At 62.5% G+C, this 55975-nt stretch carries 56 protein-coding genes and 1 rRNA gene (1 of these 57 cut by a window edge); 35 read left to right on the forward strand and 22 right to left on the reverse strand.

From position 1 onward, the window contains the following. The first annotated feature begins 259 nt into the window (after positions 1–259). Positions 260–372 (forward strand): 5S ribosomal RNA (gene rrf / locus BLT98_RS25225). A gap of 60 nt (positions 373–432) precedes the next feature. Here the strand turns inward: rrf and BLT98_RS25230 are convergent. The 4 genes from BLT98_RS25230 to BLT98_RS25245 all read right to left on the reverse strand — a co-directional run bounded on the left by BLT98_RS25230 (position 433) and on the right by BLT98_RS25245 (position 3447). Beyond that, positions 433–777, reverse strand: a complete 345-nt coding sequence (locus BLT98_RS25230; protein WP_034749443.1) for a DUF1840 domain-containing protein — start codon at positions 775–777, stop codon at positions 433–435. Positions 778–957: 180 nt separating this feature from the next. Next, the gene (locus tag BLT98_RS25235; RefSeq protein ID WP_092612696.1) at positions 958–1503 is read right to left on the reverse strand and encodes a hypothetical protein; all 546 of its coding nucleotides are present in this window, start codon (positions 1501–1503) and stop codon (positions 958–960) included. Positions 1504–1567: 64 nt separating this feature from the next. After that, the gene (locus BLT98_RS25240; protein ID WP_092612699.1) at positions 1568–3088 is read right to left on the reverse strand and encodes a YifB family Mg chelatase-like AAA ATPase; all 1521 of its coding nucleotides are present in this window, start codon (positions 3086–3088) and stop codon (positions 1568–1570) included. A gap of 110 nt (positions 3089–3198) precedes the next feature. Continuing rightward, the gene (locus BLT98_RS25245; RefSeq protein WP_034749434.1) at positions 3199–3447 is read right to left on the reverse strand and encodes an accessory factor UbiK family protein; all 249 of its coding nucleotides are present in this window, start codon (positions 3445–3447) and stop codon (positions 3199–3201) included. Positions 3448–3717: 270 nt separating this feature from the next. On the opposite strand from BLT98_RS25245, the gene BLT98_RS25250 reads away from it, so the two are divergent. From BLT98_RS25250 to BLT98_RS25310, 13 genes are all read left to right on the forward strand, one after another. Continuing rightward, the gene (locus BLT98_RS25250; protein ID WP_070254362.1) at positions 3718–4485 is read left to right on the forward strand and encodes a TorF family putative porin; all 768 of its coding nucleotides are present in this window, start codon (positions 3718–3720) and stop codon (positions 4483–4485) included. A gap of 11 nt (positions 4486–4496) precedes the next feature. Further along, positions 4497–4835, forward strand: coding sequence for a P-II family nitrogen regulator (locus tag BLT98_RS25255; protein ID WP_010393464.1), 339 nt, complete (start codon positions 4497–4499; stop codon positions 4833–4835). Between the two features lie 11 nt (positions 4836–4846). Then, complete coding sequence (amt, locus tag BLT98_RS25260) at positions 4847–6382, forward strand: ammonium transporter (RefSeq protein WP_092612702.1); 1536 nt, start codon at positions 4847–4849, stop codon at positions 6380–6382. Positions 6383–6586: 204 nt separating this feature from the next. Continuing rightward, entirely contained in the window at positions 6587–7885 is a 1299-nt protein-coding gene (gene gshA, locus BLT98_RS25265; protein WP_070254361.1) for a glutamate--cysteine ligase, read from the forward strand. A gap of 97 nt (positions 7886–7982) precedes the next feature. Beyond that, positions 7983–8939: a glutathione synthase gene (gshB, locus tag BLT98_RS25270; protein WP_092612705.1), complete on the forward strand. Its 957-nt coding sequence runs from the start codon at positions 7983–7985 to the stop codon at positions 8937–8939. A 14-nt stretch (positions 8940–8953) separates the two neighbouring features. Further along, positions 8954–9358, forward strand: a complete 405-nt coding sequence (locus tag BLT98_RS25275) for a PTS sugar transporter subunit IIA (RefSeq protein ID WP_035824452.1) — start codon at positions 8954–8956, stop codon at positions 9356–9358. Positions 9359–9450: 92 nt separating this feature from the next. Then, the gene (locus BLT98_RS25280; RefSeq protein WP_070254359.1) at positions 9451–9720 is read left to right on the forward strand and encodes an HPr family phosphocarrier protein; all 270 of its coding nucleotides are present in this window, start codon (positions 9451–9453) and stop codon (positions 9718–9720) included. 44 nt (positions 9721–9764) lie between these two features. Next, the gene (gene ptsP / locus BLT98_RS25285) at positions 9765–11507 is read left to right on the forward strand and encodes a phosphoenolpyruvate--protein phosphotransferase (protein ID WP_034785303.1); all 1743 of its coding nucleotides are present in this window, start codon (positions 9765–9767) and stop codon (positions 11505–11507) included. 135 nt (positions 11508–11642) lie between these two features. Beyond that, entirely contained in the window at positions 11643–12842 is a 1200-nt protein-coding gene (locus BLT98_RS25290) for a homoserine O-succinyltransferase MetX (RefSeq protein ID WP_071653281.1), read from the forward strand. Next, a complete protein-coding gene (gene metW, locus BLT98_RS25295) occupies positions 12839–13450 on the forward strand; it encodes a methionine biosynthesis protein MetW (RefSeq protein ID WP_034784683.1) in 612 nt (203 codons plus the stop codon). Before BLT98_RS25290 ends, metW begins: the two co-directional genes overlap by 4 nt. Beyond that, the gene (locus tag BLT98_RS25300; RefSeq protein WP_092612708.1) at positions 13450–14709 is read left to right on the forward strand and encodes an AmpG family muropeptide MFS transporter; all 1260 of its coding nucleotides are present in this window, start codon (positions 13450–13452) and stop codon (positions 14707–14709) included. Before metW ends, BLT98_RS25300 begins: the two co-directional genes overlap by 1 nt. Continuing rightward, positions 14690–15592: a M48 family metallopeptidase gene (locus tag BLT98_RS25305; RefSeq protein WP_070278329.1), complete on the forward strand. Its 903-nt coding sequence runs from the start codon at positions 14690–14692 to the stop codon at positions 15590–15592. The genes BLT98_RS25300 and BLT98_RS25305 overlap by 20 nt, the downstream gene beginning before the upstream one ends. A gap of 1 nt (position 15593) precedes the next feature. Next, the gene (locus BLT98_RS25310) at positions 15594–16496 is read left to right on the forward strand and encodes a pseudouridine synthase (RefSeq protein ID WP_092612712.1); all 903 of its coding nucleotides are present in this window, start codon (positions 15594–15596) and stop codon (positions 16494–16496) included. Positions 16497–16632: 136 nt separating this feature from the next. Here the strand turns inward: BLT98_RS25310 and BLT98_RS25315 are convergent, their stop codons facing one another. Next, positions 16633–17409, reverse strand: a complete 777-nt coding sequence (locus BLT98_RS25315; RefSeq protein WP_034784687.1) for an exodeoxyribonuclease III — start codon at positions 17407–17409, stop codon at positions 16633–16635. Between the two features lie 109 nt (positions 17410–17518). On the opposite strand from BLT98_RS25315, the gene pyrE reads away from it, so the two are divergent. Then, on the forward strand, positions 17519–18181 hold the full coding sequence (gene pyrE / locus BLT98_RS25320; protein ID WP_035824465.1) for an orotate phosphoribosyltransferase: 663 nt from the start codon (positions 17519–17521) through the stop codon (positions 18179–18181). Here pyrE and BLT98_RS25325 read toward each other — a convergent pair. Together BLT98_RS25325 and BLT98_RS25330 are read right to left on the reverse strand one after the other, a co-directional pair. Further along, positions 18178–18420 carry a GNAT family N-acetyltransferase gene (locus tag BLT98_RS25325; RefSeq protein ID WP_170846496.1) on the reverse strand — a complete coding sequence of 81 codons (243 nt, stop codon included), beginning with the start codon at positions 18418–18420 and terminating at the stop codon, positions 18178–18180. The genes pyrE and BLT98_RS25325 overlap by 4 nt on opposite strands. Then, entirely contained in the window at positions 18420–19166 is a 747-nt protein-coding gene (locus BLT98_RS25330; RefSeq protein ID WP_092612718.1) for a sulfite exporter TauE/SafE family protein, read from the reverse strand. Before BLT98_RS25330 ends, BLT98_RS25325 begins: the two co-directional genes overlap by 1 nt. Before the next feature lie 125 nt (positions 19167–19291). Here BLT98_RS25330 and BLT98_RS25335 point away from each other — a divergent pair, with 125 nt between their 5' ends. The 5 genes from BLT98_RS25335 (at position 19292) to BLT98_RS25355 (ending at position 22213) form a co-directional block, all read left to right on the forward strand. After that, positions 19292–20185 (forward strand): LysR substrate-binding domain-containing protein, encoded by an 894-nt coding sequence (locus tag BLT98_RS25335; protein ID WP_034749390.1) that lies wholly within the window; start codon positions 19292–19294, stop codon positions 20183–20185. 21 nt (positions 20186–20206) lie between these two features. Continuing rightward, complete coding sequence (locus BLT98_RS25340; RefSeq protein ID WP_092612721.1) at positions 20207–21073, forward strand: alpha/beta fold hydrolase; 867 nt, start codon at positions 20207–20209, stop codon at positions 21071–21073. A 95-nt stretch (positions 21074–21168) separates the two neighbouring features. Beyond that, the gene (locus BLT98_RS25345; RefSeq protein ID WP_034749384.1) at positions 21169–21360 is read left to right on the forward strand and encodes a YqaE/Pmp3 family membrane protein; all 192 of its coding nucleotides are present in this window, start codon (positions 21169–21171) and stop codon (positions 21358–21360) included. 59 nt (positions 21361–21419) lie between these two features. Beyond that, complete coding sequence (locus BLT98_RS25350) at positions 21420–21884, forward strand: carboxypeptidase-like regulatory domain-containing protein (protein WP_139179377.1); 465 nt, start codon at positions 21420–21422, stop codon at positions 21882–21884. Then, on the forward strand, positions 21884–22213 hold the full coding sequence (locus BLT98_RS25355) for a hypothetical protein (protein ID WP_070254348.1): 330 nt from the start codon (positions 21884–21886) through the stop codon (positions 22211–22213). Before BLT98_RS25350 ends, BLT98_RS25355 begins: the two co-directional genes overlap by 1 nt. A gap of 6 nt (positions 22214–22219) precedes the next feature. On the opposite strand, the gene BLT98_RS25360 is transcribed toward BLT98_RS25355, so the two are convergent. The 6 genes from BLT98_RS25360 to gatC all read right to left on the reverse strand — a co-directional run bounded on the left by BLT98_RS25360 (position 22220) and on the right by gatC (position 28649). Next, entirely contained in the window at positions 22220–23257 is a 1038-nt protein-coding gene (locus tag BLT98_RS25360; protein WP_092612727.1) for an oxidoreductase, read from the reverse strand. 95 nt (positions 23258–23352) lie between these two features. After that, a complete protein-coding gene (locus BLT98_RS25365) occupies positions 23353–24600 on the reverse strand; it encodes a M56 family metallopeptidase (RefSeq protein ID WP_092612730.1) in 1248 nt (415 codons plus the stop codon). Next, positions 24597–24980 (reverse strand): BlaI/MecI/CopY family transcriptional regulator, encoded by a 384-nt coding sequence (locus tag BLT98_RS25370; RefSeq protein ID WP_070254345.1) that lies wholly within the window; start codon positions 24978–24980, stop codon positions 24597–24599. The genes BLT98_RS25365 and BLT98_RS25370 overlap by 4 nt, the downstream gene beginning before the upstream one ends. A 190-nt stretch (positions 24981–25170) precedes the next feature. Next, positions 25171–26646, reverse strand: coding sequence for an Asp-tRNA(Asn)/Glu-tRNA(Gln) amidotransferase subunit GatB (gene gatB / locus BLT98_RS25375; protein ID WP_280141273.1), 1476 nt, complete (start codon positions 26644–26646; stop codon positions 25171–25173). Positions 26647–26683: 37 nt separating this feature from the next. Next, a complete protein-coding gene (gatA, locus tag BLT98_RS25380; RefSeq protein ID WP_092612735.1) occupies positions 26684–28168 on the reverse strand; it encodes an Asp-tRNA(Asn)/Glu-tRNA(Gln) amidotransferase subunit GatA in 1485 nt (494 codons plus the stop codon). 178 nt (positions 28169–28346) lie between these two features. After that, complete coding sequence (gene gatC, locus BLT98_RS25385; protein ID WP_034784699.1) at positions 28347–28649, reverse strand: Asp-tRNA(Asn)/Glu-tRNA(Gln) amidotransferase subunit GatC; 303 nt, start codon at positions 28647–28649, stop codon at positions 28347–28349. A gap of 350 nt (positions 28650–28999) precedes the next feature. Here gatC and BLT98_RS25390 point away from each other — a divergent pair, with 350 nt between their 5' ends. The 6 genes from BLT98_RS25390 to BLT98_RS25415 all read left to right on the forward strand — a co-directional run bounded on the left by BLT98_RS25390 (position 29000) and on the right by BLT98_RS25415 (position 35885). Continuing rightward, positions 29000–30043, forward strand: a complete 1044-nt coding sequence (locus tag BLT98_RS25390) for a rod shape-determining protein (protein ID WP_010393186.1) — start codon at positions 29000–29002, stop codon at positions 30041–30043. 109 nt (positions 30044–30152) lie between these two features. Continuing rightward, entirely contained in the window at positions 30153–31226 is a 1074-nt protein-coding gene (mreC, locus tag BLT98_RS25395; RefSeq protein ID WP_092612738.1) for a rod shape-determining protein MreC, read from the forward strand. Further along, a complete protein-coding gene (gene mreD, locus BLT98_RS25400) occupies positions 31223–31735 on the forward strand; it encodes a rod shape-determining protein MreD (RefSeq protein ID WP_034749354.1) in 513 nt (170 codons plus the stop codon). Before mreC ends, mreD begins: the two co-directional genes overlap by 4 nt. Before the next feature lie 12 nt (positions 31736–31747). Beyond that, positions 31748–33718: a penicillin-binding protein 2 gene (gene mrdA, locus BLT98_RS25405; RefSeq protein WP_034784702.1), complete on the forward strand. Its 1971-nt coding sequence runs from the start codon at positions 31748–31750 to the stop codon at positions 33716–33718. An 8-nt stretch (positions 33719–33726) separates the two neighbouring features. Continuing rightward, entirely contained in the window at positions 33727–34842 is a 1116-nt protein-coding gene (gene rodA, locus BLT98_RS25410) for a rod shape-determining protein RodA (protein WP_034784703.1), read from the forward strand. Continuing rightward, on the forward strand, positions 34842–35885 hold the full coding sequence (locus BLT98_RS25415) for a septal ring lytic transglycosylase RlpA family protein (protein ID WP_052140358.1): 1044 nt from the start codon (positions 34842–34844) through the stop codon (positions 35883–35885). The genes rodA and BLT98_RS25415 overlap by 1 nt, the downstream gene beginning before the upstream one ends. Before the next feature lie 15 nt (positions 35886–35900). On the opposite strand, the gene BLT98_RS25420 is transcribed toward BLT98_RS25415, so the two are convergent. Genes BLT98_RS25420 through argS form a run of 7 tightly spaced genes read right to left on the reverse strand, consistent with a single transcriptional unit; the run spans position 35901 to position 42091 of the window. Next, positions 35901–36587 carry an SPOR domain-containing protein gene (locus tag BLT98_RS25420; protein WP_092612741.1) on the reverse strand — a complete coding sequence of 229 codons (687 nt, stop codon included), beginning with the start codon at positions 36585–36587 and terminating at the stop codon, positions 35901–35903. Next, complete coding sequence (locus BLT98_RS25425) at positions 36581–37339, reverse strand: type III pantothenate kinase (protein WP_092612744.1); 759 nt, start codon at positions 37337–37339, stop codon at positions 36581–36583. Before BLT98_RS25425 ends, BLT98_RS25420 begins: the two co-directional genes overlap by 7 nt. A 4-nt stretch (positions 37340–37343) precedes the next feature. After that, positions 37344–38138 carry a biotin--[acetyl-CoA-carboxylase] ligase gene (locus BLT98_RS25430; RefSeq protein WP_092612747.1) on the reverse strand — a complete coding sequence of 265 codons (795 nt, stop codon included), beginning with the start codon at positions 38136–38138 and terminating at the stop codon, positions 37344–37346. A 15-nt stretch (positions 38139–38153) separates the two neighbouring features. After that, positions 38154–38936 (reverse strand): SDR family oxidoreductase, encoded by a 783-nt coding sequence (locus BLT98_RS25435; protein WP_070278298.1) that lies wholly within the window; start codon positions 38934–38936, stop codon positions 38154–38156. 37 nt (positions 38937–38973) lie between these two features. Further along, positions 38974–39645, reverse strand: a complete 672-nt coding sequence (locus tag BLT98_RS25440; RefSeq protein WP_070253845.1) for a thiol:disulfide interchange protein DsbA/DsbL — start codon at positions 39643–39645, stop codon at positions 38974–38976. 9 nt (positions 39646–39654) lie between these two features. Beyond that, a complete protein-coding gene (locus BLT98_RS25445) occupies positions 39655–40359 on the reverse strand; it encodes an SPOR domain-containing protein (RefSeq protein WP_034784711.1) in 705 nt (234 codons plus the stop codon). A 22-nt stretch (positions 40360–40381) separates the two neighbouring features. Further along, positions 40382–42091, reverse strand: a complete 1710-nt coding sequence (argS, locus tag BLT98_RS25450; RefSeq protein ID WP_092612750.1) for an arginine--tRNA ligase — start codon at positions 42089–42091, stop codon at positions 40382–40384. Positions 42092–42467: 376 nt separating this feature from the next. Here argS and rsmB point away from each other — a divergent pair, with 376 nt between their 5' ends. The 8 genes from rsmB to BLT98_RS25490 all read left to right on the forward strand — a co-directional run bounded on the left by rsmB (position 42468) and on the right by BLT98_RS25490 (position 50691). Then, positions 42468–43889, forward strand: a complete 1422-nt coding sequence (gene rsmB / locus BLT98_RS25455; RefSeq protein WP_092612753.1) for a 16S rRNA (cytosine(967)-C(5))-methyltransferase RsmB — start codon at positions 42468–42470, stop codon at positions 43887–43889. A gap of 97 nt (positions 43890–43986) precedes the next feature. Continuing rightward, on the forward strand, positions 43987–44493 hold the full coding sequence (locus tag BLT98_RS25460; RefSeq protein ID WP_225317180.1) for a DUF4390 domain-containing protein: 507 nt from the start codon (positions 43987–43989) through the stop codon (positions 44491–44493). Further along, positions 44493–46790 carry a sensor histidine kinase gene (locus BLT98_RS25465; protein WP_070253843.1) on the forward strand — a complete coding sequence of 766 codons (2298 nt, stop codon included), beginning with the start codon at positions 44493–44495 and terminating at the stop codon, positions 46788–46790. The genes BLT98_RS25460 and BLT98_RS25465 overlap by 1 nt, the downstream gene beginning before the upstream one ends. Before the next feature lie 98 nt (positions 46791–46888). Beyond that, positions 46889–47608 carry a response regulator gene (locus BLT98_RS25470; protein ID WP_034784724.1) on the forward strand — a complete coding sequence of 240 codons (720 nt, stop codon included), beginning with the start codon at positions 46889–46891 and terminating at the stop codon, positions 47606–47608. Beyond that, positions 47605–48006 (forward strand): CobW family GTP-binding protein, encoded by a 402-nt coding sequence (locus BLT98_RS25475; RefSeq protein WP_092612756.1) that lies wholly within the window; start codon positions 47605–47607, stop codon positions 48004–48006. The genes BLT98_RS25470 and BLT98_RS25475 overlap by 4 nt, the downstream gene beginning before the upstream one ends. A 152-nt stretch (positions 48007–48158) precedes the next feature. After that, positions 48159–48416 carry a BTH_I0359 family protein gene (locus BLT98_RS25480; RefSeq protein WP_070253841.1) on the forward strand — a complete coding sequence of 86 codons (258 nt, stop codon included), beginning with the start codon at positions 48159–48161 and terminating at the stop codon, positions 48414–48416. Between the two features lie 77 nt (positions 48417–48493). Beyond that, complete coding sequence (locus tag BLT98_RS25485) at positions 48494–49273, forward strand: class II glutamine amidotransferase (protein ID WP_092613044.1); 780 nt, start codon at positions 48494–48496, stop codon at positions 49271–49273. 137 nt (positions 49274–49410) lie between these two features. After that, positions 49411–50691 (forward strand): EAL and HDOD domain-containing protein, encoded by a 1281-nt coding sequence (locus BLT98_RS25490; RefSeq protein WP_034784728.1) that lies wholly within the window; start codon positions 49411–49413, stop codon positions 50689–50691. 164 nt (positions 50692–50855) lie between these two features. On the opposite strand, the gene BLT98_RS25495 is transcribed toward BLT98_RS25490, so the two are convergent. Both BLT98_RS25495 and metH read right to left on the reverse strand, forming a co-directional pair. Beyond that, positions 50856–51227, reverse strand: coding sequence for an SPW repeat protein (locus BLT98_RS25495; protein ID WP_034784732.1), 372 nt, complete (start codon positions 51225–51227; stop codon positions 50856–50858). 112 nt (positions 51228–51339) lie between these two features. Then, complete coding sequence (metH, locus tag BLT98_RS25500) at positions 51340–55134, reverse strand: methionine synthase (RefSeq protein ID WP_170846497.1); 3795 nt, start codon at positions 55132–55134, stop codon at positions 51340–51342. Between the two features lie 642 nt (positions 55135–55776). Here metH and BLT98_RS25505 point away from each other — a divergent pair. Then, a protein-coding gene (locus BLT98_RS25505; protein WP_139179378.1) for an IPT/TIG domain-containing protein crosses the window boundary here: on the forward strand, positions 55777–55975 show its 5' portion. The gene runs 2279 nt beyond the window's last position; 199 of the gene's 2478 nt are visible here — the first part of the coding sequence; the start codon lies at positions 55777–55779; its stop codon lies beyond the right edge, outside the window.

Genomic DNA, 55975 nt, shown 5'->3' on the forward strand with positions numbered 1-55975 from the left:
CCCATCCCGAACAGGACCGTGAAACAACTTTGCGCCGATGATAGTGCTGCAACCAGTGTGAAAGTAGGTTATCGTCAGGCTTGTTATTCGCAGTAGAGAAAAACCCGTCAAGCAATTGGCGGGTTTTTTTTCGTTTGACGCTTTTATCGCTATAAAAGCCCACTTTTAGTCCCATCTTCAGGCAAATTGCTATATAATTCGCCTCCTCAGATCAGATGGTTTGCTGCCCCGTTGGGAGCAGGCTGTTGAAAAAGTTATGCCTGATGACCATAGCAAGTTGGTCCCACCCCTTCCCATCCCGAACAGGACCGTGAAACAACTTTGCGCCGATGATAGTGCTGCAACCAGTGTGAAAGTAGGTTATCGTCAGGCTTGTTATATAAAAAAACCCCGCGTGTGCGGGGTTTTTTTTCGTCTGCAGCATTCATCGGATCAGATGCCCCAGGTGATGCTTTCATTTTCCGCCTTGGCCGAGCGCAGCATTTCCATCAAGGGATAGGCGCGCTGCGAAAAATGCACTTTTTGCGCGCGCGCATGAGCGCCCGTTTCGCCATCTTCCAGGGTTTCCGGGGTATGTGCATCGTGTTCGATGTCGTTTTCCGGATGCAATTTGCTTTCCGCGACTTCTTTTTCCAGCAGGGCCAGGGCATCGCCCGCTTCCGCTGGCGTGATGACGCCGCGCGTGGGGTTCTTGTGCAGGATGTCGAGGATGCGTTGGGCATGTTCCTGGTACATCAGCACTTCTGGGGAGGATTTGGATTTGAATGAGATCAACATAAGCGCTTTCTGAAACTTGTTGTTAGTGTCGAAACAATATCACGACTTGAAATGTCGCACAGGCCGTCCGATTGCCCGGATTGCACATTTGCAAGCCGGACACGCCCATCTGTTGGACACCGCACGCATTTACAAGAGCTTGTTTATCGTGAAAACACCCGTTTAAGCGATCGTTAAGTCTCAATCCAGTTTCACGGAGTCCATGAAGGTGTCGATGGTGTCACGCGACAGCTTGCTTTCTTCACCGAGAATGATGACCTGGAAGATGCGTTTGTCCTGCGCCACAAAACGGCCGACCAGCAGGATGGGCTTGCCCTGCTGCGTCCCCGTCGCTTCGATGCTCAGCGAACTGCGTTGATGGCTGCCGGCCGCCGTGCTGCTGGCCGCCGAGGCCGATTTTTCGCTGCGCACGGTACCGTTGATATTTTTCAGCAGGGCCGTCTGCATGGCGGGCAGGGCCGCTTGCGCCTGTTCTGCGCTGTCGAGCACGGCGCTGCCAATGGCGAAGGTATTGCCATCGACCTCGCTGGCCGTCATGGTCAGGCTGACTTTCTTGCCATCGAGATCGATCTCGCGCGTCAGCACGGCCGGCTTGCCTGGAAACAGGGCCGTGAACTGGGCATCGGGGCTGCGATAGTCGCGCCAGTCGAATTTCGGACTACAGGCGGACAGGACGCTGGCAGCCGCGAGCGTCGCCAGGACGAAGGAAAGTGATATTTTTTTCATCAGCAGATGGTAGCAGCGCCGTCCATCACGCGCAATCGCGCACGCGTGGGGCTCATTGGGCGCCTTATATTTCACGCAGTACGCGCCGGTACTGGATCGCTTCGGCAACATGCGGCTGCGCGATGGCCGGGCTGTCCGCCAGGTCCGCGATGCTGCGCGCCACGCGCAGTACCCGGTGGTAGGTGCGCGCGGACCAGTGCAGGCGCGTCATGGCGCCATGCAGCAACTGTTCGCCATGCGTTTCAAGGCGACAATGCTGCTCGATTTCCGTGTTGCTCAGCCGCTGGTTTGATTTTCCCTGGCGCGCCAGCTGCAAGGCATAGGCTGCCGCTACCCGCGTGGCGATCCGCTGCGTGCATTCTCCGGCACCGGCCTGCCGGCCCAGCGCGGCCGGCGGCATGGCGGCCACTTCAATCTGCAGGTCGATACGGTCGAGCAGCGGGCCGGACAGGCGATTGTGATAGCGCAGCACGGCGTCTGGCGTACAGCGGCAACGGCCGGAAGCGTGCCCCAGATAGCCGCACGGGCAGGGATTCATGGCGGCGATCAGTTGAAAGCGGGCAGGAAACTCGGCCTGGCGGGCCGCGCGTGAAATGCTGATCACGCCCGATTCCATGGGCTGGCGCAGCACATCGAGTACCCGGCGCTGGAATTCGGCAATTTCATCGAGAAACAGCACTCCGCAGTGGGCCAGCGAGATTTCTCCCGGGCGCGGCACGTTGCCGCCACCCACCAGTGCCACGCCGGATGCTGTCTGGTGCGGGGCACGATAGGGCCGCCGTTTCCAGTGTTCCACCTTGAAGTGGCCGCCCAGCGAATGCACGGCAGCCGATTCCAGCGCTTCTGCATCGCTCATGGGTGGCAGCACGCCGGGAAAGCGGCTGGCCAGCATGGTCTTGCCTGCGCCTGGCGGCCCCACCATCAAGACGTTGTGACCGCCCGCTGCCGCCACTTCCAGTGCCCGCCGCGCCTGCTGCTGCCCCTGCACGTCGACAAAGTCGGGGTACGGAAAAGCGTGCGCTGCCAGCACGGGCTGGTGACGTTGCAGGGCGGTCTGGCTGGTATGCGCGGCAAAATGTGCGCAGACCTCGAGCAGGCTGTGGGCGGGATAGATGCAGGCATCGCCGACGAGAGCGGCCTCGTCCGCGTTCGCCTGCGGCAGGATGAAGGCGCGTGGCGCGCCCGACTGGCTGCGCTGCATGGCAAAGGTCATGGCCAGGGCGCCGCGGATGGGACGCAACTGGCCTGAGAGCGACAGTTCGCCCGCGAATTCATAGTGATGTAATTGATCGCCCGGCAATTGGCCGGAGGCGGCCAGGATGCCCAGTGCAATGGGCAAGTCGAAGCGGCCCGATTCCTTGGGCAAGTCTGCTGGTGCCAGATTGGCCGTGATGCGCCGCGCCGGCATTTCAAAGCCGCAGTTTTGCAACGCGGCACGAACACGGTCGCGCGATTCCTTCACTTCCGTATCCGGCAAGCCGACAATCGTAAACGAAGGCAAGCCGTTGGCAAGGTGGACTTCGACACTTACCTCGGGCGCCTCCATGCCGGCCAGGGCGCGGCTTTTCAGGACGGCCAGGCTCATCAGACTCCCCTGTAGCGCGGGCGCGGGCAGGATCAGTCTAGCGCTAGAAACGCCGCCAGGCTTGAGGTATGCCAGCAAGGCCGTCAATAACGGGCCCTGCCGGCCGCAGTTTACGCCTTGGTGTCGTTCAGGCGCGTTTCCAGTTCGATCAGGCGCAATTCCAGTGCGTCCAGTTTGGCGCGGGTCTTGGCCAGTACTTGCGCCTGGATATCGAATTCCTCGCGCGTGACGAGATCGAGGCGGGCGAAGCCCTGGGTCATCATCGACTTCACGTTTTTCTCGATATCCTTGGCCGGCGAGTTTTCGATGGCTTGATGGATCTTGCCTTGCAAATCGTTAAAGAAGGTATTCATGTCCATGGTCAGTCCTTTTATGGTGCGGCCTGTGCATCGCACCATTGCGGTGCACAGCGGCGTTAATCTGGTGCGAATCTGGGCAAATTCACAATGCTTTAGCAGCCCGTACCCGCATGCCCAGAGGCTTGCAGGGTATGTATGGCCGGAAACGCACCTGTCAAGGTGGCAATGGAGCTGGCACGTATTCTGCTAAAGAAGGTATGAACGCTTTGTGATCTCCAGCCAAGATTTTAAACCTCAACCGCTTTAAAAGTTCAATAAAAGGGAATCGCCATGAAGAATCTGTCCAAGAACATGACTTTAGCTGCAGCGTTGACGCTGGCCATGACCGCCATGTGCGGTAGCGCCATGGCCCAGGATGCAGTGGCGGCGCCTGCTGCGGCCGAAGCCGTGCCTGATAACGTGGTGAGCTATAACGTGGCGCTGACCAGCGACTACCGTTACCGCGGCCTGTCGCAAAGCCGCTTGAAACCGGCCATCAGCGGCGGCGCCGACTATACCCATAACCCGACGGGCCTGTATGTGGGCACCTGGTTGTCGAGTATCAAATGGATCAAGGATGGCGGCGGCGACACCAATCTGGAATGGGATATCTACGGCGGCAAGCGGGGCGAGATCAGCAAGGATTTTACCTATGACGTGGGCGGCCTGTACTATTTCTATCCCTCGAATGGACTGAGCACCAATGCCAACACCTTCGAGCTGTACGGCCAACTCGGCTATGGCCCGATATATGTCAAATACTCGCATTCGACGACGAATCTGTTCGGTGTCGCCGACAGCAAGAACAGCGGCTACCTCGATGTGGGTGCCAACGTCGAGGTGCATGATGGCTACATGCTGAACCTGCATGTCGGACGTCAGAAGGTCGAGCACAATGATTCCCTCAGCTACAGCGATTACAAGATTGGCGTGACCAAGGACTTCGGCGTGGCGACCGTTTCCCTGGCGGCCGTCAAGGCCAATAACGTATCGCTGGCTCCGAACGGCAAGAATCTGGCGAAATCCGGTCTCGTGCTGACCGTGTCCAAAACCTTTTAAGCGAGACTGCCATGAAAATGATTACTGCAATCATTAAACCGTTCAAACTGGACGAAGTACGCGAAGCTTTGTCGGCTATCAATGTGCAAGGCATTACCGTCACGGAAGTCAAAGGCTTCGGCCGCCAGAAAGGCCACACGGAACTCTACCGTGGCGCCGAGTATGTCGTTGATTTCTTGCCAAAGACCAAGATCGAAGCGGCCGTCGATGACGCCATTGTCGACCAGGCCATCGAAGCGATCGAAGGTGCCGCGCGTACCGGTAAAATCGGTGATGGCAAGATTTTCGTCTACAACCTGGAACAGGTCATCCGCATCCGTACCGGTGAAACCGGCAACGAAGCGCTCTAAGGGGAATATTGATGCATAAAAATATAACAAAATTGCTAGCTGGGATAGCCTGCCTGTGTGCGTTTGGCATTGCCACGCCAAGCTTTGCCGATGCGCCCGCCAAGACGGAGGCGGCCACAACCACGGCCGTCGCCGCTCCCGCCGTCACGCCGGTTCCTGACGCAGCGCCGGCCGCCGCCGCTCCGCCCCCCGCTGCTGCAGCACCAGCCGCCGCGCCTGTCGCCAACAAGGGCGACACCAGTTTCATGATGATCAGCACCTTGCTGGTGATCTTGATGACGATCCCCGGCCTGGCCCTGTTCTACGGCGGGCTGGTGCGCTCGAAAAACATGCTGTCGGTGCTGATGCAGGTGTTCATGGTGTTCGCGCTGGTCATCGTGCTGTGGTGTATCTACGGCTACTCGATCGCCTTCACGGAAAAAACCGCCTTCTTCGGTGGCTTCGACCGCCTGTTCCTGAATGGTATCTGGGATCCGGCCAAAGGTACGTTTGCCGCCGCCGCCACTTTCAGCAAGGGCGTCGTCATTCCCGAGTTCGTCTTCGTTGCTTTCCAGGGCACGTTTGCCGCCATCACCTGCGCACTGATCGTCGGCGCCTTTGCCGAGCGCGCCAAGTTTTCCGCCGTGCTGGCCTTCGTCGTGCTGTGGTTCACGTTCGCCTACCTGCCTGCAGCCCACATGGTGTGGTTCTGGACCGGTCCTGACCTGATCACCAGCGCCGCCACCTCGGCCAGCGAAGCCCTGAAGGCGGGCTGGATCTGGCAAAAAGGCGCGCTGGACTTCGCCGGCGGCACCGTGGTGCACATCAATGCCGCTGTCGCCGGCTTGGTGGGCGCCATCATGATCGGCAAACGCGTCGGCTACGGCCGCGAATCGATGGCACCGCACTCGCTGACGATGACCATGATCGGCGCGTCGCTGCTGTGGGTGGGCTGGTTCGGTTTCAATGCCGGTTCCTCGATGGAAGCGGGCGACGTGGCTGCCCTGGCCTTCGTCAACACCTTGCTGGCAACGGCCGCCGCCACCCTGTCGTGGGTGTTTGGCGAGTGGATCAGCAAAGGCAAGCCTTCCATGCTCGGTGGCGCGTCCGGCGCCGTGGCCGGCCTGGTGGCGATCACCCCGGCGGCCGGCTTTGTCGGCCCGATGGGCGGCCTGGTCATCGGCTTGCTGGCCGGTGTCGTCTGCCTGTGGGGCGTGAATGGCCTGAAACGCCTGATCGGCGCCGACGATTCGCTCGACGTGTTCGGCGTGCATGGCGTGGGCGGTATCCTCGGTGCCTTGCTGACGGGTGTGTTTGCTGCGCCACAACTGGGCGGCCAGGGCGTTTTCGACTATGTCACCAACAAGATGTCGGCGGATCCGTACTCGATCGGCCACCAGGTGTGGGTGCAGGCGCAAGCGGTCGGCACCACCATCCTCTGGTCGGCCATCGTCTCCGTTATCGCCTATAAACTGGTCGACATCGTCATCGGCCTGCGCGTACCGGAAGAAGAAGAGCGCGAAGGCCTCGATATCACCAGCCACGGCGAGCAAGCGTATCATGGCTAAATAGGCATTATCTGGCATGCCAGCGCCCCGGCGCGGCATGTCCGGCTGGAAAAGGCACCTCATTGAGGTGCCTTTTTTTCGTTGTGGGAATGTAAAAGGTCTTTAAAACAAGGCTTTTGCCCCGATTTGGGGTACTTACACGGTAATATAGTCGGCAGTTCTGTGTGCTTTTTTGAATACTGCACATAATTTAAGGATGTAACTATGGTTCCCCATCTCGTCACGGCCCTGACCGGACCGCTGCTCGACCTCGAAAAAAAGATTCTGGCCGCGACGCCGGCCATTGAGCGCTGGTTTCGCATGGAGTGGCAAGAACACACGCCACCCTTCTATTGCTCGGTAGACTTGCGTAACGCCGGCTACAAGCTGGCGCCCGTCGATACCAATCTGTTCCCAGGCGGTTTCCATAACCTGGCCACGGAAATGCTGCCCTTGTCCGTGCAGGCGGCCATGGCCGCCATCGACAAGTATTGCCCGGACGCCCGCAACCTGCTGATCGTGCCGGAATTGCACAACACTACGCCGCAGTACCTGCAGAACGTGGCGCGCCTGATGCAGATCTTCCGCCAGACGGGGCTGCACGTGCGTTTCGGCTCCTGGTCGCCCGACATCACCCAGCCGACACCCTTGGCGTTGCCAGATGGCAACATGCTCGTCATCGAGCCGCTCGTGCGTCTGAACAATGGCCGCCGCCTGGGCTTGAAGGATTTCGACCCGTGCACGATTCTGCTGAATAACGACTTGTCAGACGGCATCCCCGATATCTTGCAAAATATTCATGAGCAAAGCCTGCTGCCGCCCTTGCATGCGGGCTGGGCCCTGCGCCGCAAGAGCAACCACTACACGGCTTACGATGAAGTGGTGAAAAAATTCGGCAAGATGATCGATGTCGATCCGTGGATGCTCAATCCCTTCCACGCCAAGTGCAGCGACGTCAACTTCCAGGAAGGCGAGGGCGAAGACGCGCTGGCCGCCAGCGTCGACGTGCTGCTGGCCAAGATCCGCAAGAAATACAAGGAATACGGCATCAAGGAAAAGCCTTTCGTCATCGTCAAGCCCGATGCGGGCACGTATGGCACGGGCATCATGACGGTGCGCGACGCCAGCGAAGTGCGCGACCTGTCGCGCAAGCAGCGTGACAAGATGTCCATCGTCAAGGATGGCAAAGTCGTCACCGACGTGATCATCCAGGAAGGCGTGCCGACCTTTGAAAGCATCAAGGATGCCGTGGCCGAGCCGGTCGTCTACATGATCGACCGCTACGTGGTGGGCGGTTTCTACCGCGTACATGCTGAGCGTGGCGTGGACCAGAACCTGAACGCGCCCGGTTCGCAGTACGTGCCGCTGGCATTTGCCCAGCAGCATGCCGTGCCAGACTTGAAGGCCAAGCCGGGCACGGCCGCGCCGAACCGCTTCTACGTGTATGGCGTGGTGGCGCGCCTGGCCTTGCTGGCCGCGTCGCTGGAAATGGAGCGCACGGACCCGAATCCCGAGGTGTATTGATCCACCAATGAGGCTTGCCGGGCGCGGCGACTACCGCGCCTGGCGATCTCGGCTAGAATCAAGCATTCCTTATCCAGGCTCCCCGATTGGACGCACCATGAAAATTGCATTCCTTGCCGACCCGCTGGCAGGCTTCAAGACTTACAAAGATTCCACCTTCGCCATGATGCGCGAGGCGGCCAAACGCGGCCATGCCGTGTACGCCTTCGAACAAAAGGACATGGCGCTGGAAGAGGGCATCGTCACGGCACGGGTACAGCACATCGAGCTGACGGGCGACGAACACGACTGGTACAAGGTGGTCTCCACCGAGGAAGTGCGCCTGTCGGCCCTGGACGCCATCATCGAGCGCAAGGATCCGCCGTTCGACATGGAATACGTGTACGGCACGTATCTGCTGGAGCTGGCGGAAAAGCAGGGCGCTTGCGTCTTCAACAAGCCGTCCGCCATCCGCGACAACAATGAAAAACTGGCCATCGCCCAGTTTTCCGAATTCACTTCGCCGACCCTGGTGACGTCGAACGAAGCGCGCCTGCGCGCCTTCCACGCCAAGCACCAGGACGTCATCTTCAAGCCGCTCGACGGCATGGGCGGCACGGGCATCTTCCGCGTCAAGGCCGATGGCCTGAACCTGGGCGCCATCATCGAGACCCTGAGCGAGAACGGCGCGCAAACCATCATGGCGCAGCGGTTTATCCCCGACATCGACAAGGGCGACAAGCGCATCCTCGTCATCGGCGGCAAGCCGGTGCCATTTTCGCTGGCGCGCATCCCGCAGGCGGGCGAAGTGCGGGGCAACCTGGCCGCCGGCGGCACGGGCGTGGCGCAGCCATTGACGGCGCGCGACCTGGAAATCGCTGAAAAGCTGGGTCCGATCCTGGCCGCGCGCGGCCTGATGCTGGTAGGATTGGACGTGATCGGCGACTATCTGACGGAAGTCAATGTCACCAGCCCGACCTGCTTCCAAGAAATCATGCAGCAGACGGGTTTTGACGTGGCTGCCATGTTTGTCGACGCCGTCGAGCATGGCGTTGCGCAAACACAGCAGCGCTAGAAAGTGGAATGACTATGGTAGGGATTTTGCTCATGACACATGCACCGCTGGGACAGGCATTCATCGCCGCTTGCGCGCATGTGTTTCGCGGGCCAACGGAACGTTTTGAAGCCATCGACGTCGTCGCCGACCAGGACCTGGCGGAAGTGCAGAAGCTGGCGTCGGACGCCATCTGCCGCCTCGATGACGGCTCCGGCGTGCTGGTGATTACCGACGTGAAGGGCGGCACGCCGTCGAACTGCTGCAACAAGCTGGCCGATGCGGGTCGGGTGGAAGTCATCGCCGGCATCAGCCTGCCGATGCTGCTGCGCGCCATCACGTATCGCCGCGACACGCTCGACGTGGTGGTGGAGATGGCGCTGGCCGGCGCGCAAAGCGGCGCCGTGCGCGTCGATAACCGCATCCGCGTGGGCGAATAAGGAAGTACATGGCCGCCGCCCTGAAGGCGGCGGGTTTTATAGGCCAAGATTGTCATCAGCGTAGTGCATTCAGGGATAGAGACCATACAAAAATGATTCAAAAAGAACTCGAAATCATCAACAAGCTGGGATTGCACGCACGCGCTTCCGCCAAATTTACCCAGCTCGCCGCCAAGTTCAAGAGCGACGTCTGGCTGACCCGCAACGCGCGCCGCATCAACGCCAAGTCCATCATGGGCGTGATGATGCTGGCCGCCGGCAAGGGCGCGAAAGTGACCCTGGAAGCCGAGGGCGATGATGAGCTGGCATGTGTCGATGCGCTCACCGCCCTGATTAATGACAGGTTTGGCGAAGGCGAGTAATGCCCGCCGAACGCAGCCGCAGCCGCATTCCGACAGGTCACCCCATGGCATCTTTCACGCTCCACGGCATCCCGGTCTCCCGCGGCATCGCCATTGGCCGCGCGCATCTGCTGGCGCCGGCCGCCCTTGACGTCAAACATTACCTGGTCGCCCAGGAACAGATCGAAGCGGAAGTCCAGCGCCTGCAAAGCGCCATCGCCACCGTCCACAAGGAACTGCAAACCCTGTGGAACGAGCTGCCCAAGGATGCGCCCACGGAACTGGGCGCCTTCATCGACGTGCACGCGCTGATCCTGTCCGATCCGATGATTTCCGAAGCGCCGCTCGACATCATCCGCAAGCGCCACTACAACGCCGAATGGGCGCTGCTCACGCAGATCGATGAATTGTCGGCCCAGTTCGACGAAATCGAAGACCCGTACCTGCGCGAACGCAAGGCCGACATCCAGCAGGTGGCCGAACGCGTCTTGAAAGTCTTGCTGGGCACCGAGCAGCTGTTGCCCAAGGCGGCCGCCGAAGATGAATTGATGGCGCAGATGATCGTCGTCGCGCACGACATCTCGCCGGCCGACATGCTGCAGTTCCGCGACCGTTCCTTCATCGGCTTCATCACCGACGTGGGCGGGCAGAACTCGCACACGGCCATCGTCGCGCGCAGCCTGGATATCCCGGCCGCCGTCGGCATGTCGCAGGCGTCGATGCTGATCGAGCAGGACGACTGGCTGATCATCGACGGCGATGCCGGCGTCGTCATCGCCAACCCCAGCGCCCTGGTGCTGGAACAGTACCGCGAGCGCCAGACGGCCATGCAGCGCGCGCGCAAAAAGCTGGGCAAGCTGAAAAAGACGCCGGCCGTGACCAAATGCGGCACGCCCATCACCCTGCTGGCGAATATCGAGTTGCCCGAGGATTGCCCGTTTGCGCTGGAATCGGGCGCCAGCGGCGTGGGCCTGTTCCGCTCCGAATTCCTGTTCATGGGCCGCGCCCACAAGATTCCCACCGAGGACGAGCAGTTCGAAGCTTACCGCAACACGGTGCAGTCGATGAAGGGACGCGTGGTGACGATCCGCACCTTGGACATCGGCGCCGACAAGCCGCTCGACCAGGCCGACCATACGGCATTGAATCCCGCCCTGGGCTTGCGCGCCATCCGTTACTGCCTGGCCGAGCCGCAACTGTTCCTGACGCAGCTGCGGGCCATTTTGCGCGCCTCCGCCTTTGGCAAGGTGCGCATCCTGATTCCCATGCTGGCGCATGCGTTCGAGATCGACCAGTCGCTGGCCATGATCGCGCAAGCCAAGGCCAGCCTGCGCGAGGAGGGCGTCAAGTTCGACGACGAGGTCGAAGTGGGCGCCATGATCGAGATCCCGGCCGCGGCGCTGGCCCTGCCCATGTTTGTCAAACGCATGGATTTCCTGTCGATCGGCACGAATGACTTGATCCAGTACACGCTGGCCATCGACCGCGTCGATTATGAGGTGGCGCATTTGTACAATCCGCTGCACCCGGCCGTGCTGCAACTGATCTCCATGACGATCGCCGCCGGCCACAAGGCGGGCATCGACGTGGCCGTCTGCGGCGAAATGGCGGGCGATGTGAAGCTCACGCGCTTGCTGCTGGGCATGGGGCTGCGCGAGTTTTCCATGCACCCGGCGCAACTATTGGCGGTCAAGCAAGAGATCCTCAACAGCGACCTGGGCCTGATTGCGCCACAAATGCGCAAAATTATGCGCTCCATGGAACCAAATGTGATCGCGGAAGCCGTACAACAGTTGCAGCTCATGTAAACTGTCACCCTATCGGCATCAGGACACATCGCGCGCGGCAAGATGTGTCCTGATGCTAAAGTTGCAGCACCTATCATCGCGGTGCTGCATCGACTATGGCCCGTGGGGCCAACTTCCTTTTATAAACCGACACACATGTCATCCATTGGAATCGTTTCGCCGCAAACCATGTATTTTGCGCAACCCTTGCAGCTGCAAAGCGGAGCATCGCTGCAAGACTATATGTTGATGTATGAAACCTACGGCACCCTGAACGCCGACAAATCGAACGCGGTGCTGGTCTGCCACGCCCTGAACGCCTCGCACCACGTGGCCGGCGTCTACGCGGACGAACCGAAAAGCACGGGCTGGTGGGACAATATGGTTGGTCCCGGCAAACCGCTCGATACCAACAAATTCTTCGTCATCGGCGTCAACAACCTGGGTTCCTGCTTCGGTTCGACGGGCCCCATGCACACCAATCCCGCCACCGGCAAGCCGTATGGCGCCTCCTTCCCCGTCGTCACGGTGGAAGACTGGGTCAGCGCGCAGGCGCGCCTGGCCGATGAACTGGGCGTCAGGCAGTTTGCCGCCGTGATGGGGGGATCCCTGGGCGGCATGCAGGCGCTGGCGTGGAGCATCATGTTCCCCGAGCGCCTGCGCCACTGCGTGGTAATCGCCTCGACGGCCAAGCTGTCGGCGCAGAATATCGCCTTCAATGACGTGGCGCGCCAGGCCATCCTGTCCGATCCCGATTACCATGGCGGCGATTTCTATGCCCATGGCGTGGTGCCGAAGAACGGCTTGCGCGTGGCGCGCATGGTGGGCCACATCACGTATCTGTCGAACGATGACATGGCCGAGAAATTCGGCCGCAAGCTGCGCGACGCGGCGCAGACGGGCGACTACAAATTCGGCTTCGGCATCGACTTCGAGATCGAATCGTATCTGCGCTACCAGGGCGACAAGTTTTCCGAATACTTCGACGCCAACACGTATCTCTTGATCACCAAGGCGCTCGATTATTTCGATCCGGCGCGCGCGCATGGCGGCGACCTGGCCAAGGCCCTGTCGGGCACGAAGGCCAAGTTCTTCCTTGCCTCGTTTTCCACCGACTGGCGCTTTTCGCCCGAGCGCAGCCGGGAGATTGTGGAAGCGCTCGTATGCAACCGCCGCCAGGTCACGTATGCGGAAATCGATGCGCCGCACGGCCACGACGCCTTCCTGCTGGAAGATGCGCGCTACATGAACATGGTGCGCGCCTATTATGGCCAGGTATGGAACGACATCGGGGCGGGCTTGCCCGCTCCTGCACAGCACACCGCCGTCCGCCAGGGCGCGAAGGAGACCGCATGACTTTTGACGAATTGAGCGCGCTGCGCCCCGACCTGGCCTTCATCGCCCACTGGGTGCCGAACAACGCGCATGTGCTGGACGTGGGCTGCGGCGAAGGCGTGATGCTGCAGTATCTGCAAAGCGACAAGGAGTGCAGCGGCTACGGCATCGAGATCGCCGATGACAAGGTACTGGCCAGTACCGTGCGCGGCGTCAACGTGATCCAGCAAGACATGGAGAAGGGCCTGGCCATCTTTGGCGACAACAGCTTCGATACGGTGCTATGCCTGTCGTCCTTGCAGATGATGAAGCAGGTCGAGCCGCTGCTGCGCGACATCGTGCGCGTGGGCGCCGAGGCCATCGTCTCGTTCCCCAACTTCGCCTACTGGCCGCACCGCGTGGCGCTGCTCAAGGGCCGCATGCCCGTGTCGAAATCGCTGCCTTACCAGTGGTATGACACGCCCAACGTACGCTGCGCAACCATCAATGACTTCCGCGAGCTGGCCGAGGAATGCGGCCTGGAAGTGATCGAATGCGTGGCCCTGGCCGAAGGCAAGATGGTCTCCGTGCTGCCGAACCTGCGCGGCGACCTGGCCGTCTTCCGCCTGCGTAAAAAAGCGGTGCATTGATGACCACAAGCCCGGCGCCAGGCTGGCGTTCCTATGCCAATGGCCGCATGCTGGCCGTGCTGGTGCTGGGCTTCAGTTCCGGCCTGCCCCTGTTCATCCTGCTGTACCTGCTGCAGGCATGGCTGGCCAAGTCGGGCTTGAACGTCAAGGCGCTGGGGCTGTTCGCCCTGGTGCAGTTCCCGTACATCTGGAAATTCCTGTGGGCGCCCCTGATGGACCGCTACCGCATCCTGGGACTGGGACGCCGGCGCGGCTGGATGGCCCTGACGCAAGTGGCGCTGTTCTTTTCCATCGGCGGCATGGGCATGCTCGATCCGCTCACGCAGATCGGCCTGATCGCGGCCGCCGCCGGCGGCGTGGCCTTTCTGTCGGCCAGCCAGGATATCGTCATCGACGCCTACCGGCGCGAAATCCTCAGCGATAACGAGCAGGGCCTGGGCGCCGCCGTCATCGTCAACGCGTATAAAGTGGCGGGCATGGTGCCGGGTGCGCTGTCGCTGATCCTGGCCGACCGCATGCCGTGGCAGCCCGTTTTCTGGATCACGGCCGCCTTCATGCTGCCAGGCCTCGTGTGCACCTTGCTGATCAGGGAGCCGACCGTGTATGGCTCGCCGCCGAAGACCATGCGCGAAGCGATCATCTTGCCGTTCCAGGAGTTCATCGCGCGAGATGGTTGGCGTAACGCAATGTGGATCCTCGCCTTCGTATTACTCTACAAAATCGGCGACAGCATGGCCACGGCGCTGGCGACGAAGTTTTATCTCGACCTGGGTTTTTCCATGACGCAGATCGGCCTGGCCGCCAATACCACGGGTTTCTGGGCCAGCCTGGCCGGCGGCGTGGTGGGCGGCATCTGGATGCTCAAGCTGGGCATCAACCGGGGCCTGTGGGTGTTTGGCGCGCTGCAGGCCATCGCCATCCTCGGATTCGCCTGGCTGGCGCAGGCGGGGCCGAATACCATGCTATTGAGCGCCGTGATCGGCTTCGAAGCTTTCGCCAGCCTGGGCCTGGGTGCGGCCGCCTTTGTCGCGTTCCTGTCGCGCACCACGGACCCGCGCTACACGGCCACGCAATATGCGCTGTTTTCCAGTCTGAGCGCCGTGCCGCGCACCCTGATCAATGCCTCGGTGGGCTTCCTCGTCGCCGAGCTGGGCTGGTTCTCGTTTTTCATCGTTTGCTTCTTCCTGGCCTTCCCGGCCATGATGATGCTGCCTAAAATCGCTCCATGGAGGTCTGCCAATGGCACCAATATCCCTTAAACGTTACACCGTCCTGGCCAGCCTGTGCGCGGCCACCGCGCTGGCGCCCCTATCCGTCTCCGCCCAGCAGGCGACAGTGCAGGATGGCATCAAGGTGCGTCCCTTGTCGACCTCGCGCATCTTTGCCGGCGGCGCCGATTTCAATGCACAGTCGAAGCAGCAATATACGCAGCTGGTCAACGAAGCGAAGGAAAAAAATGCGCTGGTGCCGGACAGCGATCCGCAGGTGAAACGCCTGCGCGCCATCGCCCAGCGCATCATCCCGTTCGCCACGCGCTGGAACGAGGCGGCGGCCAGCTGGAACTGGCAGATCAACCTGCTCAACTCGGACGAGGTCAACGCCTTTTGCATGCCGGGCGGGCAGATCGCCTTTTACAGCGGCATCATCACCAAGCTGAACCTGACCGACGATGAAGTGGCCGTCGTCATGGGCCATGAAATCTCGCACGCCTTGCGCGAACATTCGCAGGCGCAGGCCGGCAAGGGCAACCTGGCCGCCGTCGGCGCCAAGCTGGCCGGCGCCGGCCTGTCGGCCTGGCTCGGCGTCGACCCGAATCTGACCAGTACCGCCACGAATATGGCGGCCAAGGGGGTGATGCTGAAATTCTCGCGCGACGATGAACGCGAAGCGGACCTGATCGGCATGGACCTGGCCGCGCGCGCCGGCTTCGATCCGCGCGCCGGCGTGGTGCTGTGGCAGAAGATGGCGGCCGTGAGCGCGGGCGCGCCGCCAGAATTCCTCTCGACCCACCCGTCGGGCAAGGACCGCATCTCGCAGATGAACAGCCACATGACGCAAGTGCTGCCCCTGTACGCGCGCAGCAAGGGCGTCAGCGTGGACGCCTTGCCGCCATACCGCAGCAACGCCATCGCGCAGCGCTAGGATGTCGAACCGCCACATCGCCGCACCCTTGCCCATGCGCGACGGTGTGGCGCCCAGCTACCTGTGGCTGCCGGAAGGGCAGTGGCCCGACATGCTGGCGTTTCTGCTCGAGCGCTATCCGCAGATCAGCGCCACGCAATGGCGGGACCGCATGGCGCGCGGCGAAGTGGTCAACGGTGACGGCGCCGTGCTGGCGCCCGACAGCGCATACCGGCGCGGCATGCGCATTTTTTACTACCGCGAGCTGGAGCGCGAAACGCCGATCCCCTTCCAGGAAGCGATCCTGTTCCAGGACGAGCATTTGATCGTGGTCGACAAGCCGCACTTCCTGCCCATGACACCGGCCGGGCGTTTCGTGCAGGAGACCCTGCTGACGCGCCTGAAGAAAAAGCTGGACTGCGCCGAGCTGACGCCGATCCATCGCCTTGACCGCGAGACGGCCGGCGTGGTGATTTTTTCGCGCCAGATCGCCAGCCGCGGCGCGTATCAATCGCTGTTCCAGCGCCGCGAAGTGCGCAAGACGTACGAGGCGCTGGCGCCGCGCCTCGATGGCCGCGATTTTCCATTTGCCTACCGCAGCCGCATGGTCGAAGGCGCGCAGTTTTTTCTCATGCGCGAGGAAGCAGGCGAGCCGAATTCGGAAACCATCATCGACGTGATCGAAGAGCGCGGCGATGTGAGCCTGTACCGGCTGCAGCCGCACACGGGGCGCAAGCATCAATTGCGCGTGCACCTGGCCTCGCTGGGCATCCCCATCGTCAACGATGCGTTTTACCCGGTGGCCCTGCCGTGCAAGGAAGACGACATGTCGCAGCCCTTGCAGCTGCTGGCGCGGGCCATCGAATTTGCCGACCCGTTGACGGGCGAGATGCGCCACTTTGAAAGCCGGCGCGTGCTCGCGTAACCCACACCACCAAGGACACAGCCAACAATGTTGTCGGATGACGGTCCTGCGGACCTAATCCGACCTACGGCAGATCAGGCGTAGGTCGGATTAGCGCGAAGCGCGTAAGCCGACACCGCCCGCGACGTGTCAAAGATCAGCTCTTGAGCGTGTAATCGATGATCAGCGGCGCATGGTCGGAAAAACGCTCGTCCTTGTAGACGCTGACCGTATGCGCCTGGGCCGCGATGCCGGGCGTGGCGACGTGGTAGTCGATGCGCCAGCCCACGTTTTTCGCGTAGGCTTGTCCGCGGTTGCTCCACCAGGTGTACTGGTCTTCGCGCTTGTCCAGGCCGCGGTGTACGTCGACAAAGCCCACTTCGTCGAAGACGCGCGTCAGCCATGCGCGTTCCTCGGGCAGGAAGCCGGAATTCTTCTTGTTGCCCTTCCAGTTTTTCAGGTCGATTTCATGGTGGGCGATGTTCCAGTCGCCGCAGATGACCACTTCGCGGCCCAGCGCCTTCAATGCCAGCAGGTGCGGCAGGAACAGTTCCATGAAGCGGAACTTGGCTTCCTGGCGTTCCGGGCCGGACGAGCCGGACGGGCAGTACACGGAAATGACGGACAGGTTGCCAAAATCACAGCGCACATAGCGGCCTTCGGCATCGAATTCGGGGCTGCCGAAGCCAATATGCACGGCGTCCGGTTCGACCTTGCTGTACACGCCCGTGCCGGAATAGCCCTTTTTCTCGGCGTAGTGGAAATGGCCATGGTAGCCGTGCGGGTTGAGGAATTCCGGCGTCATGTCGGGCAGTTGCGCCTTCAATTCCTGCACGCAGATGAAATCGGCCGTTTGCGTGCCCATCCAGTTGAAAAAGCCTTTTTTGGCGGCGGAACGGATGCCGTTCAGGTTGGCGGAGATAATTTTTGGCATAGGTCGAGAGTGAAAAGGGCGCTGGACGGGGCCGGCGGGCGCGGCATGGCGATTGTCTCGCCGGTGCGCGCGGATTAAAATACAGGCACTTTTAAAAAATGAGGCTAATGTGAATAATTTACGCCAGCAGTTTATCGCGTTTTCAGTATCCAAGGGAGTCTTGCGGTTTGGCGAGTTCACCACCAAGGCCGGACGCCAGTCGCCGTACTTCTTCAATGCAGGCCTGTTCCACGACGGCGCCACCCTGGCCGAGCTGGCGCAGTTCTACGCGCAGACCCTGCTGGACTCGGGCGTCGAATTCGACATGCTGTTCGGCCCCGCCTACAAGGGCATCACCCTGGCATCGGCCACCGCCGTGGCGCTGGCCGGCAAGGGTCGCAACACTTCGTTCGCCTTCAACCGCAAGGAAGCCAAGGACCATGGCGAAGGCGGCACCATCGTCGGCGCCAAGCTGCATGGCAAGGTTGTCATCATTGACGATGTGATCTCGGCCGGTACCTCGGTGCGCGAATCGGTGGACATGATCCGTGCCGCCGGCGCCGAGCCATGCGCCGTGCTGATCGCCCTGGACCGCATGGAGCGTTCCGGCCCGGACGGCCAGCTGTCGCCAAGTTCGGCGGTGCAGGAAGTGTCGAAACAGTACGGCATCCCCGTCATCTCGATCGGCAATCTGGACGACTTGTTCGGCTACCTGAATGGCGCGGGCGCCGATCCGGAACTGCTGAAACATAAAGAGGCTGTTTCCGCCTACCGCACGCGCTACGGTATTTAAGTCGTCTTGTCCAGCAGCGCCCGCAGCCGCGGGTCGCTGCAGGCGGTGGCAGCTTGCGGATGGCATTGCAACAGTCGCCGCAGCAGCGCGCCGCCGATGCCGCGCCGCCGGAATGGCGGTTTCACGAACAGCATGTTCACCGTCACCCCGTCCGCGCACTTGCTGATGTCGAGCATGGCCACCTGCTGGCCGTCGATCCACGCGCACAGCGCGCTGTCCCCTTGCCAGTCTATCTGCATCACGCCGCCAGCCATGGCTTGAGCGCCGCATGCAAGCCCAGGGCGAACAGCCCGGCAAAAAAACACCGTTTGAATACCTGCTGCGCGATGCGTCCGCGCAGCCATTGACCGGCCAGCATGCCGGCCAGCGCCGGCAGCAGCGCATACGCGGAGGCGCCCGCCGCACCCAGGCTGAAGTCGCCGTGCAGGGCCAGGCTGGCCGCCAGCGCCACGGTCGATGCCGTAAACGCCAGGCCCAGCGCCTGCACCAGCGCATCGCGCGCCAGCCCCAGTCCCTGCAGATATGGCACGGCGGGGATGACGAACACGCCCGTGGCGGCCGTCACCAGCCCTGTCGCCGCGCCCGCGACGGGCCCCAGCCACGCTTCGTGCCGGGCCGGTACGCGCAACTGCAGCGAGAACAGGCCGGCCAGCGCGTACAGCATCAGCGCCACGCCCAGCGCGACGACGGCCCAGACCCCGCCGTCGGTCGGCAGCAGGGCGCCGCCGGCCAGGGTGCCCGCCATGACGGCCGCCAGCATGGGCCACAAACGGCGCAGCAGGGCGCGCAGGCCGGGACCCACCGCCAGTTGCCAGACGTTCGTCACCATCGATGGCACGATCAGCAGGGCAGCCGCCTGCACGGGTGGCATGACAAGGCTGAGCGTGCCCATGGCCACCGTCGGCAAGCCCAGTCCGACTACGCCCTTGACGAAGCCAGCGACGAGGAAGCTGGCGCCGACAGCCAGCAGAAATGACGTCTCCATCTTTTTTATCCAGAGTGATTTTGCGTGGATTCTGCGCTTGCCCGGAGATTTCGCCAAGGTGGATTATTTTGAGTCAGCCTTAGTAAAATACGAAGGCTGATAAGATGGCGAAAAGGAGAGCCGCCATGCGCTTTGATCTGGTCGATTTGCAGCTGTTTGTCAACGTGGTGGAGGCCGGCAGCCTGACGGCGGGCGCCGCGCGCAGCCATCTCGCATTGGCCTCCAGCAGCGCGCGCGTGCGCGGCATGGAAGAGATGCTGGGCATGCCCCTGCTGCTGCGCGGTCGGCGCGGCGTGGAGCCGACGCCCGTGGGCCAGACCTTGCTGCATCACGCGCGCCTGGTGCTGCTGCAAATGGAAAAAATGCGCGGCGAGCTTGGCGAATTTGCGCGCGGCTTGAAAGGGCAGTTGCGGCTGCTGTGCAATACGGCAGCGCTCAGCGAGTTCTTGCCCGAGGCGCTAGGCGCTTTTCTCGACCGCCATCCGAACCTGACCATCGACCTGGAAGAGCGCCTCAGTTACGATATCGTCAAGGCTGTCTCGGAAGGGCTGGCCGACATGGGCATCGTGTCCGACTCGGTCGACATGCGCGGCTTGCAGACGTTCTTGTTCCGCCCCGACCGGCTGGTGGTCATCGCAGCGGCCGACGGCGTGCACCACCGCGCGCTCGGCCAGGATGGCGTCGTCGATTTTGCCAGCGTGCTGGATCACGATTTCATCGGCCTGGCCGACGACAGCGCGATGCAGCAGTACCTGGGCATGCATGCCGCGCGCCTGGGGCGTCCGTTGAAGGTGCGCGTGCGCCTGCGCAGTTTCGATGCCGTCTGCCGCATGGTGGCCAGCGGCGTGGGCATCAGCGTGGTGCCGCTGGCGGCTGCCAGCCGCTGCCAGCAGACGATGGCGCTGCGCTGCCTTGAATTATCCGATCCCTGGTCGGTACGCAATCTGACAATCTGCGTGCGCCAGTTCAGTGAATTACCCCTGTATGCGCGCCAGTTGATCGATCATCTGAAGGCGTGACAGGGCATGACAGGAGCAGCGATGCGTTTTTCAGAAGACAAGATGGCCAGCCTGCGGTGCAGCGACCAGGTCGAGCGGCCGATCCACATCTGGCAGCCGGAGCAGCCACGTGCAGTGATCCTGGCGATCCACGGCGGCATGGCGCATGCGGGCGACTACGTCACGCCGGCGCTGTATTTCCGCCAGCACGGTTTCGCCACCGTCAGCTTCGACATGGTGGGCCATGATGGCAAGCGCAAGGTCGATATCCCTTCGTTCGATGCCTTCCTCGACGACGTGGAGCTGTTCCTCGCCTGGGTCAAGCAGGCGTATCCGGGCTTGCCCGTATTCGTCATGGGCCATTCCATGGGCGGCCTGATCGCCACGCACCTGGGGCTGCGGCGCTTCGCGGGCGACCCGGCGATCAAAGGCTTCATCATCTCATCGCCGTATTACGTGAATGCGATTCCCGTGCCGAAGGTGCTGCAGATGCTGTCGGGCTGGCTGGCGCAGCGCTTCCCCATGATGAAGGTGCCGCTAGGAAACTTGACCATGCTGCTGACGCACGATCAAACCATCACCGCGCGCCATTTCCAGGACGAGCGCGACGGCATACGCGCCAGTGCGGCGTCGGTGCGCTTTGCCCATGCGCTGACGTCGGCGCAAAAGGAACTGGCGGGCGGCTTGTCGGACTGGCGCTTCCCCCTGTTCGCCGTGGTGGCGGGCGACGACAAGCTGGCCAACAGCCGCGCCACGGAGAGCATGCTGCGCAGCGTGCCCGATGGCCTGCTCGACTATCACTACTATCCGGCCAATTATCACGAGAACTTCAATGAAGTGAACCGCGACGTGATCTTCGCGGCCATTCTGGCGTGGATGGAGAAACTGCTGGCACCCGTAGCGCCGTGAGGCGCCAGTATCGTTATAATCGGTTCAACTGAATTCACCGCCGGCGCATGCCGGCCCGGTCCCCGCGGTACAGGGGAATACTCAAGGAACCAACGATGCGCTTGCTGATTGCCCTGTTACTCCCGTGGCTGACCTTTTTCACGATCGGCCGTCCGATCGCCGGCATCATTTGCCTGATCCTGCAAATCACCTTGATCGGCTGGCTGCCTGCGACGATCTGGGCCGTATATGCGCTGAGCCAGTACAAGACGGACCAAAAGATCGCCGAGGCCATGCGCCGGCGCTAACCTAAGACTGGCCTAAGCTGCGCTTCCTATCTTGATTCAACCGACATGAGGAGAGTGAGATGGCACCAGACAGACGCGGTACCTTGAACCTGGCGGCGGTAATGCTGGCCGCCGGGCTGTTGCTGGGAAGTGCGGCGCAGGCCCAAACCGACAGCGCACTGCCGCCCGTGCAGAAAAGCGGGGCGGTGGAATACCTGAGCGGCGGCATTGGCCTCGATGAATCGACGGCCATCCAGAGCGCCAGCCGGCATTGGCCCCTGAGTCTCGTGTTTTCCGTGCAGGCGGCGGGCAAGGCGGAATTTGCCTCCGACGTGAAGCTGGAGATACGCGACGCCAAGGGTGGCGTGGCGCTGGAAACGACGGCCAGCGGACCGTTCCTGCTGGCGAAACTGCCGCCAGGCAGCTACAGCCTGCGCGCCACGCTGGCCGGCAAGACACTGGAACGCACTGTGCAGGTCAAGGCGGGCAGCTCCGCGCGCGTGGAGCTGGTCTGGCCGGCGGGAACGAACCAGGGCCGGCCTTGATGCCGGGCGACGGCAAGGCACCTGAACGGGACTCGTCGGCGCGGGGCTTGTCGGCGCATATCCTGCCCACGTCGGCGACGATGGTCGGCGTGTGCATGACGGTGCTGTCGATCGGGCACCTGGCACCACGCGGCGAGGTGCGCGTGGCCATCGACAAGCTGCTGGCCATCGATGCCATCGTCTTTCTCGTCAGCGCCGTGCTCTCGTTCATGTCGCTGCGCCCCGGCCAGTCGCGCTTGCGCCACGAATGGTGGGGCGAACTGCTGTTCCTTTGCGGCCTGGCCCTGCTGGCGCTGGGCGCCGTGGTGCTGGCCTTCGTTATCAACTGACGTCGATCAACTGACCGCGAGCACGCGCCCTTCGGCCGCGCTTTGCAGCGCCAGTTCGATCAGGCGTATCGTCGCCGCCGCATCCTCGGCTGCCACGGGCGCCGGTGCGCCGTGGCGGATGGCGTCGGCCATGCCCTGGTAAAAGTCCTGGTAGCGGCCCGCCTGCATCTCGAGGTGTTCGACATGTCCGTCCGGCTGCGTGCCCAGATGCAGCGCGCCGCGCACGGGGTCCACGCCCCAGCCGGGCTGTCCCGGCCTGCCGCCCGCCTTCAGGGCATCTTCCTGCGGATCGAGGCCAAACTTCACGAAACTGCCCTTGTCGCCATGCACGGCGAAGCGCGCCGTCGGCGCCTTTACCAGGCAGCCCGCCTGCAGCACCACGCGCAGCCGGTCGTAGTACAGGACGATGTGCATGTAGTCGACGGCTTGCGCGCCATCGCGCTGCAGGACGATATCGGCGTACAGCTTTTCCGGCTGGCCGAACAGCTGCATGGCCTGGTCCAGCATGTGCGGGCCCAGGTCGTACAGCAAACCGCCGCCCGGCGCGCCGGACTCGCGCCAGCGCTGGCGGATCTCGGGGCGGAAGCGGTCGAAATGCGATTCGACGCTGGCGATACGGCCCAGGGTACCCTGGGCCAGCAGCGCTTTCAGGGTCAGGAAGTCGCCATCCCAGCGGCGGTTGTGATACACGCTGAGCACCAGCTTGCGCTCTTTTGCCAGCGCGATCAGGCTCTGTGCTTCGGTGCTGGAAATGGTGAATGGCTTGTCGACCACCACGTGCTTGCCCGCTTGCAGGGCCGCCTGCGCCAGGCTGAAATGCGCCTCGTTGGGTGCGGCGATGACGACCAGTTCGATGGACGGATCGGCAAACAGTTGCGCGGGCTCCGCATACACGGTCGCGTGCGGCCAATCCTTGTGCACGAGTTCCGGCTTGCTGGAAGCGACGGCCGTCAGTTCCAGGGCCTCGATGGTGGACAGGACGGGAGCGTGGAAGGTGGAGCCGGCAAAGCCGTAGCCCACCAGGCCGGTTTTGATCTTGTTCATGGCGTGTTCACAGGTGCGTGGAAGAATCCATGATCATACCCGCAAGCGGGCGGCGGCAGCGCTGCTGCGATGTTGCAACGCCGCCGCCGCTGCTTTTAGTTCAGGCTCCAGACGTATTGCACCTTGACGCTGGCGCTGACCGGCTTGCCGCCAGCGAGGGCCGGCTTGAACGTGCACTTGGCGATGCCGCTGCGCGCCGCCTCGTCGAGGGCCGGATGGCCGCTGCTTTTGACCACGCTCGATCCCGTTACCTTGCCGGTGGCATTCACGTCGAAGGACATGTTGACCGTGCCCTCTTCCTTCGCCTGCAGCGATGCGGCTGGCCAGACCGGCTTGCCGCAGACGCCAAAGTCGATGACGGGGCGGCGCTCCAGCACGGGCGCGCTGTCGGCGGCCATGGCCTGGCCGTAGATGCCGAGGCAGGCGCCGGCCAGGGCCAGCAGCGGTATGGCTGCTTTCCAGTTCAGGGTTTGTGGTGCGGGGCGCAGCAATCGTTTGATACGTGACATAAGATCTCCTCCGTTGGCCGCCTGGGCCAGGTGGTGGGTTGAGAACTGGAGGCGTTCCAGTTCCGAGAGTGCAAGAGCCAGACGCCGCGGTTCGCCCAGTTGTCTTGCTGCGAAATCATCTGCAATGTGTTCGCGTTCGAGGCGCACGCCGCGTGAAATCCACCAGACGGCCGGGTGGAAGAACAGCAGCGCCTCGATGGCGTTTTGCAGCAGGTTGATCAGATAGTCGTGGCGCCGGATGTGCGCCAGTTCGTGCGCCAGCAGCGCGTCGAGCAGGTGCGGCGGCATGCCGGTGACCAGCGAAGCGGGCACCAGCACCATGGGGCGCCAGATGCCGGCCGTGAGCGGGCTGGCGATGCCGTTTAGCACGCGCAGCCGCACGGGCCGCGTCACGCCGGCATCCTGGGCCATGCGCGACAGCCTTGTCTGCAGTTGTCCATGCGTGGCGCCGGTGTTCCTGGCGCTGCGCTCTATCCACAGCATGCCCATCGCCATGCGCACGGCCAGCACGGCGGCGCACAGCGCCCACACGCCGACGATGGCGCGCAGCAGCAAGTCCAGGTCGGGCAGGCTGTCGGGCGCCAGCAGGGCGGTCGGCAGCAAGGCGCTGGAGTACGGGGCGCCCGTGGCATCGCCGCCGGCCAGGCGCAGACACAAGCCCGCCGCCGGCCATGCCAGGCAGGCCAGCAGGGCGCCGCAACCGACGGCGTAGCGCGCCTCCGCACGCGCATTGCGCAGGGCCGCCCACGCCAGCGCCGTGGCGCAGCCGATCAGCAAGCCTTGCCACAGGAAGTGCAGCAGGGTCCAGCCTAGCGCCGGCACGAAGCCGTTCATGACTGATCGTCCTTGAGCATTTTTTCGATTTCCTCGCGTTCGGCGCGCGACACGCCCGTGCGCAGCGCCGCCAGCACCAGCGCCTTGGCCGAACCGGCAAAGGCTTTCTGCATCAATTCCTTGAGCAGGTTCGTCTGCAGGCTGTCCTGCGCCTGGGCCGGCGCATACACGTGCGAACGCTGGCTTGCATCGCGGATCAGCAAGCCCTTGCCGTGCATGATCTGCATCAGGCGCAACACGGTGCCATACGTGATGGCAGGCTTGGCCAGCGCCATCGCCTCGTGCACCTGCTTGGCCGTGGCGGCGCCCAGCGGCCACAGTGCCTGCAGCAGATCGAGTTCGGCTGCCGTCGGTTTCGGGATGTCGTGCGTCTTGGCCATGCTGTTTTCCTCTTGCCTGAAATTCAATATGGCTAGATTAAACCTTGTAGACAAAAATGTATACTTTAATTTGAGGCGGTCTGCAAATGCCCTTCAGTACGGAGGAAAAGTCTAGACAAGGCTGTTTATAAACGATGCGTACAGGCGAAAAAAAAGACGCCGCGGCGTCTTTTTTGGGGATGGGGGATAGTTAGCCCGCCAGCTTGGCCTTCAGCAGTTCCGTCAGCTGGGCCGGGTTGGCCTTGCCCTTGGATGCTTTCATGGCCTGGCCGATCAGCGCGTTGATGGCCGCTTCCTTGCCGGCGCGGTATTGCTCCACCGACTTGGCATTGGCCGCCAGTACTTCATCGACGATGGCTTCCAGCGCGCCCGAATCCGAGATCTGCTTCAGACCCTTGGCGTCGATGATGGCGTCGACCAGATGCTCGTCGCTGGACTTCGCTTCCCACATGCCGGCGAAGACTTCCTTCGCCGCCTTGTTCGAGATCGTGCCGTCGGCGATGCGCTTGAGCATGGCGGCCAGCTGCGCGGCGGAGACGGGCGCGTCATCCAGGTCCACGCCTTCGCGGTTCAGGGTCGACGAGACGTCGCCCATCAGCCAGTTGGCGGCGGCCTTGGCGTTTTCCTTGCCGGCCTTGTCGACCACGGCGACGAAATAGGTGGCCATGGCTTTTGATTGCGTCAGCACCAGCGCATCGTAGTCCGGCAGCGCGTATTCGCTGATGAAGCGGGCGCGCATGGCGGCCGGCAGTTCCGGCATCGAGGCCTTGACGGTGTCGATCCACGCTTGCGAGATGACCAGTGGCGGCAGGTCAGGATCCGGGAAATAGCGGTAATCCTGGGCGTCTTCCTTGCTGCGCATTTCGCGCGTTTCCTTGCGCTCCGGATCATACAGGCGCGTCGCCTGCACGACCTTGCCGCCATCTTCGATCAGTTCGATCTGGCGGCGCACTTCCACGTGCACGGCTTCCTCGATGAAGCGGAAGGAGTTCAGGTTCTTGATTTCGCAGCGGGTGCCGAATTCCTTCTGGCCGACGGGGCGCACTGAAACGTTGACGTCGCAGCGGAACGAGCCTTCCTGCATGTTGCCGTCGCACACGCCCAACCACATGACCAGCGAGTGCAGGGCCTTGGCGTAGGCCACGGCTTCGGCGGCGCTGCGGATTTCCGGTTCCGAGACGATTTCCAGCAGCGGCGTGCCGGCGCGGTTCAAGTCGATGCCGCTCATGCCGGCGTAGTCTTCGTGCAGCGATTTGCCGGCGTCTTCTTCCAGGTGGGCGCGCGTCAGGTTGACCGTCTTGGTGACGAATTCGCCATCCTTTTCATAGCCGAAGGTCAGGGCGCCGCCGATGACGACGGGGTCCTCGAATTGGCTGATCTGGTAGCCCTTCGGCGAATCCGGATAAAAATAGTTCTTGCGCGCGAAGACCGAGTGCGGCGCGACGGTGGCGCCGACGGCCAGGCCGAAACGGATCGCGCGGTCGACGGCCTGCTTGTTCATCACCGGCAGCACGCCTGGCAGCGCCAGGTCGACTGGGCTCGCTTGCGTGTTGGCTTCGGCGCCGTACTTGATCGGCGAACCGCTGAAAATTTTGGATTCGGTCGTGAGCTGCACGTGGTTCTCAAGACCGATGACGACTTCCCATTGCATAGTGTTCTCGCTTATTTTTTGGTGGCGCCGCCTGGGCGGCGCGAATTTTTTCTTAAATGCCTGCGGGGCTGCGCGTATGCCAGTCCGTCACTTGCTGGAACTGGTGGGCCACGTTCAGCAGCCTGGCTTCGCCGAAGTAATTGCCGATGATTTGCAGTCCGACGGGGCGCTTGCCGTTTTTCTCGCCGTCGCCAAAGCCGCATGGAATCGACATGCCGGGCAGGCCTGCCAGGCTGGTCGACAGGGTGTAGATGTCGGCCAGGTAGTTCGCCACCGGGTCATCCGTCTTGTCGCCCAGGTCCCAGGCGACGGTCGGCGCGACCGGTCCCATGATGACGTCGCAGACGGCGTTCGGGCCATTCAGCACGGCGTCGAAATCCTGCGCGATCAGGCGACGGATCTTTTGCGCCTTCAGGTAGTAGGCGTCGTAGTAGCCGTGGCACAGCACATAGGTGCCGACCATGATGCGGCGCTGTACTTCCGGGCCGAAGCCCTGCGCGCGCGACTTCTTGTACATGTCCTGCAAGTCCTTGTACTCGGTGGCGCGGTGGCCATAGCGCACGCCGTCGTAGCGCGACAGGTTCGACGACGCTTCGGCCGGCGCGATCATGTAGTAGGCGGGAATCGACAGGGCCGTGTTCGGCAGCGAGATATCGACCAGGGTGGCGCCCAGCTTTTCATACTGTGCCAGCGCGCCGCGCACGGCCGCTTCCACGTCCTTGGCCAAGCCCTCGCCAAAGTACTCGCGCGGCACGCCGATGCGCAAGCCCGTGAGGGGCAGGTCAAGGTCGCGCGAAAAATCTTCCGCCACGCCGCCCTGTTCCGGCGACAGGCTGGTCGAGTCGCGTTCGTCGAAGCCGGCCATGGCGGTCAGCAGCAGGGCGCAGTCTTCGGCCGAGCGGGCCATCGGGCCGCCCTGGTCCAGCGACGAGGCAAAGGCGATCATGCCGAAGCGCGAGACGCGGCCATACGTCGGCTTGATGCCGGTGATGCCGCAAAAGGCGGCAGGCTGGCGGATCGAGCCGCCCGTGTCGGTGCCGGTGGCTGCCGGCGTCAGGCCAGCCGCGACGGCGGCGGCCGAGCCGCCCGACGAGCCGCCTGGTACGGCATTCTTGTCCCACGGATTCCGCACGGCGCCGAAGGCCGAGTTCTCGTTGCCGGAGCCCATGGCAAATTCATCGCAATTGACCTTGCCCAGGGTGACCATGCCGGCCGCGCGGAATTTCTCCACCACGGTGGCGTCAAACGGGCTGGCATAGTCGGCCAGCATTTTCGAGCCGGCCGTCGTGCGCCAGCCTTTGGTGACGAACAAGTCCTTGTGCGCGATCGGCACGCCCGTCAATGGCGTGGCCGTGCCTGCGGCGATGCGTGCGTCCGCTTCGGCAGCCTGCGCCAGGGTCAGGGCACGGTCGACGTGCAAAAAGGCGTTCGAGTTGTCTGCTTCGATGCGGTCGAGGAAATGCGTCGCCAGCGCAACGGCGGAAATTTCCTTGTTCTGCAAGAGCGTGGACAGCTGTTTGATGGATTTTGTATGCATGGCGTTTCTATTTTTATCTATTCGGCAAGGTTGGGATTCGTGCACTGCGCCGTTCTAGCGCCTGACAGAAGCGTAGCGAGCGGAAGTGAGTTGTGGCCGAGAAGCGGAGCTGTGCTTTAGCACAGTGAGCATCGCAGGCCGCAAATCGCGACGCGCAGTAGCTTATGTCAGGTGCCAGTTACTCGATGACCTTGGGCACGAGATACAGGCCATCCTGTACCTTCGGCGCCACGGCCTGGTAGGCATCGCGGCGGTTTTGTTCCGTGGCGATGTCCTCGCGCAGACGCAGGGCGATATTGTCCATATGGGCGGCCAGCGGGTGGCTCAGGGGCGCCACGCCATCGGTATTGACGGCTTGCATTTGTTCTGCCAGTGCAAAAATCTTGTTCAATTGGGCCAAAGACGTGACGGCCTGGTCGTCGGCCATTTCAAGTTGGGCCAGGTGGGCGATGCGTTTTACGTCGGAGAGTGTCAGGGACATGGCGAATGGCGCGGAGTGCCGCGCATTAGTATTAAGTTGGCGTTTTGATAAAACGCGGGTATTTACTGCTATTTTGCTCACAAAAATCGAGGAATGCCGCGTAACTCGCGGCTGCAAGAGTCGCACTTTTCCATGGTTTTTGAGCAAATCGCATTCAAATTATAAGGTAGAATGGCGGGTTAATGCGTTGCCGGCGCTGATGGACTGCTGCCGCAGCATAGAAAAGATTGCGCAAGCGCCAAGCGAAACCCGGAAAAATCGCCTTTTGGATTTTCAGGGTGCCTGAAAGCGCCCGCTTTGAAACTCCCCATAAACAGCTTTTGCGCAGCTCGATGCGCTACAGGACACTCATGTTTGGTTTTTTACGCAGGTATATCTCCACCGATCTGGCCATTGACTTGGGCACGGCCAACACCCTTATTTATGTACGCGGCCTCGGTATCGTCCTGGACGAGCCATCCGTTGTCGCCATCCGCCAGGAAGGCGGTCCGAATGGCAAGAAGACCATTCAGGCAGTCGGCAAGGAAGCCAAGCAGATGCTGGGCAAAGTGCCGGGCAATATCGAAGCGATTCGTCCGATGAAAGATGGCGTGATCGCCGACTTCACCGTGACCGAGCAGATGCTCAAGCAATTCATCCGCATGGTGCACGACTCGAAATTCTTCCGTCCATCGCCGCGCATCATCATTTGCGTGCCGTGCGGTTCGACCCAGGTTGAGCGCCGCGCGATCCGCGAATCGGCCCTGGGCGCCGGCGCCTCGCAGGTGTACCTGATCGAAGAACCGATGGCTGCGGCCATCGGCGCGGGCTTGCCAGTGTCCGAAGCGACCGGTTCGATGGTGGTCGACATCGGCGGCGGCACCACCGAAGTGGGCATCATTTCGCTGGGCGGCATGGTCTACAAGGGTTCCGTGCGCGTCGGCGGCGACAAATTCGATGAAGCCATCGTCAACTACATCCGCCGCAACTACGGCATGCTGATCGGCGAACAGACGGCTGAAGCCATCAAGAAGGCCATCGGTTCGGCCTTCCCTGGCTCGGAAGTGAAGGAAATGGAAGTCAAGGGCCGCAACCTGTCCGAAGGCATCCCGCGTTCGTTCACCATCTCCAGCAACGAAATCCTCGAAGCGCTGACCGACCCGCTGAACAACATCGTCTCGGCCGTGAAAAACGCGCTGGAACAGACGCCGCCGGAACTGGGCGCCGACATCGCCGAAAAAGGCATGATGCTGACGGGCGGCGGCGCACTGCTGCGCGACCTGGACCGCCTGCTGATGGAGGAAACCGGCCTGCCGGTGCTGGTGGCCGAGGATCCGCTCACCTGCGTGGTGCGCGGTTCCGGGATGGCCCTGGAACGTATGGACAAGCTCGGCTCGATCTTTTCCTACGAATAATCTGACAGAAGGGCCGGAAACCAACTCCGGCCTTTTTTTGGTTTTGGCGCCGGCGTTTGACCGGGGCCTGCACGTTGGCGCACTGCGCCTGGCCTGATTATTGGAAGTCATGGAATACAGTCCTCCGCCACTTTTCAAACAAGGCGCCTCCGCCCGCGTCAAGATGATGGTGTTCGCCGGCATTTCAATCGCCCTGTTGCTGGTCGATTCGCGCATGCACGCGCTGACGGCCGTGCGCCAGGCCGTCGGCACCGTGCTGTATCCGGTGCAGATGGCAGCCCTGGTGCCGCGCGATGTGGCGGTTGGTGTCGGCAACTACTTCTCTTCGCTGTCCGCCCTGGAAAAACAGGTGCGCGACCTGAAACACGAACAGATCGCCTCGGCGCAGATCCTGCAGCAGGCGCAGCTCAACATCGTGGAAAACAACCACCTGCGCAAGTTGATGGAAGCGCGCGAGCGCGTGCCCGTCAAGACCATGATGGCCGAAGTGCTGTACGACACGCGCGATTCGGCCACGCGCAAGATCGTGCTCGACCGGGGCATCCAGCATGGCGTGGAACTGGGCCGCCCCGTGATCGACAACCTGGGCGTGGTGGGACAAGTCACGCGCGTGTTCCCGTTCACCTCCGAAGTGACGCTCCTGACCGATGAAGAGCAGGCCATTCCCGTGCAGCTGCTGCGCAATGGCGTGCGCAGCGTGGCCATCGGGCGCGGCAAGTCCGGCACCATGGAGCTGCGCTTCACGGCCCCCAGCGCCGACATCCAGATCGGCGACATCGTCATTACCTCGGGCCTCGACGGCCTGTATCCGGCCGGCCTGGCCGTGGCGCGCGTGACCCTGGTCGAGCGCAATGCGCATGGCCCGTTCGGCCGCGTCGTGTGCCAGCCGCTGGCCGGCATTGAACGCAACACCCAGCTGCTCATCTTGATGACGTCTCCGGAAATTCCGCCGCGTCCGCCCGCTGAAGAAGTCAAGACGGGGCGCAAGATCGCCGGCAAGATGGCACCGATCAAGGATCCCGCCAAGGAGCCTGCCGCTGCGACACCAGCGGCCGCCAATGCGGTGACCGCGCCGGCCGCGAAACCGCCGGCCAGCCCGGCGCCGAAACCGGCGGCGCCTGCCGCAACACCAGCAGCAACGCCAACCCCTGCCGCCGTGCCACCGAAGGAAGCGACACGATGAACCGCCCGCATTACATCCTGCTGCCGGTCAGCCCCCTGTTCATCGGGTTTTCCCTGCTGTGCGCTTTCCTGCTGAATCTGCTTCCATGGGGGCAGTTCGTCGGCGTGCCCGATTTCGTCGCCCTGGTGCTGGTCTTCTGGGGCATCCACCAGCCGCGCAAGGTCGGTATCGGCGTGGCGTTTTTCATGGGCCTGATGATGGACGTGCACGACTCGACCCTGCTGGGCGAGAATGCGCTGGCCTATACCTTGCTGTCGTACTTCGCCATCATGATGCACCGCCGCGTGCTGTGGTTCCCCATCATGACGCAGGCGCTGCACGTGCTGCCGCTGCTGCTGCTGACGCAGGCGCTGCAATTGCTGACGCGCCTGATCGTCTCGGGCCGCTTCCCCGGCTGGCTCAATTTCATCGAGAGCTTCGTCGCCGTCGCCCTGTGGCCCATCGTCACGTGGATCTTGCTGGCGCCGCAGCGCCGCGCCGTGGACCGCGACCATAACCGGCCGATTTGACGGGCGCCTGCAATGACTGAACTTAAGAACACCGAGCGCGAACTGCATTTTTTCCGCATGCGCCTGACCATCCTGGGCGCGCTCGTCTTCGTCTGCTTTTCGCTGCTGCTGGCGCGCTTCATCTGGCTGCAGGTGATCAAGCACGAGGACTACGCGACCAAGGCCGAGGACAACCGTATCGCCGTGGTGCCCATCGTGCCCACGCGCGGCCTGATCCTCGACCGCAACGGCGTGGTCCTGGCGCGCAATTACTCGGCCTATACGCTGGAAATCACGCCATCGAAATTGAGCGCCAGCCTCGATTCCGTGATCGACGAGCTGTCGACCCTGGTGCAGATCGACATCAAGGACCGCCGCCGCTTCAAGAAACTGCTGGAAGAATCCAAGAACTTCGTCAGCGTGCCGCTGCGCACGCGATTGACGGACGAGGAAGTGGCGCGCTTCACGGCGCAGCGTTTCCGCTTCCCTGGCGTCGAGGTGCAGGCGCGCCTGTTCCGCCAGTATCCGATGGGCGAGGTGGCGTCGCACGTGGTGGGCTTCATCGGCCGCATCAACCGCAATGAAGCGAAGGCGCTGGAAGAGGGCGAGGACGCGGCCAATTACAACGGCACCGACCATATCGGCAAGGAAGGACTGGAAAAAAGCTACGAAAAGCAGCTGCATGGCACCACCGGCTACGAAGAGGTGGAAGTGTCGGCCGGCGGGCGCGCCATGCGCACCCTGTCGCGCACGGCCGCCACTCCTGGCAACAATCTGATCCTGTCAATCGACATCGAGCTGCAGAAGGTGGTCGAGGAAGCGTTCGGCGAGTGGCGCGGCGCGGCCGTGGCCATCGACCCGGCCACGGGTGACATCCTCGCTTACGTGTCCAAGCCAGGCTACGATCCTAACCTGTTCGTCGACGGCATCGACCAGCAAAGCTGGAACGAACTCAATACCTCGTTGGACCGGCCGATGGTCAACCGTCCCCTGTCCGGCACCTACGCGCCCGGCTCGACCTTCAAGCCCTTCATGGCGCTGGCCGCACTCGAATTGGGCAAGCGCACGCCGAGCCAGTCGATTTCCGATCCCGGTTTCTTCATCCTCGGCGGCCACACCTTCCGCGACGACAAGGTGGGCGGCCATGGCACGGTGGACATGCACAAGTCCATCGTCGTTTCGTGCAACACCTATTACTACCAGCTGGGCCGCGACATGGGCATCGACGCCATCCACGACTTCATGAAACCGTTCGGTTTCGGCCAGCTGACGGGCATCGACCTGAATAACGAAAAGACGGGCGTGCTGCCGTCGACGGAATGGAAGCGCAACCGCTTCAAGACGCCGCAGCAGAAAAAATGGGTGGGCGGCGATACGATTTCGGTGAGTAACGGCTCCGGCTACAACTCGTATACGCCGCTGCAGATCGCCCACGCGACGGCCAACCTGGCCAATAACGGCGTGGTGATGAAGCCGCATCTGGTGAAGATCATCGAGGACGCGGCTACGCGCGCGCGCACCCTGACGGTGCCCAAGGAAAGCTACCGCATCGCGCTCAAGCAGGAAAACATCGACGTCATCAAGCGCGCCATGGTGGGCGTGACCAGCGAGCAGGGTGGCACGGCCGCGCGCATCTTCACCGGCGTGCAGTACACGGTGGGCGGCAAGACGGGTACGGCGCAGGTGGTGGGCATCAAGAAAAACGAGAAGTACAATGCCAAGCTGCTGGCCGAACGCCTGCGCGACAACGCCCTGTTTACAGCCTTTGCGCCGGCCGACAAGCCGCGCATCGCGATCGCCATCGTGGTGGAAAATGCGGGCTTCGGCGCCGGCGTGGCCGCGCCGATCGCGCGCAAGGCGCTCGACTACTACCTGCTGGGCAAGCGCCCGAGCGACAAGGAAAAGGACACCACCAAGGTGCCCAAGGAAGATGTCGACGAAGTGCGCACCCTGGAAGAAATCACTGACGAGCAGGCCGCCCCGGCGGTACCTGCCAGGCAATAAGGAAGCACATGCCCATTAACGAGAGGCGCTCGCTGTGGCGGCGCGCCAAACCCTATCTGGCGGTGTTCGATCCGCCGCTGATGATCATCATCCTGATGCTGCTCAGTACCAGCTTGCTGACCCTGTATTCGGCCAGCATCGGCATCCCGGGCAAGATCGAAGACCACCTGCGCAATATTTTGCTGTGCTTTTTCGTCATGTGGGTGGCGGCCAACGTCACGCCGCAGATGATGATGCGCATCGCCGTGCCGGCGTACACGATATCGGTGATCTTGCTGGTGGCCGTGGCGCTGTTCGGCACCATCAAGCTCGGTGCGCGGCGCTGGCTGCATATCGGCGTGATCGACATCCAGCCGTCCGAATTCCTGAAGATCGCCACGCCGCTGATGCTGGCCTGGTTCTTCCAGCATAATGCGGGCGCCCTGCGCTGGAAATCGTTCCTGATGGCGGCGATACTGTTGCTGGTGCCCGTCTACCTGATTGCGCGCCAGCCCGACCTGGGCACGGCGCTGCTGGTGGTGGCGGCCGGCTTTACCGTCATCTTCCTGGCCGGTTTGTCGTGGAAGGTGCTGGCCGGCTTGCTGATCACCTTTGTTTCATGCCTGCCGATCGCCTGGTCGCACCTGCATGATTATCAGCGCGACCGCGTGATGATGCTGATCGACCCGACCAAGGACCCGCTGGGCAAGGGCTTCCATATCATCCAGTCCATCATCGCCATCGGTTCCGGCGGCATGACGGGCAAGGGCTGGACGCACGGCACGCAAGCCCACCTGGAATTTGTTCCCGAGCGCACGACCGATTTTATTTTTGCCGTATATTCCGAGGAATTCGGCCTGGTCGGTAACTTGATCCTGATGCTGATGTATTTGCTGCTGGTGGGACGGGGGCTGATGATCGCCGCCAATGCCCCCAGTTTTTTCACTCGCCTGCTGGCAGGAGCGATCACTATGATTTTCTTTACTTACGCCTTTGTAAACATGGGCATGGTCAGCGGCATCGTGCCGGTGGTCGGCGTTCCCTTGCCATTCCTTAGCTATGGCGGCACCGCGCTGCTGACCCTGGGCGTGGCCACCGGTATCCTGATGAGCATTCAGCGCCACCGCAAGCTGGTGCAGACCTGATGCGCGCGCCTTTCGATACTTTCGCCATGCGCGGGTTGGGCCTGACGGTCTTGCTGACCCTGGCCGCTTGCGGCACGACGCCGCAAAAGCCCGCATCGAATAACGTGCCGCTGCCGTCCGGCGGCAAGGTCAAGGTGCCCGTGCGCCAGGATCCCACCTTGCCGGCATTGCCGGCGGCCGGCTCCGGGCGCGGCGGCTATTACAAGGATGACGGCCCGGGCGACAATCCGCCGGCCAACCTGCGCGACGTGCCCGATGCGGAAGTGCGCAACGAGCCGTATTCGACGCGCTCGAACCGCCCGTATGTCGTCTTCGGCAAGACCTACACGCCGATCACCGACAATGAGCCCTTCAAGCAAAAGGGCACGGGCACCTGGTATGGCAAGAAATTCCATGGCCAGCGCACCTCGTCTGGTGAAATCTACGATATGTACAAGATGACGGCGGCCCATCCGACCTTGCCGATTCCGTCGTATGCGCGCGTGACGAGCATCGACAGCGGCGAGCAGGTGATCGTGCGCATCAACGACCGCGGCCCCTTCCATGCCACGCGCGTCATCGACGTGTCGTACACGGCGGCGCTGAAACTGGGCTTCCTCGGCAAGGGCAGTCACCAGGTGGTGGTCGAACGGCTGCTGCCTGCCGATATCGACGCCATCCTGGCCGCCCGTGCGGCACCGAAGCCGGTGCCGTCCGTGGTGGCCATCTCCATCGATACGCCGGTGGAAACGGGCGCCGTGGTGCAGCCGGAAGTGTCGTCGCAAATGCTGCCCGTCGACGCGACGGTCGCCGCACCGGCACCGGCGGCGCTGGCCAGCGGTTTCTATCTGCAGCTGGGCGCCTACTCGCGCGCCGACAATGCGGAAACGGGCCGCTCGCGCCTGGAACCCTACGCGGCAGCTTTGGGTACCCTGGGCGTGGTGCAGGCCGGGAATCTGTTCCGCCTGTACGGTGGCCCATTCTCGAGTCGTGCCGATGCGGCGCGGGCGGCGGCCAGCCTGCCTGAATCGACAGGCATCAAGCCCATCGTCATCCAACGATAGGCGCGGGCCAGGGGTTTATTTGCAGCTGCGCAGTTCCTGGTCAGGGAATTGCGTTTTGATCTTCTCGAGACGCGCGCGCGTGGCGGCGTCGAGGTCGCGGAACTGGTAGGCCAGCTGCTTGCCGGCGCTGTAGCGCGGCGCGACGCGGGCGCTGTGCACGCCCTGTTTGTTGAGCGATGCCAGCTGGCTTTGCGCGCTGGTTTCCGACTTGAACACGCCCAGTGAAATGCCCCAGCGCAGCGGGCTGCTTTCATTCATGATGAAGTAATTCGTCACGCCCAGCTGCTTCAATTCACCGGCCTTGCGGTCGGCGCCTTCCTTGCTGCCCTGCGGCGGGATATACACCATGTAGCTGGAAATCTCCTGGCCGGCCACGTTGCGGCGCGACTGGCGGTCGCCCAGGTCCAATGCCGCCACTTGCGCTTCAAAGCGGCGCCCATCGGCCAGCAGGAAATTGCCCACTTCCGTGCAGGCATACGATGTCGGCGGTGCCGGTGCCACCGCCGTCGGCGTCGCGCCCTCTTCGGCGGCAGGCGCCGTGGCCTGCTCCTGCGTCAGCAAGGTGAGCTTGCCCGCCTGCAGCTGGTTTTTCAGGCGCGCCGGTTCGCGCGTCTCGGTGCGAAAACTGCCCAGATAACCCTGGCCGATGGCCAGCACCAGCAGGTTGACGCCGGCCAGCAGCCAGAAGACGAATTTCAGCATACGTGGTTTCCTTGTGTTCCTGCGGTCCCGGCGCGCGCGGCCGCCTGCAGGCCGAGCATGACGATATTGTCCACCAGATGCAGCGGCACGGCCAGCGCCAGGGCCGGTGCGATGCGCGGTGCGGCGCCGCCCGACAGCAAACAGGCGCTGGCGCCATGCATGCGCACGGCCCGTTCGATGGCGCCCGCCTGTGCCGCCAGGCAGCCGGAGAGGATGGCGTCGTCCGTGTTGTCGGCAAAGCCGGCCGGTAGCAGGGCGTCGCTGGCGATTTGCGGCAGCTGCGCCGTGTTGCGCGCCAGCGAGCTGGCCATCAATCCCAGTCCCGGCAAGATCATTCCGCCGAGGAAAACGCCATCGGCCGTGACGGCGTCGATGGTGGTGGCGGTGCCGCAATTGGCGACGATGACGGCTTGGCCAGGCGCCAGCGCCTGCGCGCCGATGGCGGCGGCAAAGCGGTCGCAACCCAGCTGCGACGGTGCGCGGTAGCCATTCGTGAGGCCCGCCAGCTGCGGCAGCGATACAAAGTCGCGGGCGACGACCGGCAGCATGGCGCGCAGGCGCGTGCCGATGGCGGCGCCTGCCACGTTCGACAGCAGCGCTTCGCTGATGCCGAGTGTCTCCCACTGCGCGGCCAGGGTGTCGATCTGCGCATGCGCGACGGCGCCGCTGGCCAGCCAGCCGCCGAGGGGACTGCCGGCGGCCACGAGCGCCCATTTGATGCGCGTATTGCCGGCGTCGATCAGCAGTAGCATGCGCTTACTCCCCCGTCAGGCGCAAGGACACGTCGCCGGACATGATTTCCTGCAGGCCGCCATCGCTGCGCAGCAGCAGGCGGCCAAGGTGGTCCACGCCTGCCGCCACGCCTTGCTGCAGCAATTGGCCATTGTCGAGGATTTTCACGTGCTGGCCTTGCCAGGCGTGCAGCGCGTTCCAGCGTTCGGTAAACGGTGCAAAGCCCGTGTCGTCGAATTCGGCCAGCACGCCGGCCAGGCGGCTGAGCAGGGCGGCCACCAGGGTATTGCGTTCCATCTGCGCCAGCCAGGGCACGGCCGAGACGCTGCGCCCGATCTGCCGTTCCAGCGCATCGGGCATCAGCAGATTGATGCCGCAGCCGATGACGGCCCACACGCCGCCGTCCGCTGCCTGTTGGGTCTCGACGAGGATGCCGGCCAGCTTGTGGCCATCCTTGAGCATATCGTTTGGCCACTTCAGCTGCACCGGCACGCCCAGCGACGTCATGGTCTCGGCCAGCGCCACGCCGACGGCCAGCGGCAAGCCGACCAGCTGCTGCAGCGGCCCCTTGAAGCGCCAGGCCAGCGAAAACATCAGGCTGGCGTCCGGCTGCGACACCCACGGCCGCCCGGCGCGCCCCCGTCCGGCCGTCTGCTGGCCGGCGATACGCAGGGTGGGGCCGGCCAAGGTGGCGCAGCGCGCCAGCAGGTCGGCGTTGGTCGATCCCGTTTCGTCGACCACCTCGATGGCCACGTGGGAGGCGCCCGTGGCGCAATGGGCGGCGATGGCCGCGCTGTTCAGGTCTGAGTGCTTCGTCATGGGGAGAGGTTGATTTTACTGGCTGCCGCCGGATGGCTTGCTGCGCGCCTTGTGCGGCGCGTTGGCGAAGGCCATGTCGTAGACGGCATTGGGCAGCGCGCGCAGCAGCTTGGCGACGACGCCCATCTGCCACGGGATCACGCGGTAGCTGTCGCCGTCGGCGATGGCGCGCGCGGCGCGCACGGCGAATTTTTCGGCCGGCATCAGGAATGGCATGCGGTAGGCATTGTGGCGCGTCATCGGCGTGTCGATGTAGCCGGGCGTGATGGTGACGACCTTGACGCCCGCCGGTTTCAATTCCAGGCGCAGCGATTCGCAGTAGCTGATGACGGCCGCCTTCGAGGCGCTGTAGGCTTCGGCGCCGGGCAGGCCGCGGATGCCGGCCACGCTGCCGATGCCTACCAGGCGCCCGCTGCCCTGGCTTTTCATGGCGGCGATGAAGGGCGCGAAGGTGGCGACGGTAGCCGTGACGTTGATGGCGATGAGGCGCGCGAAGGCGTCGAGGTCTTCCGCGTGTTCGCTCAAGGTACCGTAGGACACGCCGGCGCTGGCGATGACGACGTCGATGCCGCCCGCATGGGCGATGAAGTCACCGGCGGCGCTTTTCAGGGCGGCGTGGTCGCATACATCGACGGCGTAGGCGCGGTGGCGTTCAGGGTGGGGCAGGGAGGCGATCAGTTGCTGCAGGGTGTCGCCACGGCGGGCCAGCAAGCCCAGATGGGCGCCCTGGCGCGCGTACTGCAGCGCCAGGGCGGCGCCCAATCCGCTCGACGCGCCCGTGATGAAAACGCGATGCATCAGGCGATGCCCGGGCGCGCCAGGGAAGTGGCCATGCTTATTTCTTTTCCGCTTTGGCTTTCGCGACCAGCACGTCCATCACGCTGAGCGCCTGGGCGTTCAGCTGCTCTTCGTTCCTGGCCGACTTGCTGCCCTGATCGGCCTGCGAAGGCGAGGTGATGTAGCGGCCATCGATGGCGATCATGGGCCAAAACGTCACGTTATAGCCCTGCATCATGGCGTCAGCGCGGCGCACGCGGGCCGAGACGCCCATCGAACGGTAGGTGTCGATGAATTTCTGGCGGTCCACGCCTTGCTTGGCGACGAAATCGAATACGGCGTCGTCCGTGTTCAGGCGGTTGCGTTCCACGTGCATGGCGTGGAATACGCTGGTGTGCAGCTTGTCGACCAGGCCCATGGCTTGCAGGGTGAAGAACAAACGCTGCTGCGGCGCCACGCTGTCATCGCGCGACACGTGCACGCGCTTGAAGACGATGTTGTCGCCCTGTTTCTTGACCCAGGCCGCCAGCTGCGGTTCGAGCACGTTGCAATGGGGGCAGTAATAGGCGAAGAATTCCGTCACTTCGATTTTCTTGCCCGATTCCGTCGCCTGCGGCGTAGGCAGGGTTTCGTATTCGACGCCGTTTTTCGGCTCGGCCGGCGAGGCAGATGCGCCCATGGCGGCGGTGCACAGGGCGGCGGCGAACAGGATTTTCTTCAGAAAACGCATGCTGGTTCCTTATTTTTGGTTGCGGACGACGGCGACATCGATGCCGTTTTCAGACAGTTTGGTGCGTGCGCGGTTCATCGCTTCGAGCTGGTTGAACGGCCCGATGCGCACGCGGTGCAGCACGCCGGCGTCGGTGCTGCGGTCGCTGATGGCCGCTTCGAAGCCGAGCAGCGCCAGTTTGCCGCGCGTGCTTTCGGCGTCCGACATGTCATGGAAGGCGCCGGCCTGCAGATAATAAATCCATTTGTCGCTGGCTGCATCGGCCTTGGCCTCTTTTGCGTCGGCCTTGGCTTGCGGCGCGGGCGCCGCTGGTGCTGCCGCTGGCGTTTTCGGCGCCGGCTTGTCCTTCAATGTACCGATCAACTCCTGCAGCGCGTCCGGCGGTGGCGCCTTCGGCTGCTGCGCTGGCGCCGGCGCAGCAGGCTGCGTCGGCGTGACAATCTCGCGCGGCTCCTTGGAGAAGTCGCGCGCCGCTTCCTTGGCCGCTTCCTTGTTGCCATACATCGGCTTGTTCGGGTCGGCGATCTGGCCGGCCGTCGGTTCGGTCGATTTGCCGGCCTTGCCCGACTTGTCGGTGAAAGGCGAGGCGCCCTTGGTGATCACCAGGGCGACCACCACGGCGATGCCCAGGCCGATGACCAGGCCGATGATGATGCCGACCAGGGTATTGCCCTGCTGGCGCCGGGTCGAAGAGAAGCGGGAAGCGTGATTCATTTTGACGGTTAGACCTTCGCGATTACATTTTGTTTGGCGCGGACACGCCGATCAGTGCCAGGCCGTTGCGCAGTACCTGGCGCGCGGCGATGACGAGGGCCAGGCGGGCCATCTTGACGGCTTCGTCCTCGACCAGCACTTTTTCGGCGAAGTAGAAGCTGTGCAGGTTGGCGGCCAGGTCGCGCAGGTAGAAGGCGACCTGGTGCGGACCCAGTTCCGCTTGCGCACGCGCCAGCATTTCCGGGTAGGCGGCCAGGGTCGCCAGCAGGGTCGCTTCGGTCGGCGCTGTCAGGGGAGACAAGTCGACGCCGGCGACCGTGCTTGCATCGCCGCCCCAGTTTTCCAGGATGCGGCAGATGCGCGCATGCGCGTACTGCACGTAATAGACCGGGTTTTCATCGGTGGTTTTCAGCGCCACGTCGACGTCGAAGACGAATTCCGTGTCGGCCTTGCGCGAGATCAGGAAGAAGCGCACGGCGTCGCGGCCCTTGGCGATATCGCCGCCGCCCGACCATTCGATCAGGTCGCGCACGGTCACGTAGGAACCGGCGCGCTTCGAAATCTTGACTTCTTCGCCGTCCTTCATGACGGTGACCATCTTGTGCAGCACGTAGTCGGGGTAGCCTTGCGGGATGCCCATGTCGACGGCCTGCAGGCCGGCGCGCACGCGCGCGATGGTGCCGTGGTGGTCGCTGCCCTGGATATTGATGGCCTGCACGAAGCCGCGCTGCCATTTCACCAGGTGATAGGCCACGTCCGGCACGAAATACGTGTAGGTGCCGTCCGTCTTGCGCATGACGCGGTCCTTGTCATCGCCGAAGTCGGTGGTGCGCAGCCACAGCGCGCCATCCTGTTCGTAGGTGTGGCCCGCCTTGATCAGGGTTTCCACGGCGCTATTGACCTTGCCGTCCGCGTACAGCGACGATTCCAGGTAGTAATTGTCGAACTTCACGCCAAACGCCTGCAAGTCGATGTCCTGCTCGTTGCGCAGGTAGGTGACGGCGAACGGGCGGATCGAATCGATGTCTTCCACGTTGCCATTGGCCGTAGCAGGCTGGCCATCGCTGGCCGAGACGGTCTTGCCGGCCTTGAAGTCGCTGGCGATATCGGCAATGTAGTCGCCGTTGTAGGCGGACTCGGGCCATTCTGCGTCGCCCGGCTTGAAGCCGCGCGCGCGCGCCTGCACGGAGTTGGCCAGGGTCTGGATCTGCACGCCGGCGTCGTTATAGTAGAACTCGCGCGTCACCTGGTAGCCTTGCGCGTCGAACAGCGAGGACAGGGCGTCGCCCAGGGCTGCCTGGCGGCCGTGGCCCACGTGCAGCGGACCGGTCGGGTTGGCCGAGACGAATTCCAGGATGACCTGCTTGCCGGCGCCTGCCGTGCTGCGGCCATAGCTGTCGGCCTCGCCCAGGATGGTTTTCACCACGGCTTGCTTGGCGGCGGCGGAGACGCGCACGTTGATGAAGCCGGGCCCGGCGATTTCCACTGCCTCGACCAGGCCCTTGCCTGCAGGATTGGCCAGCACGGCCGCAACGATGGTTTGCGCCAGTTCGCGGGGATTCTGTTTCAGCTGCTTGGCCAGTTGCATGGCGATATTGCAGGCGACGTCGCCATGCGATGCATCGCGTGGTCGCTCGAGCACTACGCTAGGCGCAAGCGAAGTGCCGGCCAGGACGGGAGCGAGGGCGGCCTGGAACAGGGCGATGATTTCTTGTTTCTGTTGGGCGAGCATGAGCAGGATGGCGGTGGAACCGCGTTAAGAATGAATAGAATGAATCAAAAAGCAAAACGGACGGCAAGTACCCAAGCCGCCCAGACTGCGTTAATTATACTGGTTTGCTGCCGGGAACAATACGCCAGCCGGCAGTGTCCCCGTGCCGGCGCGTTTCACGATATTATCAGGACAGCATGCCCATGTTGGTGCACGAAAACATCAGCATGGGACATTCTGCTTGTATATATGCAGTTTTTTGCCGCAATTTACATGTATCGCTGCAATCGCTTGGGTCAGAGGGCGCCACAAACGCTACAATCGACCCTTTATTGATGACGCGCGGCCGCGACTTTGCCACCATGCAGCCCGCCGCGCGCAGCCACACCGGATAACTATGAACAAGCGCCCCACGCTGAAATTGAAAACCAAGCCGGCGCCAGGCCAGGCTCCTGCCGCACCGAAACTGCGTCCCAGCTACCATCCCGACCTGAAACCGGTCTTGCAGCCAGGCTTCCAACCCGATTTGCGTGCCGATTCGCTGGCGTTTTGCCTGCTCGGCGCGGCCAATGCCGTGGCGCAAGTGCGCACGGGCACGGCCCTGCCGCAGGCGCTGGCCAAGGTGTTTGCGCAATCGAACGCCAGCCCGCAGGCGCGCGGCGCCATCCAGGATATTTCCTACCGTACCATGCGCCAGCTGGGCCGCAGCGAAACCCTGGTCGGCCTGATGACGTCGAAGGCGCCCGAGCCGCCGATGCTGGCCGCCCTGCTGTGCTGCGCGCTGTCGCTGATGTCCGCCGAGCCGGGTGAACAGCCGTACGAAGAATTCACCGTGGTCGACCAGGCCGTCACGGTCGCCACCTCGCACCCCGACCTGGTGCACGCCAAGGGCATGGTGAATGCCGTCTTGCGCCGTTTCTTGCGCGAGCGCAAGTCCTTGCTGGAAGCGGCCCTGCAGCAACCTTTGGCGCAATGGAATTATCCGCAGTGGTGGATCGACTCGCTGCGCCTGGCCTATCCGCGCGACTGGCAAGCCATTCTGACGGCCGGCAATGCCGTGCCGCCATTGACCTTGCGCGTGAATCGCCGCAAGAGCACGGTCGAAGCGTATCTGACCGTGCTGGCCGAGGCGGGCATTGCCGCGCGCCAGGTGGGGCCGTTCGCCGTGCGCCTGGACAAGCCGATCGGCGTGGCCTTGATCCCCGGCTTCGAGCAGGGCGTCGTTTCCGTGCAGGATGCTGGCGCGCAATTGGCCGCGCCGCTGCTGGATTTGCAGGATGGCATGCGCGTGCTGGACGCCTGCGCGGCGCCGGGCGGCAAGACGTGCCATATCCTTGAGCTGGCCGACGTGCAGGTGACGGCCATCGATGCGGACGCCAAGCGCCTGCCGCGCATCGCGGAAAACCTCGAGCGCCTGGGCCTGGACGCCACCTTGAAGGCGCAGGATGCGCAATCGAGCGCGTGGTGGGACGGCCAGCAGTTCGACCGCATCCTGGCTGACGTGCCGTGCACGGCTTCGGGCATCGTGCGCCGCCATCCTGATATCCGCTGGTTGCGCCGCAAGGGCGATGCGTTCCAACTTGCAACACTTTCATCCAAAATTCTGGACAACCTGTGGCAGATGCTGCGCCCCGATGGTAAATTGCTGTTCGTGACATGTTCATTGTGGCCGCAAGAGTCCGAGGCACAGGCGGCGGCATTTGCGGTACGCAATAATGCAACCCGATTGACAGCGCCTGGCCAGCTGTTGCCGACTGGCAGCGCGGAGCAGGACCACGACGGTTTGTTCTATGCGCTATTCCAAAAAAATGCGGCTTGAGCGATTCGTCGATACTTATCCTACGGACTACACCGGCACACTTGTGACAACACGACTCTTCCGACTCCTGGCCCTGCTGCTGATGCTGGCATGTACCATGCCACGCGCGCATGCCGCCGATATGGTCGAGATCACCCGTGCCTACATCGAGTCGAGCGAAGAGGGCTACAAGCTGGCCGCCACGTACTCCTTCGAGCTCAATCACGACCTCGATGATGCGGTACAGCATGGCGTGCCGCTGTATTTCACGACCGAAATCGAACTGACCCGGCCCCGCTGGTACTGGTTCGATGAAAAAGCCATCGTGGCGCGCCAGACCAGCAAGCTGTCCTACAACGTGCTGACGCGCCAGTATCACGTGTCGGGCGTGGGCTTGCAGCAAAGTTTCCCCACCCTCGACGATGCGCTGTTCCTGATCCGCCGTCCCAGCCGCTGGCTGGTGGCGCGGCGCGGCGAGCTGAAAGTGGGGCAGACATATAACGTTACCTTGCGCATGGGCATGGACCGCGACTACCTGCCCAAGCCGATACAGGTCAATGCCTTCAATAACAGCGACTGGCGCCTGGCTTCGAATAAAAAAACCTTCTTGTATACGGCGGAGTAGTGAGTCAAGCATTGCGCTATCTGCTGGTGGTGGGCGGCGGCATCGTCAGTATCCTGCTGTTCCTGCTGGCGTCGGCTTCCGATAATTCCGGCTTTTTCGACCGCTACTACACCTGGCTGCTGGGCTTGAACGCGGCCGTGGCCGTGTCCCTGCTGGCGCTGGTAGGCATTTCCCTGGCGCGCCTGTACGCGCGCTACAAGAGCGGCAAGTTCGGCTCCAAGCTGATGACGCGCCTGGTGATGCTGTTCGCCGCCGTCGGCATCCTGCCGGGCCTGGTGATTTTCCTTGTTTCCGTGCAATTCGTCTCTCATTCCATCGAATCCTGGTTCAACGTCAAGATCGAAGCGGCGCTGGAATCGGGGATTGAACTGGGCCGTGCCGGTCTCGATGCGGCCCTGGTCGAGCTCGACCACCGGGGCCGCAAGGCCGTCGAAGAACTGGGCGCCGACCCGGTGGCCGGCCCGGCCGTGCTGACCAGCCTGCTGCGCGAAGAGGGCATGCAAAATGTCATGCTTGTCAGCGGCGATGGCGTGCTGCTGGCCAGCGCCGGGCCGCATAGCGCAGCCGACTTGCCGACGCCGGCCATGCTGGTGCAGGCGGCCTTGCCGGCCGGCTATGCCTCCGCCGAGGGCGGGCTGGAGCTGCACGACGATGGCACGGAGTCGGGCGGCGGCGGATTCCGCTCTGGCTTGCCCGCGTCGGTGGAAACGGCGGCCAGCTTGCGCCTGCGCGTGCTGGTGGCCGTGCCGGGGCCTTCCGTCTCGCCCCGCTACCTGCAATTGCTGCAATCGGTACCGCCCAAGCTGGCGACGAATGGCGAAGTGCTGCGCGCCGCCTACAGCGAATACAAGGAACGTTTCGTCGCGCGTGTGGGACTGCGCAAGATGTACATGGAAATCCTCACCTTGACCTTGCTGCTGGCCATCTTTGGCGCCATCGGTAGCGCTTTCCTGATCGCGGGCAACCTGGCCCAGCCCCTGCTGCTGCTGGCCGAAGGCACGCGCGCTGTGGCCGAGGGCGACCTGTCGCCGCGCCCCATCGTCGCCACCAAGGATGAACTGGGTACCCTGACGCAATCGTTCAACATCATGACGCGCCAGCTGCTCGATGCGCGCACGGCCGTGGAAAGCAACCGCGCCGCCCTGCAAAACGCCAAGGCCCACCTGGAATCGGTGCTGGCGAACATGTCGGCCGGCGTGATGGTGCTCGACGGCGATTTCAAGCTGGTGACCTGCAACGAGTCGGTCGAGCGCATCCTGCAGCATTCGGGCATGAGCATGGTGGGCCAGCCGCTGGCGCATATTGCTGGAATGGAAGAATTTGGCGGCGCCATCATCAGCGCCTTCACGGCGCAAAGCGCGCAATCGGCATCGGGCCGCAACCAGCAGCGCCTGCACTGGCAGCGCCAGATCGAGATTCCCCGCCGCCTGGGCAGCAGTGCCGACGAGCATGACATCACCTTGCTGGCGCGGGGCTCGCGCCTGCCGCTGGAGTCCGGCAGCGGCTACATCGTCGTGTTCGATGATATTTCCGACGTGATTTCCGCGCAGCGCTCGATCGCCTGGGGCGAAGTGGCGCGCCGCCTGGCGCATGAAATCAAGAATCCGCTCACGCCGATCCAGCTGTCGGCCGAGCGCCTGCAGATGAAGCTCGAAGGCAAGCTGGAGCAGCCGGACGCCGACCTGCTCAGCCGCGCCACCACCACCATCGTCAAGCAGGTCGATGCGATGAAGCGCATGGTCGACGACTTCCGCGACTATGCGCGCACGCCGCCGGCCGTGCTCACGCCGCTGCGCTTGAACGAGCTGATCGAAGAGATACTGAACCTGTACCTGCGCGGCGACGATGGCGACATCATCCATCCGCTGCTGGCGCCGAATCTGCCGATGGTGATGGGCGATCCGACCCAATTGCGCCAGGTGATCCATAACCTGCTGCAGAATGCGCAGGACGCGATGACCGACTTGCCGCCGGACTCGCCGCATCCGCGGATTGACGTAAGGACGGAAGCAATTCATTATCGCAGTGCGGACGGCGGCGTGAATATCGCCGTGCGGCTGGCCATCAGCGACAATGGCCCTGGTTTCGCGCCAAAAATCCTGGCGCGGGCTTTCGAGCCGTATGTGACCTCGAAGGCGCGCGGCACGGGATTGGGCCTGGCGATGGTCAAGAAAATTATCGATGAACACGGCGGACGCATCGATATCGAGAACCGGGTCGACGGCAATGGCGCTTCGGTGGTCATTTTGCTGTTAAAGTTAGCTCCCGACACTCCTGCCCAGGAATTCCTGGCGTGAGGGTCTGGTTTAGTATTTAAAACACTAATAAAATCATAGTTGTCCGCCGCGTGCATCTTGTGCGCGACGGCCGGCGAAATGAGGAAGGCAAGACACGAATGGCAAACATACTCGTAGTGGATGATGAAATGGGTATCCGTGAGTTGCTCTCGGAAATTTTGGGCGACGAAGGACATGCTATCCAGCTGGCCGAAAATGCGCAGCAGGCGCGCGAAGCGCGTGCCGCCGGTGCGCCGGATCTGGTATTGCTGGATATCTGGATGCCCGACACCGACGGCGTCACCCTGCTCAAGGAGTGGCAGCGTGACGGCTTGCTGACCATGCCGGTAATCATGATGTCGGGCCATGCCACCATCGATACGGCGGTCGAGGCGACGCGCATCGGCGCCATGAACTTCCTGGAGAAACCGATTGCCCTGCAAAAACTGCTGAAGGCGGTCCAGCAAGGCTTGACGCGGGCACAGGAAACCGTGCGCGCGCCGAGCGTGGCGCCGCGTCCCGTGGCACCCGTGGTGGCCGAGGAAAGCAGCCATCCCGTGCCCAGCTTTGGCGGCAGCGCGCCGCAACAGCTGATGGTACGCCCGGGCATCGCCGTACCGGCGGTGGCCGAAGGCCATGGCTACAACCTGTCGTTCGACTTGCCCCTGCGCGAGGCGCGTGACGCGTTCGAGCGCATGTATTTCGAACACCACCTGGGGCGCGAAGGCGGCAGCATGACCCGCGTGGCGGAAAAAACGGGCCTCGAACGCACCCATTTGTACCGCAAGCTGAAACAGCTGGGCGTCGAACCGGGCAAGCTGGCCAAGAAAAGCCTGTGACGGCAGCCGTGCGGCGTCCGACGCCGCTGACCCTGGTCAGCGGTGGATGCGCCGCCGGGCGCGAGGCGGCCATCGCGCAAGCCTTGCCGCCGGACCAGCCGGCCGCAGTGATCCTTGAAGGATTGGCTGACGGTAACGGCATCCTGGCCGACCTGGCCGAGCAAGTTTCTCCATCCCCATCATTTCCATTGCAACTGTTGCGCATCGCGCCCGGTTGCCTGTGCTGCAGCGGCAATCTCGTATTGCGTGTAACATTGAATCGTCTGCTGCGCCATCCACCCGCGCGCTTGTTCATCAGCCTGGCCGACGCCTCGCACATCGAACAATTGCGCACCTGGCTCACCGCCAGTCCCTACGATGCCCTGCTGGCGCTGCAAGCAGACATGGTGGTCTCCTGACGATTTTCTGATCGAATTACCGCAAGCGCAGTTTGCATCTCGTTACAACTCTGTAGCCCGCAGGGTGGCATGGCCGCTTGAAATGGCGCCGTGTAACCCCACCTCTGTTCTGACACCGCAGGAGCTTCTCCTGCTTGAGCGAAGGATGCAAAATGAACCTGATCTATAACAGCGAACAATATAGCGTCGTGGAATTCGGCGTCGATGGCAACCTGGAAGCCTTGCGCTTTGGCGGCTATGAAATCGTCGACAAGGGGGGCAAGCGGGAAACGTTTATCGCCGGCATCCTTGCGCAAAACTTCCGCCGCGACGTGACGGAGCTGATCGCCAGCGAACCCAGCATGGAAGAGATCGATGAATTCTTGGGCAGCTATGATTCCCTCATGAGCCAGCCCGTGCTGTTGCATTAGGGTGATGGCTATCGCCGCCATACCAATCCGCCAGGCGGCGTGGTATGGTGGCCGTGTTATCCCGCTGCAAACAGACCATGTGCCAACTTCTTGGAATGAATTGCAATGTCCCTACGGACATTGTCTTTAGTTTTACCGGCTTCGCCATGCGTGGGGGCCATACCGATACCCACCATGACGGCTGGGGCATCGCCTTTTTCGAGGGCGCCGGCGTGCGCCATTTCGTCGACCACCAGGCGGCCATCGCCTCGCCCGTGGCCGAACTGATCAAACGCTACCCCATCAAGTCGCGCAATGTCATCGCGCATATCCGCAAGGCCACGCAAGGCCAGGTGGCGCTGGAAAACTGCCACCCTTTCGTGCGCGAACTGTGGGGCAGCTATTGGGTCTTTGCCCACAATGGCGATTTGAAGGATTTCCACCCCGTGCTGACGGGCAGTTACCGCCCCGTCGGCTGCACGGACAGCGAACTGGCTTTCTGCTATCTGCTGCAGGAGTTGCATGCGCGCTTTGGCGATGCCCCGCCGGCGTTGCCGCAACTGCATGCCGCCCTGGCGGAGTTGTTGCCTGGCATCGCCGCCCACGGCACCTTCAACATGATGCTGTCGAGCGGCGAGGCGCTGTTTGCCCATTGCTCGACCAGCTTGCACTATCTGGTGCGACAACATCCGTTTCCAACTGCTAAACTCTCCGATGAAGACCTGAGCGTGGACTTTTCCCAGGTGACGACTCCCCAGGACAGAGTGGCCGTGATCGTTACTCAGCCGCTGACGACGAATGAGCAATGGACGGCGTTTGCGCCGGGCGAATTGAAGTTATTTGTCGACGGGATGGTGCAAGAACCCCCTGCGCCCTAATTTGTTGACGACAATAAACTGGATTGCTGCCAAAATACCCACAGCGCGGGCGGAATTCAGCTAAAGTATTGTCAATAGTGAACCTTGATGCGGGCGCGGCGCGGCCGGTGTCACTCGACGTGATTGATGAAGAGTTAATGATCGATATTTCCAGCAACGACATCACCCCGAAACCCTTGCGCGTGCGCGAGTTCTATCTGGGGCGACAACCTATCCTTGACCGCAATCAAGCCTTGTTTGGCTATGAGTTGCTTTTCCGCAACGCTCCGGTCGGTCCCGCCAACATCACCAGCGACCTGTCCGCCACGGCATCCGTCATCGCCCACGCTTCCCAGTTGGGCATGGAAAAGGTCATCGGCGACGCGCTCGGTTTCGTCAACGTCGATGCCGACGTGATCATGAGCGACATCTTCGTGTTTCTGCCGCGTGAAAAAGTCGTGCTGGAAATCGTCGAATCGATGCCCGTCACGCCGGAAGTGCGCGCGCGCATCAGCGAACTGGTGGGCCATGGCTTCACCTTCGCGCTGGAAAACGTCGTCTCCGATACGTCGCAAGTGCAGGAACTGCTGCCGCTGGTGCAGTACGTCAAGATGGACATGAGCACGGTCGACCCGAAAGTGCTGGCAGCGCTGGCGCCCCGTTTCAAGCAGGAAAACAAGAAACTGGTGGCGGAGAAGGTCGAGACGCGCGAAGAATTCAAGTCGGGCCTGGATCTGGGCTTCGATTACTTCCAGGGCTATTACTTTGCCAAGCCGGCCATCATGACGGGCAAGAAGCTGTCGCCGTCGCAACTGGCCGTCATGGAACTGATGACCTTGGTCACGTCGGACGCCGACAACATGGATATCGAGCGCGCCATCAAGCGCGACGTGTCGCTGGCCCTGAACCTGCTGCGCCTGGTCAATACGCCGGCCGTGGGCGCGCGCCAGCGCATCGATTCGCTGAGCCAGGCCGTGACCGTGCTGGGCCGCCGTCAATTGCAGCGCTGGCTGCAAATCATGCTGTATGCGGAACCAAGCAAGCGCGGCCATAGCATGACGCCGCTGCTGATGCTGGCCACCACGCGCGGCCGCCTGCTGGAATTGCTGGCGCATAAACTGCGCCCGAACCACGCCCATTCGGCCGATATCGCCTTTACGGTCGGCATCATGTCCCTGATGGATACCCTGTTCGGCGTGCCGATGTCGGAAATCCTCAGCCAGATCGAAGTGATCGACGAAGTGGCCGAAGCGCTGCTGTCGCGCGAGGGCTTCTATGGCGACCTGCTGCGCCTGGCCGAATGCATCGAGCGCATCGAAGACATGGAAGGCGAGATCGTGCCGACCCTGCGCGACCTGGCCATGTCGCCGGACGACCTGGTGGAGCTGGAAATGGCCGCCTACGAATGGAGCGATAACGTAGTCCGCTACGCGCTGTAGGTCGGATTAGCGCGGCCGCCAGGCCACGCGTCATCCGACGACATTGTTGACGCTGATCGTAGTGATGTCGGATTACGGCCTGCGGCCTGCGGCCTAATCCGACCTACCCGATTTATCTAAAAGAGCCCTGCACGGCGTCGCCGTGGCAGGGCTTTTTTACGCCGCTACGCGGCGGCGCCGGGCCAGTGCTTGTGCAGCTCGGGGTCGGTGCGCAATTCCCACAGGGCGAGCACGACGACGGCGATACCGACGAGCAACTCGTTCCACATGATGACGGGCTGATCGGCCAGCCGCAGTACCCATGGCGAGGCCGCCACCCAGACGCCGACCAGCAGGTTGACGACGACGGCCCAGAAATAGGTCTTGTACAGGTCGAAGGCGGCCAGTACGGCGATCACCAGTCCCGAGACAAAGGCGTTGATCATCTGCGGTGAACCTTCGGGATAGGAAAAGGCCCAGGGCGAGACGACCAGCCATAGACCCAGCAACAGGATCACTTGATCCTGCCAGCGTTTCAGTTTGAAATTGGTTGCCATATATCCTCCTTGCCGGTTGGGAACGGGCCGGAGCGGGCATGCAGCATGCCAGCCGGCATACTGCGTTAGTGCGCTTCGGCGCGCGATAAGTTCCGCGCGCCTTGTACATATATTATGACAGATTGGGTGCCAGCCAGCGTTCCACGTCCTCGATGTTGACGTTGCGGCGCTTGGCCATGTCTTCCACCTGGTCCATGCCGATCTTGCCGACGACGAAGTATTTCGACTCCGGGTGGGCAAAATAGAAGCCGGAGACGGCCGCGCCGGGGAACATGGCATACGATTCCGTCAGCTGCATGCCGATTTCCTCGGCCTGCATGACCTCGAACATCTGTTTCTTGACCGTGTGCTCCGGGCAAGCCGGGTAGCCGGGCGCGGGGCGGATGCCGACATACTTTTCGGCGATCATGTCGTCGTTGCCCAGGTGTTCATCCGGCACATAGCCCCACAAATCCTTGCGCACGCGCTCGTGCAGGTATTCGGCAAACGCCTCGGCCAGGCGGTCCGCCAGGGATTTGAGCATGATGGACGAGTAATCGTCGTGCGCATCCTCGAAGCGTTTTTCGTACTTTTCAATGCCCAGGCCGGACGTGACGGCGAACATGCCGATGTAATCCTTCACGCCCGATGCCTTCGGTGCAATGAAGTCGGCCAGGCACTGGTTCGGACGCTGCACGCCGTCGACCACGGGTTTGACGCCTTGCTGGCGCATGCCGTAATAGGTGAACGCCACGGTACTGCGCGTATCGTCCGTGTACACCTCGATATCGTCGTCATTGACGCTGTTGGCCGGCAGCAAGGACACGACGCCATTGGCCGTCAGCCAGCGTCCGTCGATGAGTTTTTTCAGCAAGGCCTGGCCTTCCGCGTACACCTTGGTGGCCGCGTCGCCCACCACTTCATCCGTCAAAATGGCGGGGAAGGGACCTGCCAGGTCCCAGGTCTGGAAGAACGGGCCCCAGTCGATATAGTTGGCCAGCGTGGCCAGGTCGACATTCTTGAACACGCGGCGGCCGATGAACTTCGGTTTCACGGGCGTGCAGGGGCCGTCGAACGGCACGACCATCCTGTTGGCGCGCGCCTGCGCCAGCGGCAGGATGGGCAGGGCCTTCTTGTTGGCGTGCTGCTCGCGGATGCGCGCGTAATCGATTTCGATGTCTTCCACGTATTTGTCGCGCTGTTCCGGCGTCAGCAACGATTGCGCCACGGACACGGAACGCGAGGCGTCCGGCACGTAGATCACGGGGCCTTCGTAGTTGTGCGCGATTTTCACGGCCGTGTGGGCGCGGCTGGTGGTGGCGCCGCCGATCAGGAGGGGGATCTTCAGCATGCGGAAGTGTTCGTCGCGCTGCATTTCCTTGGCGACATACGCCATTTCTTCCAGCGATGGCGTGATCAGGCCCGAGAGACCAATGATGTCCGCGTTTTCCACCTTGGCGCGCGCGAGGATTTCCGAGCACGGCACCATCACGCCCATGTTGACCACTTCGAAGTTATTGCACTGCAGAACGACGGTGACGATATTCTTGCCGATGTCATGCACGTCGCCTTTCACGGTCGCCATGATGATCTTGCCTTTCGGCTTGGCGACGATGCCCGTGCGCTTTTCTTCCAGCAGCTTTTCTTCCTCGATAAACGGGATCAGATGGGCCACGGCCTGTTTCATCACGCGTGCCGATTTCACCACTTGCGGCAGGAACATTTTACCCTGGCCAAACAGGTCGCCGACCACGTCCATGCCGGCCATCAAGGGACCCTCGATCACGTGGATGGGGCGCCCGCCATTGTGCAGCAATTCCTGGCGCGCCTCTTCCGTGTCTTCCACGATGAATTGCGTGATGCCGTGCACCAGCGCGTGCGACAGGCGCTCCTGTACGGTGCCTTCGCGCCAGGCCAGGGTTTGCGCCTCGGCCTTGCCGCCCGCCTTCAGGGTGCCGGCAAATTCGATCATGCGCTCGGTCGAGTCTTCGCGGCGGTTCAGCACCACGTCTTCCACGCGCTCGCGCAATTCCGGGTCCAGGTTGTCGTACACGCCCACCATGCCAGCGTTGACGATGCCCATGGTCATGCCGGCCTTGATGGCGTGGTACAGGAAGACCGTGTGGATGGCTTCGCGGGCCGGATCGTTGCCGCGGAAACTGAAGGACACGTTCGACACGCCGCCCGAGATCTTCGCGTACGGCAAGTTTTCCTTGATCCAGCGCGTGGCGTTGATGAAGTCGACGGCGTAGTTGTTGTGCTCTTCGATGCCGGTGGCGACGGCAAAGATGTTCGGATCGAAAATGATGTCTTCCGGCGGGAAGTCGAGCGCATCGATCAATAAATGGTATGCGCGTGCGCAAATCTCGATCTTGCGCTCGAAGGTATCGGCCTGGCCCTTCTCATCGAAGGCCATGACGATGACGGCCGCGCCATAGCGGCGGCACAGTTTTGCCTGGCGCAGGAATTCTTCCTCGCCTTCCTTCATGGAAATCGAGTTGACGATGGCCTTGCCTTGCACGCATTTCAGGCCCGCTTCGATGACGGACCATTTCGACGAGTCGACCATGATGGGCACGCGCGAAATATCGGGTTCCGAGGCGATCAGGTTCAAAAAGCGCGTCATGGCGGCCAGCGAATCGAGCATGGCTTCATCCATGTTGATGTCGATCACCTGCGCGCCGTTTTCCACTTGCTGGCGCGCCACGGACAGCGCTTCGTCGTATTGCTCGTTGAGAATCATGCGCGCGAACGCTTTCGAGCCCGTGACGTTGGTGCGCTCGCCCACGTTGACGAACAGCGACTCGTCATTGACGACGAATGGCTCCAGGCCCGCCAGGCGCAAGTCGTGCGATGGGGCCGGCACGGTGCGCGGCGTGTTTTTCGACAGCAATTCGCCGATGGCGGCGATGTGCTCGGGCGTGGTGCCGCAGCAGCCGCCCGCCATGTTCAAGAAGCCCGCGTCGGCAAATTCGCGCAGCAGGGCGGACGTGTCGGCAGGCAACTCGTCGAAACCCGTGTCGCTCATGGGATTGGGCAAGCCCGCATTCGGGTAGATGCACACGAAGGTGTCGGCGATCTTGGCCAGCTCTTCCGCGTACGGGCGCATCAGGGCGGCGCCCAGCGCGCAGTTCAGGCCGATGGTCAGCGGTTTTGCGTGGCGCACGGAATTCCAGAAGGCGGGCACGGTCTGGCCCGACAAGATGCGTCCCGAGGCGTCCGTGACGGTGCCGGAAATCATCAGCGGCAGGCGCACGACATCCGGGTTTTGCTCGTAGAACAGGTCGATGGCGAACAGGGCCGCCTTGCAGTTCAGGGTATCGAAGATGGTTTCCACCAGCAGCACGTCGGCGCCGCCTTCCACCAGGCCCTGCGTCTGCTGCAGGTAGGCGGCCACCAGCTGGTCGAAGGTGACGTTGCGCGCTGCCGGGTCGTTGACGTCGGGCGAGATCGATGCCGTCTTCGGCGTGGGACCCAAGGCGCCGGCGACGAAGCGCGGCTTGTCCGGGGTGGAATACTTGTCGCAGGCGGCGCGCGCCAGCTTGGCTGCCTGCACGTTCATTTCATAGGCCAGGTGGGCCATGTGGTAATCGTCTTGCGCGATGGTCGTGGCGCCGAAGGTATTCGTTTCGATCAGGTCGGCGCCGGCCGCCAGGTAGCGCTCGTGGATTTCCTGGATGATGTGCGGCTGCGTCAGGGTCAGCAGCTCATTATTGCCCTTGACGAACAGTTCGCGCGCGCCACTGTCGGCCGGCGCGGCGAAATCGATGAAGCGGCCGGCGGGGCCGCCGCGATACGCTTCTTCGTCGAGCTTGTACTGCTGGATGATCGTGCCCATGGCGCCGTCGAGGATCATGATCCGCTGCGCCAGAATGGCGCGCAAGGTGGCTTCGGTCGGGGACATGGCGGGGATCACGGTATCGTTCATTTCATGCTTTCAATAGGCAAACGGGCGGCGGCGCGGCGACAAGACTGGTACGAGGCGGATGCGGGCCAGCAGGATCAGCTGACGGAGAGTGCCGGCCGGGTAGGGCAGGCAGAAGGTGGCAATCGCCTGATTTCACCGGGTCTAAAATTATACGGCATCAGGCTGCTTTGGTTTTAAGCAAAAGCGGCCGTTCGCCCCACGGCTGGCCTTCTTGCAACACATCGCCTCCTGCCACGCCTGCTGTTGAAAATTACATTCCTGAAAATCTTACTCAAAACGTTAATTCTTCCGCCAAAGTTGTCAGAAGAATACCATCCTCTAGGCTGTGGAAAAATTTCCACATTATTTGTGCTGCCTCAGCATATTTTTAATGGATTGAATGGCAATAGCTGCAAAGGAAATTAATTTTGATTTAAGGCAATACAGAGTGAGGGAAATAGTGCTGAGAATAAAGTTTGCCAAGCAGATATTTTAACTATTATCAAAACCAATTGAATCAAAAGCATTAATAGTTGTCTTTGGGAATCGAATTAACCCATAATATTGGTTCTTAGAAATTAAATTCTCACCAAAAGTCACCAATATGTCACATTTATCTCGTGTCCTCCCCGGCATCGCGCTGCACAAACATGGTTGCCAGCCATGAAAAACCATCTGCTCGTAGCATTGTTTGTCGTGCTGGGCCTGTCCGCCTGCGGTGGCGGTGGTGGCGGTGGTGGCGACACGGTGGTGGCGACCACCTCGGGTACGCCCGTCCTGATTCCTGCCGTGACGGCCGTCTCGGCGGCGAATGTTGCCGTGGGCGGCAGCCTGGTGGTCACGGGCACGAATCTGAGTCGCG

Origin of the sequence: Janthinobacterium sp. YR213 (genome assembly GCF_900099875.1) — a bacterium.
GTDB classification, from domain to species: Bacteria; Pseudomonadota; Gammaproteobacteria; order Burkholderiales; family Burkholderiaceae_D; genus Janthinobacterium; species Janthinobacterium lividum.

What these genes read in the sequence shown, in the direction of transcription:
- BLT98_RS25230 (WP_034749443.1), bottom strand. Translation starts at nt 777, where the DNA reads ATGTTGATCTCATTCAAATCCAAATCCTCCCCAGAAGTGCTGATGTAC.
- BLT98_RS25235 (WP_092612696.1), bottom strand. Translation starts at nt 1,503, where the DNA reads ATGAAAAAAATATCACTTTCCTTCGTCCTGGCGACGCTCGCGGCTGCC.
- BLT98_RS25240 (WP_092612699.1), bottom strand. Translation starts at nt 3,088, where the DNA reads ATGAGCCTGGCCGTCCTGAAAAGCCGCGCCCTGGCCGGCATGGAGGCG.
- BLT98_RS25245 (WP_034749434.1), bottom strand. Translation starts at nt 3,447, where the DNA reads ATGGACATGAATACCTTCTTTAACGATTTGCAAGGCAAGATCCATCAA.
- BLT98_RS25250 (WP_070254362.1), top strand. Translation starts at nt 3,718, where the DNA reads ATGAAGAATCTGTCCAAGAACATGACTTTAGCTGCAGCGTTGACGCTG.
- BLT98_RS25255 (WP_010393464.1), top strand. Translation starts at nt 4,497, where the DNA reads ATGAAAATGATTACTGCAATCATTAAACCGTTCAAACTGGACGAAGTA.
- amt (WP_092612702.1), top strand. Translation starts at nt 4,847, where the DNA reads ATGCATAAAAATATAACAAAATTGCTAGCTGGGATAGCCTGCCTGTGT.
- gshA (WP_070254361.1), top strand. Translation starts at nt 6,587, where the DNA reads ATGGTTCCCCATCTCGTCACGGCCCTGACCGGACCGCTGCTCGACCTC.
- gshB (WP_092612705.1), top strand. Translation starts at nt 7,983, where the DNA reads ATGAAAATTGCATTCCTTGCCGACCCGCTGGCAGGCTTCAAGACTTAC.
- BLT98_RS25275 (WP_035824452.1), top strand. Translation starts at nt 8,954, where the DNA reads ATGGTAGGGATTTTGCTCATGACACATGCACCGCTGGGACAGGCATTC.
- BLT98_RS25280 (WP_070254359.1), top strand. Translation starts at nt 9,451, where the DNA reads ATGATTCAAAAAGAACTCGAAATCATCAACAAGCTGGGATTGCACGCA.
- ptsP (WP_034785303.1), top strand. Translation starts at nt 9,765, where the DNA reads ATGGCATCTTTCACGCTCCACGGCATCCCGGTCTCCCGCGGCATCGCC.
- BLT98_RS25290 (WP_071653281.1), top strand. Translation starts at nt 11,643, where the DNA reads ATGTCATCCATTGGAATCGTTTCGCCGCAAACCATGTATTTTGCGCAA.
- metW (WP_034784683.1), top strand. Translation starts at nt 12,839, where the DNA reads ATGACTTTTGACGAATTGAGCGCGCTGCGCCCCGACCTGGCCTTCATC.
- BLT98_RS25300 (WP_092612708.1), top strand. Translation starts at nt 13,450, where the DNA reads ATGACCACAAGCCCGGCGCCAGGCTGGCGTTCCTATGCCAATGGCCGC.
- BLT98_RS25305 (WP_070278329.1), top strand. Translation starts at nt 14,690, where the DNA reads ATGGCACCAATATCCCTTAAACGTTACACCGTCCTGGCCAGCCTGTGC.
- BLT98_RS25310 (WP_092612712.1), top strand. Translation starts at nt 15,594, where the DNA reads ATGTCGAACCGCCACATCGCCGCACCCTTGCCCATGCGCGACGGTGTG.
- BLT98_RS25315 (WP_034784687.1), bottom strand. Translation starts at nt 17,409, where the DNA reads ATGCCAAAAATTATCTCCGCCAACCTGAACGGCATCCGTTCCGCCGCC.
- BLT98_RS25325 (WP_170846496.1), bottom strand. Translation starts at nt 18,420, where the DNA reads ATGCAGATAGACTGGCAAGGGGACAGCGCGCTGTGCGCGTGGATCGAC.
- BLT98_RS25330 (WP_092612718.1), bottom strand. Translation starts at nt 19,166, where the DNA reads ATGGAGACGTCATTTCTGCTGGCTGTCGGCGCCAGCTTCCTCGTCGCT.
- BLT98_RS25335 (WP_034749390.1), top strand. Translation starts at nt 19,292, where the DNA reads ATGCGCTTTGATCTGGTCGATTTGCAGCTGTTTGTCAACGTGGTGGAG.
- BLT98_RS25340 (WP_092612721.1), top strand. Translation starts at nt 20,207, where the DNA reads ATGCGTTTTTCAGAAGACAAGATGGCCAGCCTGCGGTGCAGCGACCAG.
- BLT98_RS25345 (WP_034749384.1), top strand. Translation starts at nt 21,169, where the DNA reads ATGCGCTTGCTGATTGCCCTGTTACTCCCGTGGCTGACCTTTTTCACG.
- BLT98_RS25350 (WP_139179377.1), top strand. Translation starts at nt 21,420, where the DNA reads ATGGCACCAGACAGACGCGGTACCTTGAACCTGGCGGCGGTAATGCTG.
- BLT98_RS25355 (WP_070254348.1), top strand. Translation starts at nt 21,884, where the DNA reads ATGCCGGGCGACGGCAAGGCACCTGAACGGGACTCGTCGGCGCGGGGC.
- BLT98_RS25360 (WP_092612727.1), bottom strand. Translation starts at nt 23,257, where the DNA reads ATGAACAAGATCAAAACCGGCCTGGTGGGCTACGGCTTTGCCGGCTCC.
- BLT98_RS25365 (WP_092612730.1), bottom strand. Translation starts at nt 24,600, where the DNA reads ATGAACGGCTTCGTGCCGGCGCTAGGCTGGACCCTGCTGCACTTCCTG.
- BLT98_RS25370 (WP_070254345.1), bottom strand. Translation starts at nt 24,980, where the DNA reads ATGGCCAAGACGCACGACATCCCGAAACCGACGGCAGCCGAACTCGAT.
- gatA (WP_092612735.1), bottom strand. Translation starts at nt 28,168, where the DNA reads ATGCATACAAAATCCATCAAACAGCTGTCCACGCTCTTGCAGAACAAG.
- gatC (WP_034784699.1), bottom strand. Translation starts at nt 28,649, where the DNA reads ATGTCCCTGACACTCTCCGACGTAAAACGCATCGCCCACCTGGCCCAA.
- BLT98_RS25390 (WP_010393186.1), top strand. Translation starts at nt 29,000, where the DNA reads ATGTTTGGTTTTTTACGCAGGTATATCTCCACCGATCTGGCCATTGAC.
- mreC (WP_092612738.1), top strand. Translation starts at nt 30,153, where the DNA reads ATGGAATACAGTCCTCCGCCACTTTTCAAACAAGGCGCCTCCGCCCGC.
- mreD (WP_034749354.1), top strand. Translation starts at nt 31,223, where the DNA reads ATGAACCGCCCGCATTACATCCTGCTGCCGGTCAGCCCCCTGTTCATC.
- mrdA (WP_034784702.1), top strand. Translation starts at nt 31,748, where the DNA reads ATGACTGAACTTAAGAACACCGAGCGCGAACTGCATTTTTTCCGCATG.
- rodA (WP_034784703.1), top strand. Translation starts at nt 33,727, where the DNA reads ATGCCCATTAACGAGAGGCGCTCGCTGTGGCGGCGCGCCAAACCCTAT.
- BLT98_RS25415 (WP_052140358.1), top strand. Translation starts at nt 34,842, where the DNA reads ATGCGCGCGCCTTTCGATACTTTCGCCATGCGCGGGTTGGGCCTGACG.
- BLT98_RS25420 (WP_092612741.1), bottom strand. Translation starts at nt 36,587, where the DNA reads ATGCTGAAATTCGTCTTCTGGCTGCTGGCCGGCGTCAACCTGCTGGTG.
- BLT98_RS25425 (WP_092612744.1), bottom strand. Translation starts at nt 37,339, where the DNA reads ATGCTACTGCTGATCGACGCCGGCAATACGCGCATCAAATGGGCGCTC.
- BLT98_RS25430 (WP_092612747.1), bottom strand. Translation starts at nt 38,138, where the DNA reads ATGACGAAGCACTCAGACCTGAACAGCGCGGCCATCGCCGCCCATTGC.
- BLT98_RS25435 (WP_070278298.1), bottom strand. Translation starts at nt 38,936, where the DNA reads ATGCATCGCGTTTTCATCACGGGCGCGTCGAGCGGATTGGGCGCCGCC.
- BLT98_RS25440 (WP_070253845.1), bottom strand. Translation starts at nt 39,645, where the DNA reads ATGCGTTTTCTGAAGAAAATCCTGTTCGCCGCCGCCCTGTGCACCGCC.
- BLT98_RS25445 (WP_034784711.1), bottom strand. Translation starts at nt 40,359, where the DNA reads ATGAATCACGCTTCCCGCTTCTCTTCGACCCGGCGCCAGCAGGGCAAT.
- argS (WP_092612750.1), bottom strand. Translation starts at nt 42,091, where the DNA reads ATGCTCGCCCAACAGAAACAAGAAATCATCGCCCTGTTCCAGGCCGCC.
- rsmB (WP_092612753.1), top strand. Translation starts at nt 42,468, where the DNA reads ATGAACAAGCGCCCCACGCTGAAATTGAAAACCAAGCCGGCGCCAGGC.
- BLT98_RS25460 (WP_225317180.1), top strand. Translation starts at nt 43,987, where the DNA reads ATGCCACGCGCGCATGCCGCCGATATGGTCGAGATCACCCGTGCCTAC.
- BLT98_RS25470 (WP_034784724.1), top strand. Translation starts at nt 46,889, where the DNA reads ATGGCAAACATACTCGTAGTGGATGATGAAATGGGTATCCGTGAGTTG.
- BLT98_RS25480 (WP_070253841.1), top strand. Translation starts at nt 48,159, where the DNA reads ATGAACCTGATCTATAACAGCGAACAATATAGCGTCGTGGAATTCGGC.
- BLT98_RS25485 (WP_092613044.1), top strand. Translation starts at nt 48,494, where the DNA reads ATGTGCCAACTTCTTGGAATGAATTGCAATGTCCCTACGGACATTGTC.
- BLT98_RS25490 (WP_034784728.1), top strand. Translation starts at nt 49,411, where the DNA reads ATGATCGATATTTCCAGCAACGACATCACCCCGAAACCCTTGCGCGTG.
- BLT98_RS25495 (WP_034784732.1), bottom strand. Translation starts at nt 51,227, where the DNA reads ATGGCAACCAATTTCAAACTGAAACGCTGGCAGGATCAAGTGATCCTG.
- metH (WP_170846497.1), bottom strand. Translation starts at nt 55,134, where the DNA reads ATGAACGATACCGTGATCCCCGCCATGTCCCCGACCGAAGCCACCTTG.